This window comes from Luteolibacter pohnpeiensis, assembly GCF_016595435.1.
Classification (GTDB): Bacteria; Verrucomicrobiota; Verrucomicrobiia; order Verrucomicrobiales; family Akkermansiaceae; genus Luteolibacter; species Luteolibacter pohnpeiensis.
This window is the reverse complement of the sequence record NZ_JAENIJ010000018.1, coordinates 1-57,065: the sequence shown is the minus strand read 5'-3', so window position 1 is coordinate 57,065 and position 57,065 is coordinate 1. Positions and strand designations below refer to the sequence as shown.

The 57,065-nt window shown below is 56.0% G+C and carries 52 protein-coding genes and 1 tRNA gene (1 of these 53 running past the window's edge); 21 read left to right on the top strand and 32 right to left on the bottom strand.

Annotation, left to right across the window (positions count from 1 at the left end; translation table 11 throughout):
- Positions 1-270, bottom strand: the 5' portion of a protein-coding gene (locus JIN85_RS12150) for a peptidoglycan-binding domain-containing protein (RefSeq protein ID WP_200271050.1). It extends 57 nt beyond the left edge of the window; 270 of the gene's 327 nt are visible here — the first part of the coding sequence; it begins with the start codon at positions 268-270; the stop codon falls past the left edge of the window.
- Positions 271-305: 35 nt separating this feature from the next.
- The gene (gene rtcR, locus JIN85_RS12145; RefSeq protein ID WP_200271048.1) at positions 306-1,919 is read right to left on the bottom strand and encodes an RNA repair transcriptional activator RtcR; all 1,614 of its coding nucleotides are present in this window, start codon (positions 1,917-1,919) and stop codon (positions 306-308) included.
- Between the two features lie 189 nt (positions 1,920-2,108).
- Between rtcR and JIN85_RS12140 the strand changes: the two genes are divergently transcribed.
- From JIN85_RS12140 to JIN85_RS12120, 5 genes are all read left to right on the top strand, one after another.
- Positions 2,109-3,683, top strand: a complete 1,575-nt coding sequence (locus JIN85_RS12140) for an RNA-binding protein (RefSeq protein ID WP_200271046.1) — start codon at positions 2,109-2,111, stop codon at positions 3,681-3,683.
- A gap of 168 nt (positions 3,684-3,851) precedes the next feature.
- Positions 3,852-3,995 (top strand) — tRNA-OTHER (locus JIN85_RS12135).
- Positions 3,996-4,068: 73 nt separating this feature from the next.
- Positions 4,069-5,553 (top strand): RtcB family protein, encoded by a 1,485-nt coding sequence (locus JIN85_RS12130; protein ID WP_200271044.1) that lies wholly within the window; start codon positions 4,069-4,071, stop codon positions 5,551-5,553.
- A 46-nt stretch (positions 5,554-5,599) separates the two neighbouring features.
- A complete protein-coding gene (rtcA, locus tag JIN85_RS12125; protein WP_200271042.1) occupies positions 5,600-6,619 on the top strand; it encodes an RNA 3'-terminal phosphate cyclase in 1,020 nt (339 codons plus the stop codon).
- On the top strand, positions 6,609-8,474 hold the full coding sequence (locus JIN85_RS12120; RefSeq protein ID WP_200271040.1) for a DNA polymerase beta superfamily protein: 1,866 nt from the start codon (positions 6,609-6,611) through the stop codon (positions 8,472-8,474). The genes rtcA and JIN85_RS12120 overlap by 11 nt, the downstream gene beginning before the upstream one ends.
- Here the strand turns inward: JIN85_RS12120 and JIN85_RS12115 are convergent.
- From JIN85_RS12115 to ispG, 3 genes are read right to left on the bottom strand one after another with little or no spacing between them, the layout of a single operon-like run.
- Positions 8,445-8,903, bottom strand: a complete 459-nt coding sequence (locus JIN85_RS12115) for a DUF2017 family protein (protein ID WP_200271037.1) — start codon at positions 8,901-8,903, stop codon at positions 8,445-8,447. The two genes, JIN85_RS12120 and JIN85_RS12115, sit on opposite strands and share 30 nt — an antisense overlap.
- 5 nt (positions 8,904-8,908) lie before the next feature.
- Complete coding sequence (gene clpS, locus JIN85_RS12110) at positions 8,909-9,190, bottom strand: ATP-dependent Clp protease adapter ClpS (RefSeq protein WP_200271035.1); 282 nt, start codon at positions 9,188-9,190, stop codon at positions 8,909-8,911.
- 3 nt (positions 9,191-9,193) lie between these two features.
- A complete protein-coding gene (ispG, locus tag JIN85_RS21395) occupies positions 9,194-11,755 on the bottom strand; it encodes a (E)-4-hydroxy-3-methylbut-2-enyl-diphosphate synthase (RefSeq protein WP_234047391.1) in 2,562 nt (853 codons plus the stop codon).
- A gap of 110 nt (positions 11,756-11,865) precedes the next feature.
- Here ispG and JIN85_RS12090 point away from each other — a divergent pair, with 110 nt between their 5' ends.
- From JIN85_RS12090 to JIN85_RS12070, 5 genes are all read left to right on the top strand, one after another.
- Positions 11,866-12,858 carry a hypothetical protein gene (locus tag JIN85_RS12090; RefSeq protein WP_200271033.1) on the top strand — a complete coding sequence of 331 codons (993 nt, stop codon included), beginning with the start codon at positions 11,866-11,868 and terminating at the stop codon, positions 12,856-12,858.
- A gap of 64 nt (positions 12,859-12,922) precedes the next feature.
- Positions 12,923-13,621, top strand: a complete 699-nt coding sequence (locus JIN85_RS12085) for a response regulator transcription factor (protein WP_200271031.1) — start codon at positions 12,923-12,925, stop codon at positions 13,619-13,621.
- Entirely contained in the window at positions 13,618-15,171 is a 1,554-nt protein-coding gene (locus tag JIN85_RS12080; RefSeq protein ID WP_200271029.1) for a sensor histidine kinase, read from the top strand. Before JIN85_RS12085 ends, JIN85_RS12080 begins: the two co-directional genes overlap by 4 nt.
- A 31-nt stretch (positions 15,172-15,202) precedes the next feature.
- Complete coding sequence (locus JIN85_RS12075) at positions 15,203-16,294, top strand: tetratricopeptide repeat protein (RefSeq protein ID WP_200271027.1); 1,092 nt, start codon at positions 15,203-15,205, stop codon at positions 16,292-16,294.
- Between the two features lie 18 nt (positions 16,295-16,312).
- On the top strand, positions 16,313-17,644 hold the full coding sequence (locus tag JIN85_RS12070) for an SUMF1/EgtB/PvdO family nonheme iron enzyme (RefSeq protein WP_200271025.1): 1,332 nt from the start codon (positions 16,313-16,315) through the stop codon (positions 17,642-17,644).
- Between the two features lie 43 nt (positions 17,645-17,687).
- On the opposite strand, the gene JIN85_RS12065 is transcribed toward JIN85_RS12070, so the two are convergent.
- Positions 17,688-18,026: a hypothetical protein gene (locus JIN85_RS12065; protein ID WP_200271017.1), complete on the bottom strand. Its 339-nt coding sequence runs from the start codon at positions 18,024-18,026 to the stop codon at positions 17,688-17,690.
- A gap of 22 nt (positions 18,027-18,048) precedes the next feature.
- On the bottom strand, positions 18,049-19,179 hold the full coding sequence (locus JIN85_RS12060) for a citrate/2-methylcitrate synthase (protein WP_200271015.1): 1,131 nt from the start codon (positions 19,177-19,179) through the stop codon (positions 18,049-18,051).
- A 133-nt stretch (positions 19,180-19,312) separates the two neighbouring features.
- Between JIN85_RS12060 and tsaB the strand changes: the two genes are divergently transcribed.
- Complete coding sequence (tsaB, locus tag JIN85_RS12055; RefSeq protein WP_200271013.1) at positions 19,313-20,014, top strand: tRNA (adenosine(37)-N6)-threonylcarbamoyltransferase complex dimerization subunit type 1 TsaB; 702 nt, start codon at positions 19,313-19,315, stop codon at positions 20,012-20,014.
- Here the strand turns inward: tsaB and JIN85_RS12050 are convergent.
- The gene (locus JIN85_RS12050) at positions 19,956-20,723 is read right to left on the bottom strand and encodes a methyltransferase domain-containing protein (RefSeq protein WP_200271011.1); all 768 of its coding nucleotides are present in this window, start codon (positions 20,721-20,723) and stop codon (positions 19,956-19,958) included. The genes tsaB and JIN85_RS12050 overlap by 59 nt on opposite strands.
- Positions 20,720-21,028, bottom strand: a complete 309-nt coding sequence (locus JIN85_RS12045) for an EF-hand domain-containing protein (protein ID WP_200271009.1) — start codon at positions 21,026-21,028, stop codon at positions 20,720-20,722. The genes JIN85_RS12050 and JIN85_RS12045 overlap by 4 nt, the downstream gene beginning before the upstream one ends.
- Positions 21,029-21,081: 53 nt before the next feature.
- Between JIN85_RS12045 and JIN85_RS12040 the strand changes: the two genes are divergently transcribed.
- Positions 21,082-21,525, top strand: a complete 444-nt coding sequence (locus tag JIN85_RS12040) for a 23S rRNA (pseudouridine(1915)-N(3))-methyltransferase RlmH (protein ID WP_200271007.1) — start codon at positions 21,082-21,084, stop codon at positions 21,523-21,525.
- 24 nt (positions 21,526-21,549) lie between these two features.
- On the opposite strand, the gene JIN85_RS12035 is transcribed toward JIN85_RS12040, so the two are convergent.
- From JIN85_RS12035 to JIN85_RS12025, 3 genes are all read right to left on the bottom strand, one after another.
- Complete coding sequence (locus tag JIN85_RS12035) at positions 21,550-21,744, bottom strand: hypothetical protein (RefSeq protein WP_200271005.1); 195 nt, start codon at positions 21,742-21,744, stop codon at positions 21,550-21,552.
- Positions 21,745-21,819: 75 nt separating this feature from the next.
- Positions 21,820-22,629: a hypothetical protein gene (locus tag JIN85_RS12030; RefSeq protein ID WP_200271003.1), complete on the bottom strand. Its 810-nt coding sequence runs from the start codon at positions 22,627-22,629 to the stop codon at positions 21,820-21,822.
- A gap of 48 nt (positions 22,630-22,677) precedes the next feature.
- On the bottom strand, positions 22,678-23,469 hold the full coding sequence (locus JIN85_RS12025; protein ID WP_200271001.1) for a hypothetical protein: 792 nt from the start codon (positions 23,467-23,469) through the stop codon (positions 22,678-22,680).
- Between the two features lie 156 nt (positions 23,470-23,625).
- On the opposite strand from JIN85_RS12025, the gene JIN85_RS12020 reads away from it, so the two are divergent.
- On the top strand, positions 23,626-25,365 hold the full coding sequence (locus tag JIN85_RS12020; protein ID WP_200270999.1) for an ABC transporter ATP-binding protein: 1,740 nt from the start codon (positions 23,626-23,628) through the stop codon (positions 25,363-25,365).
- On the opposite strand, the gene JIN85_RS12015 is transcribed toward JIN85_RS12020, so the two are convergent.
- A complete protein-coding gene (locus JIN85_RS12015; protein WP_200270997.1) occupies positions 25,348-27,183 on the bottom strand; it encodes an ABC transporter ATP-binding protein in 1,836 nt (611 codons plus the stop codon). The two genes, JIN85_RS12020 and JIN85_RS12015, sit on opposite strands and share 18 nt — an antisense overlap.
- A 104-nt stretch (positions 27,184-27,287) precedes the next feature.
- Here JIN85_RS12015 and JIN85_RS12010 point away from each other — a divergent pair, with 104 nt between their 5' ends.
- A complete protein-coding gene (locus tag JIN85_RS12010) occupies positions 27,288-28,256 on the top strand; it encodes a CPBP family intramembrane glutamic endopeptidase (protein ID WP_200270995.1) in 969 nt (322 codons plus the stop codon).
- 8 nt (positions 28,257-28,264) lie between these two features.
- On the opposite strand, the gene JIN85_RS12005 is transcribed toward JIN85_RS12010, so the two are convergent.
- Both JIN85_RS12005 and JIN85_RS21960 read right to left on the bottom strand, forming a co-directional pair.
- Positions 28,265-29,023, bottom strand: coding sequence for a ComF family protein (locus tag JIN85_RS12005; protein ID WP_200270993.1), 759 nt, complete (start codon positions 29,021-29,023; stop codon positions 28,265-28,267).
- A complete protein-coding gene (locus JIN85_RS21960; RefSeq protein WP_200270991.1) occupies positions 28,995-30,140 on the bottom strand; it encodes a CPBP family intramembrane glutamic endopeptidase in 1,146 nt (381 codons plus the stop codon). The genes JIN85_RS12005 and JIN85_RS21960 overlap by 29 nt, the downstream gene beginning before the upstream one ends.
- Between JIN85_RS21960 and JIN85_RS11995 the strand changes: the two genes are divergently transcribed.
- Complete coding sequence (locus JIN85_RS11995; RefSeq protein ID WP_200270989.1) at positions 30,129-30,389, top strand: hypothetical protein; 261 nt, start codon at positions 30,129-30,131, stop codon at positions 30,387-30,389. The two genes, JIN85_RS21960 and JIN85_RS11995, sit on opposite strands and share 12 nt — an antisense overlap.
- A gap of 43 nt (positions 30,390-30,432) precedes the next feature.
- Positions 30,433-33,144, top strand: a complete 2,712-nt coding sequence (locus JIN85_RS11990; protein ID WP_200270987.1) for a carbohydrate-binding protein — start codon at positions 30,433-30,435, stop codon at positions 33,142-33,144.
- 6 nt (positions 33,145-33,150) lie between these two features.
- Here the strand turns inward: JIN85_RS11990 and rph are convergent, their stop codons facing one another.
- Positions 33,151-33,933 carry a ribonuclease PH gene (rph, locus tag JIN85_RS11985; protein WP_200270985.1) on the bottom strand — a complete coding sequence of 261 codons (783 nt, stop codon included), beginning with the start codon at positions 33,931-33,933 and terminating at the stop codon, positions 33,151-33,153.
- Between the two features lie 183 nt (positions 33,934-34,116).
- Between rph and JIN85_RS11980 the strand changes: the two genes are divergently transcribed.
- The 5 genes from JIN85_RS11980 (at position 34,117) to JIN85_RS11960 (ending at position 38,385) form a co-directional block, all read left to right on the top strand.
- Positions 34,117-34,842: a DUF4198 domain-containing protein gene (locus JIN85_RS11980; RefSeq protein ID WP_200270983.1), complete on the top strand. Its 726-nt coding sequence runs from the start codon at positions 34,117-34,119 to the stop codon at positions 34,840-34,842.
- 203 nt (positions 34,843-35,045) lie between these two features.
- A complete protein-coding gene (locus JIN85_RS11975) occupies positions 35,046-35,915 on the top strand; it encodes a metal ABC transporter substrate-binding protein (protein ID WP_234047395.1) in 870 nt (289 codons plus the stop codon).
- On the top strand, positions 35,912-36,694 hold the full coding sequence (locus JIN85_RS11970; protein WP_200270979.1) for a metal ABC transporter ATP-binding protein: 783 nt from the start codon (positions 35,912-35,914) through the stop codon (positions 36,692-36,694). Before JIN85_RS11975 ends, JIN85_RS11970 begins: the two co-directional genes overlap by 4 nt.
- The gene (locus JIN85_RS11965; RefSeq protein ID WP_200270977.1) at positions 36,695-37,561 is read left to right on the top strand and encodes a metal ABC transporter permease; all 867 of its coding nucleotides are present in this window, start codon (positions 36,695-36,697) and stop codon (positions 37,559-37,561) included.
- Positions 37,558-38,385, top strand: coding sequence for a metal ABC transporter permease (locus tag JIN85_RS11960; protein WP_200270975.1), 828 nt, complete (start codon positions 37,558-37,560; stop codon positions 38,383-38,385). Before JIN85_RS11965 ends, JIN85_RS11960 begins: the two co-directional genes overlap by 4 nt.
- Before the next feature lie 76 nt (positions 38,386-38,461).
- On the opposite strand, the gene JIN85_RS11955 is transcribed toward JIN85_RS11960, so the two are convergent.
- The 16 genes from JIN85_RS11955 to JIN85_RS11880 form a co-directional block, all read right to left on the bottom strand.
- The gene (locus tag JIN85_RS11955; protein WP_200270973.1) at positions 38,462-39,175 is read right to left on the bottom strand and encodes a hypothetical protein; all 714 of its coding nucleotides are present in this window, start codon (positions 39,173-39,175) and stop codon (positions 38,462-38,464) included.
- A 147-nt stretch (positions 39,176-39,322) separates the two neighbouring features.
- Positions 39,323-41,026, bottom strand: a complete 1,704-nt coding sequence (locus tag JIN85_RS11950) for a cell division protein FtsZ (protein WP_200270971.1) — start codon at positions 41,024-41,026, stop codon at positions 39,323-39,325.
- A 312-nt stretch (positions 41,027-41,338) separates the two neighbouring features.
- A complete protein-coding gene (ftsA, locus tag JIN85_RS11945) occupies positions 41,339-42,550 on the bottom strand; it encodes a cell division protein FtsA (RefSeq protein ID WP_200270969.1) in 1,212 nt (403 codons plus the stop codon).
- Between the two features lie 18 nt (positions 42,551-42,568).
- Positions 42,569-43,540 (bottom strand): cell division protein FtsQ/DivIB, encoded by a 972-nt coding sequence (locus JIN85_RS11940; protein ID WP_200270967.1) that lies wholly within the window; start codon positions 43,538-43,540, stop codon positions 42,569-42,571.
- Between the two features lie 30 nt (positions 43,541-43,570).
- Positions 43,571-44,497 (bottom strand): D-alanine--D-alanine ligase, encoded by a 927-nt coding sequence (locus tag JIN85_RS11935; RefSeq protein ID WP_200270965.1) that lies wholly within the window; start codon positions 44,495-44,497, stop codon positions 43,571-43,573.
- Between the two features lie 21 nt (positions 44,498-44,518).
- On the bottom strand, positions 44,519-46,819 hold the full coding sequence (murC, locus tag JIN85_RS11930; protein WP_200270963.1) for a UDP-N-acetylmuramate--L-alanine ligase: 2,301 nt from the start codon (positions 46,817-46,819) through the stop codon (positions 44,519-44,521).
- Positions 46,819-47,925, bottom strand: a complete 1,107-nt coding sequence (murG, locus tag JIN85_RS11925; RefSeq protein WP_200270961.1) for an undecaprenyldiphospho-muramoylpentapeptide beta-N-acetylglucosaminyltransferase — start codon at positions 47,923-47,925, stop codon at positions 46,819-46,821. Before murG ends, murC begins: the two co-directional genes overlap by 1 nt.
- Before the next feature lie 141 nt (positions 47,926-48,066).
- The gene (locus JIN85_RS11920; RefSeq protein ID WP_200270959.1) at positions 48,067-48,357 is read right to left on the bottom strand and encodes a ribonuclease III domain-containing protein; all 291 of its coding nucleotides are present in this window, start codon (positions 48,355-48,357) and stop codon (positions 48,067-48,069) included.
- A gap of 16 nt (positions 48,358-48,373) precedes the next feature.
- Positions 48,374-48,955 carry an RbsD/FucU domain-containing protein gene (locus JIN85_RS11915; protein ID WP_200270957.1) on the bottom strand — a complete coding sequence of 194 codons (582 nt, stop codon included), beginning with the start codon at positions 48,953-48,955 and terminating at the stop codon, positions 48,374-48,376.
- Positions 48,956-49,165: 210 nt separating this feature from the next.
- Positions 49,166-50,317 (bottom strand): Gfo/Idh/MocA family protein, encoded by a 1,152-nt coding sequence (locus JIN85_RS11910; protein WP_200270955.1) that lies wholly within the window; start codon positions 50,315-50,317, stop codon positions 49,166-49,168.
- A 61-nt stretch (positions 50,318-50,378) separates the two neighbouring features.
- A complete protein-coding gene (locus tag JIN85_RS11905; protein WP_234047389.1) occupies positions 50,379-51,377 on the bottom strand; it encodes a sugar phosphate isomerase/epimerase family protein in 999 nt (332 codons plus the stop codon).
- 32 nt (positions 51,378-51,409) lie between these two features.
- Entirely contained in the window at positions 51,410-52,675 is a 1,266-nt protein-coding gene (locus tag JIN85_RS11900; RefSeq protein ID WP_200270953.1) for a cupin domain-containing protein, read from the bottom strand.
- Between the two features lie 114 nt (positions 52,676-52,789).
- Positions 52,790-53,881 (bottom strand): hypothetical protein, encoded by a 1,092-nt coding sequence (locus JIN85_RS11895; protein ID WP_200270951.1) that lies wholly within the window; start codon positions 53,879-53,881, stop codon positions 52,790-52,792.
- Between the two features lie 7 nt (positions 53,882-53,888).
- The gene (locus JIN85_RS11890) at positions 53,889-54,896 is read right to left on the bottom strand and encodes a hypothetical protein (RefSeq protein ID WP_200270949.1); all 1,008 of its coding nucleotides are present in this window, start codon (positions 54,894-54,896) and stop codon (positions 53,889-53,891) included.
- A 46-nt stretch (positions 54,897-54,942) separates the two neighbouring features.
- Positions 54,943-56,214 carry a glycosyltransferase gene (locus tag JIN85_RS11885; protein ID WP_200270947.1) on the bottom strand — a complete coding sequence of 424 codons (1,272 nt, stop codon included), beginning with the start codon at positions 56,212-56,214 and terminating at the stop codon, positions 54,943-54,945.
- An 8-nt stretch (positions 56,215-56,222) separates the two neighbouring features.
- Positions 56,223-56,825, bottom strand: a complete 603-nt coding sequence (locus tag JIN85_RS11880; protein WP_200270945.1) for a hypothetical protein — start codon at positions 56,823-56,825, stop codon at positions 56,223-56,225.
- Between the last annotated feature and the right edge of the window lie 240 nt (positions 56,826-57,065).

Genomic DNA, 57,065 nt, shown 5'->3' with positions numbered 1-57,065 from the left:
GCGGTGGTCGCGTTGATAACGGACGAGGGCACGGGTCGATTGAGGACCGAAGTCACCGTCAATTGCACCTCTATAGTATCCAAGTTCGCGGAGGCGGATTTGGGCTTTGGTTTCGATCGAGATGTGCTTTCTAGGGGCTGGTTTTCTCTCCTTTTGATAAGGTTCCGCACGATAATTTTGATCGTAACGGTTATCGTGGGGAGCTGCATTGGCGATGACGGTTGTCAAGCTGAGGGTAGCTCCGAGAGCGAGGATATGGATCGTTTTCATAACATAGGGTGGAACGATCGTTGGGTTCGAATTATTCAACCCATTTTGCGAATTTCAGAAAATTCTAACCGGAACTTTGCGAGATACTTTTTCAAACGATCCGCATCGTTTCGAACGGCACGTTTTTCCCGTGAACGGTTGAAAATTTCACGTCCAGCCTCTGAAATGGTTGCGGATTTAAGGCATATGCTGATGACGTATCGGAGTTGCACAAGATCAAACTCATCACTTTCTGTTAGAATCTCTGGGGATAAGACTTCTGTTAGGTCTATCGAATCCTGACTGGTCGTTTTTTCTTTGGGTCGATGCCAGCTTTCCTCAAGGCGCTGGATTTCTTCATCCACTTCTTCAACCCGGATACGGCCACGCGGTGCGAGGGTTGCCATGCGCGTGACGGCGGCATTCAGGTCGCGGAAATTGCCGCGCCAGGGGGTGCTCGGTGCCTCGGCGAATTTCAAAAACTGCATGCGGGCTTCTTTATTAAAACTTGCGCGCTGGCCCTGTTCGCGGCCGAAACGATCGAGCTCGAAATCAAGGTTCGGCGCAATGTCCTCGCGCCGCTCTGCCAAACTCGGAAGTGCGAAAGTCCACAGATGAATGCGTGCCAACAAGTCCTCGCGAAAGGTTCCACGAGCCACGGCTTCCCGGAGGTCACGGTTCGTGCCGGCGATCAGTTGGAAGTCGCTTTTGACCGGCGTGTCCGCTCCCACTGGCAGGAAGGTTTTATCCTCCAGAGCACGCAAAAGCATCGCCTGTTCGTCGAGCCCGAGTTCGCCGATTTCATCAAGAAACAACATGCCAGTGTTGGCTTGTCGGAGCAAACCAGGTCGATCTTTCTGGGCGCCGGTGAATGATCCGCGGACGTGACCGAATAAAGCGGAAGCTGCAGTGTCACCTGTTAGAGTGGCGCAGTTGACCTCAACAAAATCGCCTTTCAGTCCGCCACGCTGTTGCCGCAAATCATAGATCCGCCGAGCAAGGTGGGATTTGCCGGAGCCGGTTGCACCCGTGAGTAGAATGGGCGATTTGGAACGCAGCGCGACTTGCTCAATGCGATCGATCAATCGGTTGAAGCCACTGCTGCGAGTCGCGATGCCACTTTTCAGAAATGCCGTTACTTCGGCCTGCTCCTTGGTGAAGCGAGTACTGAGTTGATCGTACTTCGAAAGATCGAGATCAATGACGGAATATCTGGCCGAAAGTGGTTTCCGGGATTTGATCGCAGGTGGTGGCGAACTCTGGATCAGTTTGCCAGGAAGCGTGCCAGCCTCATTTAGAAGGAAGAGGGAAATCTGGGCAATGTGGGTGCCGGTGGTGATGTGGATGAAATATTCCTCGTTGTCGGTGTCGAATGGGTAGCCACGCGCCCAGTCATGAAGAACGCCGTAAACTTTTTCCAAATCCCACGGGTCGCGGCCGAAATCGATCGGATGCACGGTTGCTTTAGTTTCCGGGGAAACCATTTCCACATCGTCAGTGACGACCTTCGAAATGATCCCAAAGTTCGGTTCGGCGATGAGTTCCAGCCGATCCCACAGCAATTCCTCGTGTTGAAACAAGGAAACCGTCGGCCGCCAGCGGTCCCAACGATGCGGCTCCGTGCCACTGTCGAGTTTCGTGCCGAGGATGCCGATGAGGACTCGCTTCATGGATAAAAGAGTAGCGAAAAAGATAATTGCTCGGCAATTGATTTCCGTGAAAGCTTGTCGTGAAAATATTTTCAAAGTTTCAAAGCTCAGAAAAAGAACGAGTTAGGATGGTTTGGGTCGTTGCTTCGCGAAATTGGTCCATGCCGTGCCAAATAGGGGAATGTCCGCTGAAACAACGGAAACACGATCATGGCAAACAAGAACCTCTTCCATTCTTTCCGCAGCTCGCTGCTGCCGCCCGCGAATGCCCGCAATGATGCCGGCGCGGAAGCATACTCGCTTTCTCCAGAAGCATCGCTTGCCCGCATGGCGGCTACCGGATGCCTGACTCCGACGTTCTATGCCGCTGCGGAGGCCCAGCTTGACCGGGTTCTGGAATTGGCCGCTCAGGTCGACGTCGATTTCCTCGCGAAAACAGCTCTGTATGCCCGGCGCAAAGGTTACATGAAGGACATGCCGGCCTTGCTCTGCGCGGTTTTGGCGACTCGCGATCTGGACCGTTTGACAGAGATTTTTCCATCGGTCATCGACAATGGCCGGATGCTTCGGACCTTCGTGCAAATTATCCGGTCCGGCATCACCGGTCGGAAATCGTTGGGTTCGGCACCGAAGCGTTTGGTCCGGCAATGGCTGGCCTACGCAAGCGATCGGCAATTGATCCAAGCAACAATCGGCAACGATCCGTCCCTGGTCGACATCGTCAAAATGGTGCATCCGCATCCGGCAAATCCATCGCGCCAGGCATTTTATGCATGGTTGATCGGCAAGCCTTACGAACTTGAAAAGTTGCCTGCTTCCCTGCGCGATTTCGAGTTGTGGAAAAGGCAGAAAGAGGGTGCCGTGCCCGACGTTCCTTTCCAAATGCTCACCGCACAAGATCTGGGCGAGAAGGAATGGGCAGTGATCGCAGCCAAAGCTTCCTGGCAAACCACACGGATGAATCTCAACACCTTTGCCCGGCATGGCGTGTATCGAGACGAAAAGTTGGTGGACCAATTGGCGGAGCGTTTGGTCGATCCTGATCAAATCCGCAAAGCCAGGGTGTTTCCCTATCAATTGATGGTCGCCTATCTGAATGCGTCTTCCCAAGTTCCCTTGAAGCTTTGCAATGCCCTGCAGGATGCGATGGAAATCGCTCTCCAAAACGTGCCGGAGATTTCAGGAAATGTCGTGATCTGTCCGGATGTCTCAGGCTCGATGCACATGCCCGTCACGGGTTACCGTCGCGGTGCAAGTTCGAAAGTCCGATGCATTGATGTGGCGGGACTGATCGCTGCAGCACTGCTTCGCAAAAATCGCAAAGCGAGAGTTTTACCGTTCGAAGTCGATGTCGTGAAGTTGCAACTGAATGCACGGGACACAGTGATGACGAACGCGGAAAAGCTCGCCAATATCGGCGGCGGTGGAACGTCCTGTTCGGCGCCATTGGCAAAGCTGAATTCGGAAAGATACCGGGCTGATTTGGTGATCTTCATCTCTGATAACGAATCGTGGGCCGATCCTCATCGCAAAAGTGGAACCAAAATGCTCGCGGAATGGGAGCAGATGAAGCACCGCAATCCGAAGGCAAAACTGGTCTGCATCGATCTTGTTCCGAATCTAACGACTCAAGCGCCGGATCGCAGAGACATCCTCAACATTGCCGGATTCAGTGATCAGGTCTTCAGTCTGATTGCCAGCTTCGCGGCTGGAGGTGACGGACTCCTGCACTGGATCCGCGAAATCGAAAATCAACCTCTTAACCCCCGAATGAAAATCGCCTGATTTGCCGATACGGCGGATGCTTGTGAAACTCCATCGTTGCCAACCGATACCAAACTGTTTCGCATCGCCTTGCCGCCGTATTGGTCCCTCGTCCGCCCACCGCGAATGCCACGAAAACTACATTGATTCTTTGGTCGCCGGTTCAACTCCGGCCCTTGCCTCGGCAAGGTAGCTCAGTGGTAGAGCAAAGAAATGTTTTCGGACTTCTTGTCGCGGTTCTAGCGAGACCTCATCTTCATCCTGGCGAATGCCGGTGGAACTACATCATTTCTCATGACCAGGTTACGGGTTCGAATCCCGTCCGGGCCACCATCGACGGTCCGGTAGCTTAATGGATAGAGCAGGAAGTTTCACCAACCCTTAGTCGCCATCACTTTTCTAACCAATGAATTCAATTACCAAAACCGACGAAGCCATCGGCTTCATCCCTCTTCCAGACAGCTCCGGCAAGCCGATCACCGTGATCGGAACCGATGCGATTCGTGATTCCTTCGACGAGACCTGCTTGCAGCAAGCGATCAACTCGCGCATGGCTCCCGGCGTGACCGATGTGGTCCTGAATCCGGATGCCCATGCCGGCTACGGCGCGCCGATCGGTTGCGTCATGGTTTCGCCAACCCATATCTATCCGGGTCCGGTTGGCGTGGATATCAAATGCTCGATGTCGCTCCTGCAGATGGACATTCCTGAAGATGTCATCGTCGACAAACGAACGCGACGGGCGCTAATCGACGCCATCGTTTCTCGAACCCCCACAGGTGCCGGTCGTGGCCAACGAACGGTGAAAAACGGTCGGCACATTGATCGCGAAACCGGCGTGCTCGCCGTCACCGAAGGCGCGTCCGAGCGGGTTTGCGAAGCACTCGGCATTCCTCCGCGCTGGGCCAGCCGATGCGAGGACTCGACGCATCGCGGCCACGACGGAACCCATGATGCACTCGGTGCGCGCTTGGAGTTGATCCTTGCTGAAAACCGGGTCCGGCATTTCATGGATAAAATTAACCAGCTAGGTTCTTACGGCGGTGGCAATCACTTCGGTGAATGTGAAATCACGCGTGTGGTGGATCGCCCATCGATGCGGAAGACGGCGGATGTGTTTGGCTTGAAGGACGGTCATGTTTCGTTCTTGAGCCATTGCGGATCGCGCGGTCTCGGCAACGTTTTGGCGCAAGCTCAATTCCGTGATCTGGAACGAAAGTTCCGCGCTTGGGCGACGCCATTCCCGGCTGGCGACAAGCAATTGGTTTACGCACCCCTCGGAACCCCGGAAGCGAATGCTTATATCGATGACATGTCGATCGGTGCGAACTTCGCGACGGTCAATCATATGTTGATCAACGCACTCGTGCTCGAAGCATTTCAGGAGATCCTGCCAGGTGCGACCGGTGAGTTGGTCTATTTCATTTCGCATAACATTGCGCGGGAAGAAATCGTGGATGGCAAGAAAGCATGGGTTCACCGCAAAGGTGCGACGCGTGCGATTCCAGGCGGCCACTTCGCGTTGGCTGGAACGCCATTTGCCGAAACCGGTCACCCGATTCTTCTGCCTGGCAACCCGCGTGATGGCTCGGTCGTCATGGTTGCGCAAGGCGGTGCCGAGCAAACTGCATGGTCGGTCAACCACGGCGCAGGCCGGGCGATGGGTCGGCGTCATGCAGGCCGGACACTCGATCAGAAAAAGATCGATGCCGAGTTTGATGCTTCCGATATTCTAACGAATTGCCGCAAGTATCCGATCGACGAAGCGCCGGATGCTTATAAAAACTTCCCAGAAGTTTTGCGGAGTGTGGAAGCTGCAGGTCTGGCGCAATCTGTCGCCAAACTCCAAGCTCGTTTCGTGATCAAGGATGAATCCGCAGCCGATGATTAAATTCTAACAAACCACAGCTGCGTCATCGTGCGCGGCTGTTCTAAAAATGACGAAACTCATCCAACTCGACGGCATCAACGGCGGCGGCCAAATGCTGCGCAGCGCACTGTCCCTTGCCATGATTACGGGTCAGCCATTTCGCATGGTGAACATCCGTGGCAAGCGGTCCAAGCCGGGCTTGATGCGGCAGCACCTCACCTGTGTGCTGGCATCCCAGGAAATTTCCGACGGCTCGGTGGATGGCGCGGAGATCGGCTCAACCGAGCTGGTTTTCCGTGGCGGTGAAATACGAGGTGGATCGTACCAATTCTCGATTGGCACGGCAGGTAGCACCAGCTTGCTTTTCCAGACCTTGCTGCCTGCATTGCTGCATGCTGCGGCCCCATCGAACATCCGGCTCGAAGGCGGAACGATCAACCCGTTGGCACCGCCCTTCGAATTTCTGGATAAGGCGTATATGCCAACGATCCGGAAAATGGGCGTGAATGCCGAGCTGACTTTGCACCAGACCGGATTCGCACCCGCAGGCGGCGGCCTCATGGAGGCAGCGATTCAACCGATCAACAAGTTTGGTGTCCTGGATCTCCACGATCGGGGCGCTTTGGAGTCGGTGTCGATACGGGTGGTCGTCCGGGCGCTGAATGAATCGATCGCCCGGCGCATCCTCGATTCCGCTTGTGTAACCTTGCCATGTGAGGATACGGAAATCGAAATTCGTGAAGATGGCCCGGGCCGTGGCATTGGCTGCTTGGTTGGAGCGAAATTTACCAACGCCCATGAAATGTCGTGTGCCCTGGCAGAAATGGGAGTGAGCGCGGAATCGGTGGGTCATCGCGCTGCAAACAGCATCAAGCGCTTCATTGATTCCGATGCAACCGTCGGTCGCAACCTGGCCGATCAGTTGCTTTTGCCGATGGCATTGGCCGGAGGTGGTTCATTCGTCATGATGAAACCGAGCGCACATGTTCTTTCCAATATTTCCGTGATTGAGAAATTCCTGCCAGTGAAGTTCAAGATTGAGGTAGCCGATCGCGGTCGGCATATCCTCACGTGTCATGACGGTTGATCAAATTCCATTTCTCTTGCAGCGGATCGAATCCGAACGCGAGGTGAAGATTCTTTATGCCTGTGAATCCGGCAGCCGGGCTTGGGGATTTGCGTCGCCCGATAGCGACTACGACATTCGCTTCATCTTTGTTCGGAACTCGGAAACGTATCTATCCGTTAGGGATTATTTTGATTCGATCGAATTGCCACTCGAAGGGCTTCTTGATGCTGGAGGCTGGGATGTTCGGAAATCCCTTCGGCTGTTAGGTAAGTCGAATGGAGCTTTGGTGGAGTGGTTGCATTCACCGATCGTTTATCACGAAGAACCGGGATTTTTGAGCCGCTGGCGAAGTGCCGCGCGCGAGGTCTTTTCTGCCAAGGCATCCTCGGATCATTATCGAGGCCTCGGGAAACAAATGATTCTCGGGAAGTTAGGGGCAGAGACGGTTCGGGCAAAGGACTACCTTTACGCGATGAGGGCACTGCTTTCTGCCTCATGGGTGAGCGAAGGGAATGGGGCTCCTCCAGTTCCGTTCGCCGATTTGCTTGCGCAGGCTCCGGCGGAATTGTTGCCGGAGATTGATCAATTGCTCCGATATAAATCGGTTAGCGATGAGGGCGAGCGCATGCCGCGAAATCCGAAGATTGATCGGTTTCTTGCAGCTCGACTGGAAAAACTTGAGGAGCTTGCGCCGACATTGTCGCGCGGTCCCGAAGATTTGCAGGTGCTGGATGCTTTGCTGGTGAACGAAGTTTCGCAGGGTGCCAATCATCGAGCGATTTCTAGTAATGATTTTTCGTTAGATGAAGTGAGAAAGCCAGAACTGCTCTTGTTCGAGGCGGTAGCTGGCAGCCGGTGCTACGGAACTCAGTTGGAGCATTCGGATGAAGATTTGCGTGGCATATTTGTCGCACCGATGCCGTTCGTGCTGGGCCTGGATCAAATCGAGCAAGTCTCCGATGAGCGGGGTGACGAAGTTTATTATGAAATCGGTCGCTTCATGGAGCTTCTGTTGAAGAATAATCCGAATGCTCTGGAGTTGATCGCGATGCCTGAGGATTGCGTGAGGTATCAGCATCCGTTATTCAAGCTCCTGGAGCCATCACTGTTTCTCTCGAAACTTTGCGTAAAGACGTTCGGGGAATATGCGATGGGGCAGATTCGTAAAGCCCGGGGATTGAACAAGAAAATCGTCAACCCGCAGCCGGAGCAGCGAAAGTCATTGTTGGAATTCTGTCATGTTCCGCAGGGGCAGGGGAGCGTCGGACTTGAGGATTGGCTCAAGGATCGCGGAATTAACCAAGAGGATTGCGGTCTAACAGCGGTTCAAAATTCCCCCGGGATTTATGCGATTTATCACAATGACGGACACATCTACCGTGGTGTGATCTCGCGCAAAGACCCAGATTCTCTGGTCTTCAGCAGTGTGCCGAAAGAGGCGACTCCGATCGGTTGGATGCATTGCAACCAGGATGCGTTTCAGGCTCATTGCAAGGCTCACCGTGAATATTGGGAGTGGGTGGCAAATCGAAATGAAGAGCGGTTTCAAAACAACGCCGGTCACGGGCGTGGCTACGATTCCAAGAATCTGATGCACACGATTCGCTTGTTAGAAATGGCTGAGGAGATCGCGAAAGAAGGCGTGCTCCGGATTCGGCGGCCGAATCGGGATTACCTGCTCCGCATTCGTGCAGGCGAGTTTGCCTACGAGGATTTGGTCGAACAAGCGGAACGCAAATTGGAAGAATTGAAGTCGGCATTCGCCTGCTCCCAACTCCAGGATGTTCCAGATCGGGCAAAAGTGAACGAGTTACTGGTCCGAATTCGGAGCGAGTTTGCCCGGTCAAATCAGCCCATGCCGCAGCATTTCTGACTGGAGGGCACAGTAAAATTGAGACCGGAAAAACGCAGTCCGGCGGTTCGGGTCCTGTCCTGTTAGATCAACCTGATCGCGATTTCCGAAATGGTGCATTTCTTCCAGGGAAAGACGCGCCTGGTTCAGCACGCCATACCAAATGGAAGATTCCGCAGGCTTGATCGAGATGGTTCCCCGTTCCCCTTCGGCGCTTGCATGAGCCTCTCGAATAGCGTCGGAGACGTGCTCAATCTGGTTATCGAATTGGGACTTTAAATCGGGAACGACGAAATCATTCCAATCTTCAGCGAGTGAGTCGTCGGTCACCAAATCGCCCAGACGACTGGCGAGATCAGTTCCTGCGGCATCGTGCGGGATGGCATAGAGAATCTGCCAATCCACTTCTGATTCGGCTTCGAGTCGGAGTCCGCCTTCGAGTGTCGGCATCAGGTTCATTCCGCTTTTTCCATCGAGGCTTTGAGTTGATGTGACTGGAGCTGCTGGGTGTAAAACTCGGCCTTCTCCCGATCTCCATTCCAGACGATCGATCTACCTTGCTCGTGAACTTCCATCATCAACTTTGTGGCGCGGGTTTGATGGTAGCCGAAAATGCTCATCAACACCCGGGTCACATATTCCATCAGGTTTACCGGATCATCGTAAACCACCACATTCCATGGGGTGTCGACCGATGTTTGTTCGATCGGTTTGGTCAGTAATTCGGTTTCTGACATGGCTCAAACTTCAACGGGCTCTCCAACCGGGGCGTCGATCCATTTTCCGTGTTCCTTGATCAAATCGATCAATCGCTCGACGGCTTCGGCTTCGGGGATGTTGAACTTCACTGCGGTTTTGCCGACGTAAAGATTGATCTTGTTAGGTGCGCCGCCGACATAACCGAAATCGGCATCAGCCATTTCGCCGGGACCGTTGACGATGCAACCCATGACAGCAATGCGGACGCCTTTCAGGTGGCCGGTCGCAGCACGGATTTTTTGGGTGGTCGATTGCAGGTTGAAAAGCGTGCGGCCGCAGCTCGGGCAGGCGACGTAGTCGGTTTTGAAGATCCGGGTGCCGGCGGCTTGAAGAATGTTGTAGGCGAGACGAAGCGATTGGCCGGGAGCTTTTTCACCGCGAATGAGGATGGCATCGCCGATTCCATCGCAGAGCAGCGAACCGATGTTCATGGCAGCTGGCAGCAAGGCATCGATGAAATCGGTATCGTCGGACGGTGGGTGAAGCGTGTCCTTCAGCAGGATCGGGTGGCGTGGATCGGCCTTGAAGGCGAGTTCGCGAAAGGCGTGAATCACTTCCAGATCGAGCCCGTCGGCAACGGTGATCAAACTCGGCTGAGTGTCGGCGTTCAACGCGGAGATCGCGGCTTCGTCCCGTGGATCGATGGCCATGACGCTTGCTTTTTCGAGGATAATTTCCGGTTTGAAATCGCCCATGGCGGAGATTTTATGAGCGAGGGCATTCCAACGTTCTTGCGTCGTGAATACCCGCACCGTGTGGTCGCCGCCGAGGTCATGACTCATCACGGTCAGCACCGAACTGGAGCGCCGTGCATAAGAAAACGGATCGTAAGATGGCGTGAGTTTCTCGTGGCTTGCTTCATCGGTGGCTGCGGCGTCCCGCCGCAGGTCGTGGTTGCAGCGTCCCGCTGCGACATCTTCATAAGCCGTTCCCACCCACTGCCAATTTTCAAGCCGAGCCTTGATTGGATTATTCAAAACATAAGCCACTTGATTCTTCAAATCTTCGCCATCGCGGATCAGATGATCATAGCTTTCCTTTTGCCATATCTTCCCTTCGGAACCACGGAGCTTGTTGATCTCGTGAGCCGTGAAGCTCTTCCACGAATGAAGAATTTTTTCCAACTCTTCTCCCGCAGCTGGTTTCAGAATCACGTGAACATGATTCGGCATGACGGCCCAGGCCAGAAGGTCATAGCGCGCCCCATCGAAATGCTTCAGTGCGTCCACCATCAGCTTGGCGTAATGCTCGTTTTTGAAAAGGCATTCGCCGTGCCCACGATCTAGCTCTGGATCGATTTCTGAAATTTGGAGGTCGGCGATTTTTTTCCGCACTTTCAACATCTCGTCGAGTGCGCTACGCGATCCACTGGCGCGCATCAGGATTTCGAGTTCTGCCAATAGTGCCTGATGTTTCGCTTGGTAACGTTCCAACACGGAAGCGGGAAGCGAATCGGCGAGCCGGAAACAGACGGCGTAGGTTCCTTGTTCGACGCTCCAGTGGGGCAAATAACTGGCTTCGGATTTTTCGACCGCATCCCAGTTGATTTGTAGTTTTGTGGTGTCATCGGACAGAAGACGGCTGCGGGACGCAGCCGACACGGCCTGCGGCGGGACGCCACAGCCACTTTTTGAAGCGCAGACGTCATTGAAAGGTGCTGCCAGTTTTTTGGCGACGGGGATTTCGTGGATGGCGTCTTCGGTGAGTGACACGCGGATGGTATCGCCGATGCCGTCTGCGAGCAGGGAGCCGATGCCGATAGCGCTTTTGATCCGACCGTCTTCGCCATCGCCTGCTTCGGTGACGCCGAGGTGGAGCGGGTAATTCCAATCCGCGCCTTCCGCATCGAGCCGGGCGACCAACAACCGGTAGGCTTCGATCATGACCTTCGGGTTCGACGCTTTCATCGAAAACACAAAGTTGTGGTAGTCGTTATCGCGGGCAATGCGGGCGAATTCCAGCGCGCTTTCAACCATGCCCAGCGGGGTGTCGCCGTAGCGGTTCATGATGCGATCGGAGAGCGACCCGTGGTTGGTTCCGATGCGCATGGCGCGGCCGAGGTCTTTGCAAAGATGGACCAGCGGAGTGAATTCCTCGCGAATGCGCTCCAGCTCTTCTTCGTATTGCGAATCGCTGTATTCACGGACTTCGAACTTTTTCTTATCCGCGTAGTTGCCCGGGTTGACGCGGACTTTTTCCACCCATTTGGCGGCTTCCATTGCGGCGTCTGGCTTGAAATGAATGTCGGCGACCAACGGAACCTGGCATCCGGCGGCGCGGACTTCGCGAGCGATGTTTTCCAGGTTTGCCGCGTAAACTTTGGTCTGCGCGGTGATGCGGACGACTTCGCATCCGGCATCCGCCAAATCGAGTACCTGCTTCACGGAAGCCGGCGTGTTGCGCGTGTCGGAGGTGATCATCGATTGCACGCGGATCGGGTGATGCGCGCCGATCCCGACATTTCCGACCATGACCTCGCGGGTGGTGCGACGGGTGTAGCGGAGCAAATCCGGGCAATATTCCAAAGGGACTGGCGACTTCATTTCAAAACCGCTATAGTCCAAAACATCGCCCTGAGCAACGGTCACAACGGGTTCTGCTGACAATTCCACCCGTTGGAGACGCTGTTCTTGGGAAATCCAGCTTCTGACATATGAAACGATCCTTGGTTCTTGCCGCTGCCTTATTTTCCTTTGCTCAGGCGTCGTTCGCCCAGCCGAATGCCCAAGAACAGTTTGTTCGAGTGGTGGAAAGTCCGAAATCCGCCCGATTGCAGACTGCGGTGACGCGGTTTGAGAAAGACGGCGTCACCCTGGATTTGATCGGAGCCATCCACATCGCGGATGAAAAATACTACGAAAAGCTCAACGAGGTTTTCAAAAGCTACGACGTGGTGCTGTTCGAGATGATCGGTGGCGAAAATCTTGGTCGTCAGGCAGCGGCGAAACCAGCAGCGGTACCGGAAGTCGCCGGTGAGGATGCGGATGAAAATGACGCGGAGGCCGCAGCCGATGATGCTACGGATGAAGAAGCCCCTGAAATCAAACCCGCACCTGCCAAAAAAGCGCCGCAGTTCAATGCACTGCGGACCATTTACAACAAGGCCGCGCAGATGCTGGATCTTTCGAGTCAGGTCGATGTGGTCGATTACACCGCGCAGAATTTCATCCACGCCGATATGACTGCTGCGGAATTTGAGGCCAAACAGGCGGAGCGAGGGGAGTCTTTGGTCAGTTTTGCGCTAAACTCCAAAAAGGACCAGGTGAGCGAGCCTAACCCGTTAAGGCTCATGTATGGACTGATTACCGGAAAGTCGAATATCATGAAGCTGGCGTTGATCCATACCCTGGGTGGAGCGGAAGATCAGGTCAGTGGATTGACTGGGGAAAACGTTGTCATTTCAGATCGGAACGCTCGCTGCATGGAGGTGCTGGATCGAGAACTGGGTGAGGGTGAGAAATCCATCGGGATTTTTTATGGAGCCGCTCATTTCCCGGATATGGAGCAACGGTTGGTCGACCGCGGATTTCATCAAACGGGGCAAAAATGGCTGACGGCCTGGAATGTCCCGAAAGGCCGGGTATCGAAGCCCAAGCCACAGGCAGAGATCGATTCGAAAGCATCTGAAAAGCCCGCTACTGACTGAATTTACCGACAATTTACGGACGGAGGCAGATTCACTTGAGAGAATCCTCAAAATTCGAACCGCCGTGCCGGAAGTCACCATTTTAGTCATTGAAGACGATTCTGCGATCCGTCAGGGGATCGTGGACGTGCTGGAATATGCAGGATACCATACTCTGGAGGCAGCCGATGGGCACTCGGGAATGGAGTTGGCTCTGAAGTCAAAATATCGCCTGCTGGTTCTGGATGTGGTGATGCCGGGTCCCTCCGGGTTCGAAATTTTGCGTGCGCTGAAACGCAAGCGCCCTGGCCAAGCGGTCATCATCCTTTCCGCCCGGGGTGAGGAAAATGATCGTGTGCGCGGGCTCAAGGATGGCGCCGATGATTATGTGGTGAAGCCATTTAGCATGAAGGAATTGCTGGCCCGTGTGGATGCGGTTTTACGGCGCACGTGCGAACGGGCGGCTCCAGCGGATGAACGCGGGATTCCCGGCGGTGTGGTGGATTTTCAGGCGCGGGCGCTGCGATTTGGCGGCGGGGAGGTCGAGGAGTTATCAGAGCGGGAAGCTGAGCTGCTACGGTATTTCATGGATTCCCACGGAAGAATCGTTTCCCGCGAGGAGGTGCTCCGGCATCTTTGGGGACTCGATCCCGACCGCACGGAAACCCGGACCATTGACATGCACGTCATGCATTTGCGCACCAAGTTGAGGGACAAAGATCAACAATTCCTCAGAACCGAGCGCGGCAAGGGCTATCGATTGATCACGGGTGCTGAGTCATGAAAGTCCGGAATGGAGCATTGGCCTGGGTGGCGTTTGCGATCTGTGCTGTGGTGATTTTGCTGGCCATGTCATGGCAGACCACGAGGGCGATCCGCGCGGAGCGGGATCGAATTGCTGCGGAAGGTCGCGCTGATTTGCAGGAACGAATGCGATTGGCACTCTGGCGGATGGATTCACTCGGGGCAGTGACCGTTGTCTCATTGAATCGGCCACAGCCTGAGGCAGCGGATTTGGTGTTGGTCCGGCGCAGCTTCGTTTGGTCGGCTCAACCTTCGGAGGAGTTGCCGAAGGTCCTGGAAAACGTACCTGGCGGGTGTCTGGCCGTTTTGGCAAAACTGCGGACCGATGGGAAAAGCCCCGCCGAGCTGGAAAATCTGATTCGCGAGAACAATCTGAACCGCGCCAGCATGACCCAACAAAAAGCGGCGAGCAATCTGGAGTGGCTAAGCCGCGGAAAGATTATCGACAATGCCCTATCCCGCGATCCATTTGCCCAGGAGGAGGAATCGGTCGCCCCGCGAGCCATTTGGATCGGCAGCGAGTTGTTTTTGTTCAAGGTCGATCCCTACAGTCCCGCATCCCTCCGGGGGACTTGGTTGGATGTCGGGCTATTGAAAAACCGCTTGTTGCGGGAAGTGAGGGATATTTTGCCGGGTGCGGACTTGGTTCCAGCCCAGGGGATTTCGGATGATGGGCTGGTGCTGGCTTCGTTCCCGCTGCGCTTGCAGCCGGGCTCACTTCCCGGGGAAAGGCCGACTTTTTCAGCGCCGATCGCGATTTCACTGGCGGTGGGCTGGCTGGCGGTCGTGCTGGCGATCCTTGCAGCCACCGTGCTGGCCGCCATGATCATTCGGTTGAGTGAACGCCGGGCGTCGTTTGTTTCTGCGGTGACTCATGAATTGCGCACCCCTCTGACGACTTTCCGGCTCTACTCGGAAATGTTGGCCAACCGCGCGGTGAAGCCGGAAAAGCAGGACACTTACTTGAAAGTGCTTTCTCGTGAGGCGGATCGACTGTCGCATCTGGTTGAGAATGTGTTGGCCTTTTCCCGGATCGAGCGGCGCTGCATTCGCAAAGTGAAGGACAGTCAGCCGATTGCGGAAGTTTTGGAGCCGATGCGGGAGCGGTTCGAAGCCCGACTTGCTTCGGCGAATCTGACGTTGCGCATGGAATTGCAGAGCCGTGCCGCGCTTCGCAAAATCCGCCTGGATACGGCTTCACTGGAGCACATCTTGTTCAATCTCATCGACAACGCTGCGAAATATGCTGCCGGGAGCGATCCGGCGGAGGTGGAACTTCGTGTTCAGGAGGGAAGGCGAAAGATCCGGATTTTGGCAATCGATCATGGCCCAGGCATCGCAGATTCGGAGAAACGCAGGATTTTCCGTGCTTTCCACAAATCTGCGCGTCAAGCGGCGGAATCATCGCCGGGCGTTGGACTGGGCCTGGCCTTATCGAGAAGGCTCGCGCGCGCGATGGGCGGGGATTTGACTTGTGGCACACGACGGGTGTCGGGATCTTGCTTTGTCCTGACCTTGCCGGTGCATTGACAGTGTATTGGCCATTAGCCATCTTCCAGCAATGACGAGTCCTTCAACCGACAGTTTGCCGAAGCAGACGCGACCACCGGTGTTTGCGATCGCGTGCGGTTGTCTTGCGCTGCTCGCGGTTGGCCAGCTTGCGATCGGAGGCATTGCGTTGGCGAAGCGCTTTCAGGATTCGCAAAAGGTCCGGATCGTGGAGAAAGAAGTTCCGAAAGTCGTGACGCTGAGAATCCCACAGTCCGGCGAAAAAACTGCCGACAAATCGATCGTCGCCCGCCCCCCGGTCCTGGAGATTGCCCCGCTTCCCAAGGTTGAGCCGACTCCGTTAACAACTCCTTCGATCGCCATTCCTCGATCCGAAAGGCTTGTGAAAGAAGCAAAGCAGGCCCGCATCGCTGGCGATATGATGCGGGCGATCACGAAGTTGGAGTCCGCTCTGGAGGAGTCTCCGCATGAAGCCTCAGTCCTTTTTGAACTCGGGCAAATTCATGAAAACATGGGCGTTCTGGACAAGGCGTCAGAATACTACGAGCAGGTTTTCCAATTGGGTGTCGCGGGTGCCGGGTCGCTCTATCAAGCAGCGGCCGCGAAGCTGAGGGATGGTTTTGAGCGACCGACGGATAAGCTGGGCAAGCTGTCCTTGGATCGGGTGGGGATAATCAAGGGCGAAGATCCAAAGGGTCAGAAAGTGACGCTGACCATACCGGTGGAAGTTGCCCCGGATGCTGAACTCGATGTCGGTGAAATCTCCATTGAGGTGAACTTTTTCAATCTCACGTCAAAGGGGGATATCGTGCCACTGGAGGACGATTCCTGGGTGGAGCAGCACTGGCTCACGGAGCCGATCAACTGGGCAGATGGCCCGGAAACGCTTTTGATGACCTATACCATCCCATCGCAGAGTGTTGCAAATGAGCACCTATTTGGGAGCCTGGAATATTACGGGCAAGTGGTGACCTTGAGTTATAAAGGGGAAGTCATGGATATGGAAGCCTGGCCACGGCATTTGGCCGCGCGGCTGCCAAACCGGAATTCGCAGAATATGAATGATCCCTACGCTTTGCCGGATTTTTCCAATGAATTCCCGCCGGACTTCGATCCGAGCGCCGGACTTTTGCCGCCACGGTAGATCATTTCGCTCACAGCCATGGAATCCAACACTGAGGCGCGCCAACTGGGTGATTATTTGCTAAAAGAAGCGGTGTGGGAGTCGTCCATGGCGACTACCTGGTTGGCCGAACAAGTGTCGATTCGGCGACCCGTTTATGTCGATGAGTTGAAAAGCGAGCATGCCGATCAAACCGAGGCCTTTCTAGCGGATGTGAGGGTGAAGGCGGCGATCCATCAATCCGCGTTTGCCTCAATTTACGAGGCGGTCTCGGTTCCGGATCAGTGCTTTTTTGCTTATGAAATTCTGGAAGGAAAATCATTGGCGGAGCTGGCCCGGAAAAAGACGACCATGGATCCTCAGGTGCTGGTGGGGATATTGGAGCGGATTAGTGAAATTTCGCAATTCCTGGAAAGTGAATCGATTGCGAATGTTCCTCTCGGCGCGGAAGATTGCTATCTGTTGCCAAATGGGGGTGTGAGACTGGCGAACCTGGCGATTGCCGGGGAGCGGGAGCCAGGGACATCTCAACGCGATATCGCTGCTCTTGGGCGGGAGCTGCCGCGGCTGGTTGCAAAAAATCGACCCGCAAGTGGCAGGCTGCTCGTGCTGCTTGCCTGGATGCGCGGGGAAGGGGATGGAGTCGTGCAGAGCTGGGCAGATTTGCAGGGATATTGCCGTGAGATCCACCGGCAGCTTCAGGAACATCCTCCCAAAAAACGGCAGCCGGCGATTTTGGCCAGTGTGGCCGCAGCTGTGATCTTGGCCGGTTTGCTGGTGTTCATTTTCAGTCGGCATCAAGCTCCCGATCCCAATCCTGGTGATTTGGATGTCCAGCCAGCCGCGCCTATTTCGGTATCAGCGGGGCAGCATGTCGGTGTGGACGGAGCGGTGGCTGAGTTGCCGGCGTTCGCTATCTCCGCACGTCCGATTTCGGTCGGTGAGTATGTCGCGTTTTTGCAGGCGCTGGACATTCTGAAAGAATCCCATTTGGAGAAGACCTACAATCACCGGCAACAGCCGGATACGAAATCCGGGCACGTGCCGGATGCGTGGGAACCTCAAAAAGCTGGGAATCCGGCAAATCCCGTGACCGGAGTGGATTGGTGGGATGCCTCCGCGTATGCGAATTGGAAAAAATCCCGCCTGCCGAATCAGGATGAATGGTTCGCAGCCTTGGATAAGTCCGATCCGATTGCCGTCTACGAATGGACTGAGAAGATGCAGATCAATCCAGCGAACCCTGCGGGTGGAACGTTTTGGACCATCATTCGGATGGGACCATCACGACCTCAGCGCGAGTGGCTGGAGGATCGCTCGGTGCGTAGACCGGATATTGGTTTCAGGATTTTGACCGAAAAGAAATCCTGAATCTCTGACGAGCCAGACTGGACCAGCGCGGGCCGGACTGCGGTCAATCCGAGGATTCCGGCTTCTCCGTGGATTCCGTGGGAGGTCGGGCCACCACTCCGGATCCAGATCCAGTGCTATTTTCAGTGTTGGACTGGGTGGATGCCCGATCGAACTGGTGATCGCCGGGCAGATCGTAAATCGTGTCTGGCATATGGAAAGGCGACTCGATCGGCGTCGTTCCGGTCGCCTCGGTTTGCGCTGGCGGTTTCACGGGCTCGACAACTCCCGGTGATTGCGTCGCAGCATTTGGGTCCTCGGTTGTCCCGCTTTGAGTTGCGCAGGAGACCATGAGGATTGCCATGCTGGCGGCAACCACTGGGAGTTGTAGTTTCAAGGCCATGAATTGAAATCAGGGGGACCCGTTAGCGGGATTCAATAGGCGGGACCGGAAGCATTTCCTTCGGTCCGGTGTAGAGAGTCAATGGACGGTAGAGGCGATTGTCGCGCAATTGCTCAAGCACCTGGGCGGTCCAGCCGGAGGTCCGGGCGATCGCGAAGATCGGAGTGAATAGATCGGTCGGAATGCCGAGGGAGTAGTAAACGGTGGCAGAGTAGAAATCGACGTTGGCTTCGAGGCCTTTGCGATCGCGCATAATCTGGGCAATCCGCTCCGACATTTTGATCCATTTTGGCTCGCCGAGTTCTTCGGTGAGTTGGATCGCGAGCTTGCGGAGGTGAGGTGCGCGTGGATCGAGCACTTTGTAAATCCGGTGGCCGATGCCCATGATCTTCTCTTTGCGGGTCAGTTTGCCTTCCACATACTCATCCACTCCATCGAGATCACCGATTTCCTGAAGCATCAGGATCACGCCTTCGTTGGCACCGCCGTGAAGCGGTCCTTTGAGGGTTCCGATGGCGGAAGTGATCGCTGAATACATATCGGACAGGGTCGCCACCGTGACTCGAGCGGAGAAGGTGGAGGCATTCATGCCGTGATCGGCGTGGAGGATCAGAGCGACATCAAGGGTTTTTACTGCGACTTCACCCGCTTCTTCGCCGTTGATGAGGTAGAGGAAATGGGCAGCTTCCGAAAGGTCCTCGCGCACGGCAGGGAGTTCCAGTCCTTGGCGGAAACGGTGATAGGCGGCGACCAGAACCGGGGTCTTGGCGATCAGGGAAAGGGCGATCTCGGCATTTTCCTGGATGTCTGGAGCGCCGGTCTTAACGCGTTTATCATAAAGGCCGAGCATGGAAACTCCGGTGCGGAGAATATCCATCGGGGAGGCGTTCTTCGGCGCTGATTTCAGGAAATCCAGCACGCCTTGCGGCAGTTCGCGATCGCCACGGATGCGTTTTTCGAAGTCAGTCAGCTCGGCACGGTTTGGCAGACGGCCGTTTTGCAGCAGATAAACCACCTCTTCGTAGCTGCATTTTTCAACGAGCTGGTCGATGTGGTAGCCCAGATAGCTCAGTTCTCCGATGGCTCCATCCACTTTACTTAGGGCGGATTCATTGGCGATGACCCCTTCCAGGCCGCGTGCATAATCGGTCATGATCAAAAAATTTAAGAATTACAGGAACGCCCGTAAACAAGCGGTTTGCGGGGTTGCGCGCAAGGGAGAATCTCCCAGAAATCTGGATAAAGCGGACTGGCGGAGCGGCGGCTCGCAGGCGTAAGCTGCCCGCGTGGAGGATACTACGGCTCTGATTCTTGAAACTTCGACACCTGCGGCATCACTGGCGCTGGTGCAATCTGGCAAAGTGACGCGGGAGCTGTCGTTCACCAGTGACCGGAATCACAATGCTCAGCTTTTTGCTCCGCTCGCGGAACTGCTCGGAGAAATCCCGATTTCTGCAGTGAATCTGGTGCTCGTGGGCAGTGGGCCGGGGAGTTACAGCGGGACCCGCGTTGGCATCGCAGCTGCGCAAGGCACCGCCATCGCAGCGTCCTGCCCGGCGATTGCCGTTCCATCGATTCTCGCCATCCCTTCGGCAGAACAAGGAAATGCGTGCTTGATGGTTGGCGACGCACGGCGGGGAGCCTTCTGGACCGCGCGTGTGGATGAGCTTGAGTTGATTTCTCCGCCTCAAATCACAGATGCAGAGGACTTTTTCAAACAAGTTGAAGCCGCCATTGCTGCCGGAGAATCCGTCATTTCCTTTGAAAAACCGGACCGCTTTCCTCTACCGGAAGCTATGGTCGCGCAAGTGAAGCTGGAATTTCCGACAGCCGGGCGCTTGTGGCAGGCTTGGCTGGCGACACCAGCAGCGACCCGCTCGCTCTGGGCAGCGGCATCCCCCCAGCCGATCTACCTGAAGCCACCTCACATCACGGCTGCGAAACGGTCCTGGCTGATTCCTCCTGGGGCTTCCGCTGCCAGACCGTGACCAGTGAACGGCTCCATTGAAATTTGCGGGCGGTTTCCCGGATTAAAAACGGTTCTTCTGTCTCACGAAGGAGCGTAAAATGGGGTGCAAGGTGGTGTTTGAGCCACGCAAGAGTGTCCGGAAGCGGCCAATTTGGCGGTGGTGTGAATTCTTCCAGCCAAGTGCACGGTGTTACCAGAACCAGTTCACCCTTAGGGCGGACCAACTGAGGCAGGCGAGCGAGCAGCCTCACTGGCTCCGGTAGACGGCAAAGCAGATTCGCGGCGTGAACACGATCGAACGAGCCGATTTCAGGCAAATTCATGGCGTCACCCTGGGTAAATTCGACCCGAGCGGGATCGATCCCGTTTGGTAAGGATGCCGTGAGCTGGGTGAAATGGGCGGCCTCTTCGAGCCGCAGGAAATCCAAGGATTGGCCGTTTTTCAACTGATTGGCTGCGGCAATGAACGCATGGGAGAAATCCACCCCGATGACTTCCTGGCAGGCGCGAGCCATCTCGAAGGTCGACCGGCCAACGGCGCAACCGAGATCGAGACCCCGGCCGGGCCGACTGTTGGAAAAGTGCGTGGTAGTCCGGATGGGAAATCCGAGTGCCCTGCGCATCCCATCCGGCCAATTCTGAGTTGCAGGGAGAATTTCTTCGTCACTGCCGTAGTGAAATAGCAAATACTCCGCGAGGATCTTGTCGGATTCGTAAATCTGGCTCATCCGTTCACGATCTTTTCGGCTTCATCGGCCCGCGCGTAGCCTTTTTGAGCCTCCTTGAGGGAAATTTTGCCATCGTGATCGGTGTCGTAAAACTGAATGATGGTGGCAGTGGATTCGCCGCTGATTTGGGACGCCTCCTTCAGCTCGGAAGCATCCAGTTCTGAATCGCCATTGAGGTCCCAGCGGTCAAATTTTTGCAGCAGACCGATCATTTGGCGCTCCACTGCAGTTTCAGGAACCACGGGCCCGGGAGGGCTGCTGCAAGCGGAAATCGCGAGGGGGAGGAGCAGAAGGATGGCTTTCATGGATGAAATGACGTTGGCGGCGGCTCTGCGGTGAGGCAAGCTTTGAACGTCCCATGCAGATTCGAATCCTCTATGCCGGAAAACCGGCCCTGGCTTACGCAAAAACGGGCGTTGCCGAGTATGTGAAGCGTTTATCCCGTTTTGGCGGGTGCGAGATGATTCAGGTCAAAGCAGGAGAATCTGCGGAGGTCTCGGCTCGCCTGCTGGAACGATCCCAAGGGTGCTACCGAATTGCTCTCGATGAGCGGGGCGAAGCGCTGACGACGCGGAAGTTTACCGATAAGCTGCAGCAGCTGGAACTACGAGGCGATGTAAAATCAGTTGCTTTCCTGATCGGCGCGGCGGACGGCCATACTCCGGAACTGCGCCAGGCTTGCGATGGGCTGTTGGCACTATCCCCGTTTACTCTGCAGCATGAATTGGCCCTGCTGGTGTTACTGGAGCAGCTTTACCGAGTCGCCTCACTCCGTGCAGGCATGCCCTATCACCGGGATTGAGCGGGCGGTCAACCGACGGCAAAATCAGCGGCGATATTGATTTTGCGGCATCAGGCCGAACATGCCGGCGCCACCTTGACCAGGAACTGCCGTGTTCCACGGAATGTTGGTGCTATCCGTGGTCGGGCCGACTGGCTTGGGCTCGGTGTCTTTGGCGCAGGATGTCAGTCCGGCGAGGATCGGAGCGCAAATGGCCAGGATGAGAAATGAGCAACGCATGGCCTGAACGTAAAACAGGCTCCGCGGCGTGCAAGCCTGCGGAGCCTGTGAAGAGCGAAAAATCGCTGGAGGGCGTTAGTTGCTCGCTGGTGTAGCGAGAATCACACGGTCACCTGGTTGGATGCGAACTCCTGGGGAGAGGCTGTCCATGTCGATGTTAGCCACCGTTTGAGTCGCTTCGATCGCGGAAGGAGCCACGCTGCCGATGAGGCGGCCGTCGCGCTTGACGAGGAGTTTGCCTTGTGGAGCGAAGCCGGAATTGCTGCCAGCACCGATGACGAGGAAGCCCCAGTCTTGGTTCACGGCGGTTACGACAGCTTCAGTTGCGTTTTGAGCGATGCGAGCCTTGCGGTCGTTCGATTTTTGAGTGAGACGATCGGACTCGGCCTTGGTGGAAGCGATGCGCTTTTCAGCAGCGTCGGAATTGGACTCCAATTCTTCGATCTTGGTCTTCTTTGCAGCGTTGGCGTCTTCGATCTCAGCGATCTTATCGCCAAGGTTCTCAAGGGTGATGTCGCCGCCGAATTCCTTAAGGCTGTCCTTCAGCTGTTGGATGGTTTCTTCAACGGAGGTCAGCTCAGCTTGTTGCTGTTTGATGGTTGCTTCCGCATCGGCCATGTCGCGCTTGAGGGACTTTTCGGTCGATTTCAGAGTCGTGATGCTTTGGCTAAGCAGCTCTCTTTGATCTTGAGCGTCTTTGAGTTGAGCCTCGGTTTCTGCAAGGGTCGCTTCCGTGCCTTCGGCCTTGGTGGTGACTCTTTCGTTTTCGTGTTTGGCGCTGAGGCGCTGGCTTTGCTCTTCCTTGAACTTGGAAGAGAGTGAGAAGGAGAAGAACACAGCAGCTCCGGCCGCCACGATCACCAAGGAGTTAAAAACGATTTTCATTGGGATTCCTAAGAGAGTTTTTGTTGGAGGATTTTTGGGAAAGGTGAATCAGTTGGAGGCTGATGTGAGGTCTTTTGCGCCTGGAACAACGACGTCACCCGTGCTGAGGACGGTTCCTTCTGCAAGGCTGTCAGGAACGATGCTGGCGGAAGCGCTGTTGCTTTCCACGGCGGTTACGAGGAGCTTGGCGATCACTTCGCCGTTGCGGACAACGTTGAGGACCGAGTTGGTGACGACGCCGCTGTTGTTACCAGCGCCAAGAGTGACAAATCCCCAGTTTGGATAAATCGAGCGGATGGTGGTCTTCATGTCCGGGAAGGACTCACCTTTGGAAATGTATTCGTTTTCAGCCTTTTGGCCGGCAACCACTGCGTCAGCGGCTTTGCTTTCAGCGATGAGGTTGTTGAGTTTTGCAGTGCTTTGGTCAACTGACTCCTTGAGATCTTCTTGCTCGGCAAGGATGCCGCGCATTTTAGCAGCCAGACCTTTGATCGGTCCAAGGCGGTCAACTTGCTCTTGAACAGCGTCGAGCTTTTCCTTGTTGGATGCGATCTCAGGCTTTTTCGCCTCGATGGCAGCGGAAAGGTTTTCGTTGGAAGTTTTCTGATTGGCTTCCTCGGTGGTGTAGGCTGCGACTTGGTCTTGGGTTTTGCTCAGTTCTTCGTTGGTTGCAGCGAGGTTGTCCTCGGCAGTTTGAAGTCGATCTTGGCTAGCAGCGAGCTTGGTTTGTGCTTCCTTACGATTTGAAATTTCAGATTCGTAAGCATTTTTATTTTTGACTGCGACAAATGCTGCAATTGCGAGTACAATAGCAGTGAGGATTCCGAAAACGTTGGCCATGGTTTTTTTTGTTTAAGAGCTGTGGTTCCGCGTGTGTGACCGGACTCTAGGAAGGCTCCTTTCAACTCGGCAATCTCAAATTTTACAGAGTTTTTAGGTTTCGACCTACCCGCCTTTACAAATCGCTGACAAAGGGGCAACGGTGCGGGGTTTCCTATGAAGTCGATTCTGCGAGTTTTTTCCTACCTGAAGCATTACCCAGGCCTTGCAACTGCTCAACTTGTGTGCGCTGTGGGGATGACGGCGGGGGTGTTTGTTTTCCCGAAAGTCACCGGTTACCTGATCGATACCGTCATTCCGAACCCAGAGCGGCACGGAGAATTTTATTTTTGGATTTTTGTCGTGGTCGCAGGCTTTTTCGCCAAGGACGGGCTCAATTCGCTAAGAATTTTTATCAACAACCACTTCGAGCAGAAGGTCATCTACGATATCCGCTCGGACCTTTACGCAAAAATTCAGCGACTCCCGTTAAATTGGTTCGATACGCGTCGAACTGGCGACATCATGACCCGAGTAGTTGAGGATGTGACGAACATGGAGCGGGTGCTGATCGACGGCATCGAGCAGGGTTTGGTCGCGGGACTTCAGGTGATCGGCATCGGAGTCTTTCTGTTTTATCTGAATCCCGCCGTTGCGGCATGGGCGGTGATTCCGATCCCGCTACTGGCCATTGGAGCTTGGATTTATTCCTCAAAGGGTCGCGATCGTTACCGGAATCAGCGTGAGGCGGCTTCCGATTTGAATGCATTGCTTCACGACAATATTGCCGGTGTCCGTCAAATCAAAGCCTACGCGGCTGAGCAGGTGGAACATCGCCGGTTCAATCAGTTTTCAGAATCACTGCGCCAAGCCACGCTGCGGATGATGAAATGGTGGGCGATCTATTCCCCGGGCATGTCATTCACCCGGATGCTCGGCTACGCGCTGGTCCTGGCGGTCGGCGGCGCGGCGCGGATGCTTCCAGAAACGGATCCCGGTCATTTGACGACCGGTGATTTTACGATGTTCCTGCTCTTTCTATCCCTGTTCTACGAACCCATCGACCGCCTTAACAGCCTCAATCAGATGGCGCTTACCGGTCGGGCTGCGGCGGACCGGGTGTTCGAAATTCTGGATTCCGAGGAAGAATCCCATTCAACGACAGGAAAACACCTGCCAGAAAAGCTCAATGGGCATGTCCGGTTTGAAGACGTTTCCTTTTCGTATCAGGATCATCCGACTCTGAAAAACGTCACCCTGGAAGCGGAACCCGGCAAAACGATCGCTCTGGTCGGCTCAACAGGCGCCGGCAAAACCACCGTGCTGTCCTTGCTCGCGAGATTTTACGAAGTGACTTCCGGTAAAATCACCATCGATGGAGAAGACATTTCACAAGTGGCGAAGCTGGATCTGCGCGACCGACTTTCCTACGTGACCCAGGAAGCATTTTTGTTCAACGGCACGGTCCGCGAAAATCTCCTGTTGGCCAAACGCGGGGCAACGGATGCGGAAATTTGGGCCGCGCTGGAAGCCGCTCACGCCGCGAAGTTTGTCCGCGCGCTGCCGCAGGAGCTTGAGACGAATGTCGGCGAACGCGGCGTGAAATTGTCCGGCGGGGAAAAACAACGGATTTCGATTGCCCGTGCCTTGCTGAAAAACGCGCCAATCCTGCTGCTGGATGAAGCCACCGCTTCGGTCGATTCGGAAACCGAGCGGCAAATCCAGGATGCTCTGGATCGGTTGATGGAAAACCGCACGGCTTTCGTGATCGCCCACCGTCTTTCCACCATCCGCGATGCAGACCGAATCTACGTTCTGGAAAAAGGCCAGGTCATCGAAAGCGGTGCGCACGAAGAATTGCTGGCGGAGGGCGGAAAATACGCCGCTCTTTGCCGTGAATCATTCCTGCACCACTGATTCTGCTGGAATCGCTTCGGTGGTGGATGTGTCGGAAAGCATTTGGCTGCGCAGCATCGCTCCATAGGTCGGGTCGGTGTCGCGTAGTTCAGCGTGACTGCCATCCGCGACGATTCTGCCCTTGTTGAAGACCAGAACCCGATCGGCGATGGTGATGGTGCTGAAACGGTGGGCAATGATGAAGGTCGTTCTGCCTTTTACCAACTCGGTCAGAGCCTGTTGCACCATGGCTTCGCTTTCCGAATCCAGCGCGCTGGTCGCTTCGTCGAGGATCAGGATCGGCGCGTTTTTCAGGAACGCGCGGGCGATGGCGATGCGTTGGCGTTGGCCACCGGAGAGTGATTCGCCGCGCTCGCCAACTTCCGTGTCGTAGCCTTTGTCCTGGGCGAGAATGAACTCGTGGGCATGCGCTTTGCGGGCTGCCGCTTGAACTTCCTCGTCGGTGGCATCCAATTTCCCGATGCGGATGTTTTCCGCGATGGTGCCGGTGAAAAGCGCTGGCATTTGCGGCACTACCGCGATTTGGGCGCGGACATCTTTCTTCAGCGCGCTGCGCAGATCGATGCCATCAATGGTGATGCGGCCGAGCCCGGGATCATAAAACCGTGGTACCAAATTGGCAAAAGTCGATTTGCCAGCGCCGCTCGGGCCAACGAGCGCAACCACCTGACCAAATGGGATTTCCAGATCCACTTCACGCAGTACCGGTTCATCCAGGTAGGCAAATGAGACGTTTTCGAAGCGGATTGCTTTCCGTAGAGGTGGCAGCGTGATCGGGGTTTCCGGTTCGTTCAGGGTGTCATCTTCGTTGAGAATGTATTCGATCCGCTCGATCGAGGCCCCGCCTTGCGAGAAGAGCGTATGGATCATGCCCAGCTTTTTCACAGGCTCGTAGGCCATGAAAAGGGCCCCGAAGAGACCGAGGAAATCTTCCAATACCATTCCCGCTTTGACTCCCATGTAAATGGCGGCGGCGAAACCAATGGAGGCGACCACTTCGATCGATGGAGAGATGGCCTGCTTGTAGCGGACGACCTTGAGGGCAAGGCGCAGGATTTCCGCAATTCTCAGGCGGAAGTTGGCGATCTGGCGCTGCTGGAGGTTATAGGCCCGAATTTCCAGTGGGGATTGCAGGCTTTCGGAGAGCGCCGCGGTCAATCCACCGCCTTTCTTTTGCAGTTGTTTTGCCCGTGCTGCGAGTTTCTTGCCAACAGAGCGAATCACCAGAACGCAGATCGGAATCGAGATCAGCGGGATGATGGCCGCGAACAAGCTGTGGTTCTGCCAAGCGAGGTAAACCAGAAAGCCCATCGAGGAAAGCAGGGTCGCTGGTTGCTTGATGAGATCACTGGAGGCGCCCGCAATGACTTGCCGCAGGATGTCCGTATCGCTCATCAACCTGGCCAACAAATCCCCGGACTTATTCTTTTTGAAGAACGAGATCGGAAGCGTTTGCAGCTTCACGAAAAGGTCAACGCGGATGGCCTCGACCACACGAAGGCCGGAATAATTGATCAAATACGCGTTCGCATACCCGGAAATGGCGCGGATCAGGAAAGTTAATGGGATCCATAAGCAGATGATCAAGAGCAGCTTGTCATGTCCTAGGTCGCTCAGCCGATCGTGGATGAAGGTCTGGAGCCCATCGAGCTCGGGTTTATCTTTTTTGGATGGAAATAAAATCGGGAAAACGATTTTGCTCATCAACGGAATCCCCGCGCCGCTGGCGACGGCGTAGATCAGTCCAGAAATCACACCGGCGGCGAACGGCCATTTGACCGCACGCAGGTGCTGGTAGTAAGGAAGGAATCTTTTCAAAGCCGAGAATTTCGACAGCCTTGCCATCCAATCCCGGATTCGGCAAGCGCGTTTCGGCAAGCGGTTCTGGACAAGGTCGCTGCAGAAACTCATATCTGCCCCGCATGCGTTTTTTGAAATCCGAGGCGGGAGCGGTGGTATTCTGGGTCATCAGCTCCATCCTGTTGGCGGCCGCAATCGTGCCCTGGATTTACAATGCAGGCATGGATTTGGCAGCGGAGGCGCAGGCGAAAGAGCTGTCGCCGATCCTGGAATCGATCGGAAAATCCGCCGCGCGGGCCGATCTGGACCGGTATTTCAGCCGTGCTCTGTTGCTATCAGTTCTCGTCCTGCTGCCGGTTTTCCTGCTGAGACTGAGACAGATCCGTCGATCGAGCCCGCGTGAAGCTTCCGTGAAAGCGGAGCCATTGCCCTGGAAGACCCGATTGCTGGACATCTGCACCGCGTTTGTCATCGCCGCAGGAAGTCTCTGGATATTAGGGACTACCTTGCAGCATTTCGGGGCGTTTTTCAGTCGGCCCGATGCCCCGGCCGTCTCGAAACTGTTCAGCAAGGCGGTGATTCCTGCGCTCGGCGCAGCCGTGGTGGAGGAGTGGTTGTTCCGTGGCTTGTTGCTCGGAATCTGGTTGCGGGTCGCGAAACCGGTCCCCGCGATCGTTGGAACTTCCCTGCTGTTTGCGTTCGTTCATTTCATGCAACCACCTGCTGATGCGGCGATCGCCAATCCGGGGCAAATCTTCGCGGGATTTCACCTGCTCGGGTTGATTTTCCTGAATTTCACCGATCCCGGATTCATCGCGGCGGAATTTGCGGTGTTGTTCACGCTCGGGCTGTTGCTGGCTTCTACCCGCGTCCGCACCGGTTCACTGTGGTTCCCGATCGGCTTGCATGCGGGGCTGGTTTTCGCCTTCAAGGCCTTCAATCTCTATCACAAGGCATCCCCCGACAGCGCACTGCGGCCGCTGTGGATCGGGGATAGTTTGCGATCCGGCGTTCTCCCCGTGCTGACCCTGCTGGTCATGGGGCTGATTTGCTGGCCGATTTTACGAAATCGTGGCCGGGTTCGCAAATGACGCGTTTGCTAGCCACGCATCACGGTGATGACGGCGACGTTTTGAAATCCGGCCTTGCGCAAAGTTTTAGCGCAGGCATCGACCGTCGATCCCGTTGTGAAAACATCGTCGATCAGGATTGCGCCACGAGTTTCCGCGAACTTTTGCCGTGTCCTGGCGAACGCGGAACTCAGGTTTTCCAAGCGTTCTTTTCGCGATAGCCGGGTTTGGGTCGCGGTTTTGCGGACCCGCTTGAGGGCGTGGAGCACCGGCAAGCCGATGAGTTGCGAAAGCTGCAACGCGATCTCTTCCGCTTGGTTGAAATGCCGCCATTGATAGCGGCTTCGGTGCAGGGGGACGGGCACCAACGGCCATTTTTCCTGCAACGCGATTTGGAATCGAGGATCGCTCAGCGATTCGCTCGCGAGCCTTCCCAGCTCGTGGGCCAAGTGGATGGCACGCTGATACTTCAGTCCATGAATCATCTGCAGGGTTCGCTCGTCACGCAGCATGGCAGGGCGGGCGAAGTCGAAGGCGAATTTCAGATTGCTGCAATTCGGGCAGTGGAAATCGCCGTCGATCCGCCCTTCAAAATGCTCACCGCAGACACTGCAAAACGGCTCCCTCAACCGCGGCAACGAGTCGTTGCACGGCGGACAGAGCGAGCGGTTTTCCGTGAGCGGCTGTTCACAAAGGGCGCAAACTGGCGGGTAGAGAAGGTCCAGTGCCGCGATTCCCCATCGGCGAAACAGCCCGCGATCAGGCGGCGGGGGGAGAGTTTTCGGCATGATGGGAGATCAGGAAATGCACCAGCATCGTGGTCAGCCCGATGCCGATGAGGGGGAGTAAGCCATGCTGCAAGCCATCGCCCGCCAGCAGCCGGGCAAACCAATCTTTGCGCTCAATCGGTGTGGCAACGCGCATGAACAGCTCGTTGGCGAAAATCCATCCAGTATGCAGCCCCACCGGCAGCCATAGCGATCCGGTGCGCCATCGGGCGTAAGCGAATAAAAATCCTGTGCAGAAAACCGGAATCAATTCCGCGACCAAAGCGATTGGGGAGACGAGTCTGCTGAATTGGCCCGTCAGAAAGTGAACCCCAGCAAGCAGCGCTTCAGGATCTGGAACTCCAACCGCCGCGGATGGATGAAAGGCAATTTGGTAGAGAGTCGAAAAAATGGCTGCTGCCAGCAGCGCGATGGCGGGCCGATGGGCGCGGAGAAAAATCCCCATTACAATCCCGCGGAAGAACACCTCCAGAAATGTCGCGAGCAGAACGGAGTGGATGAGCAAACGCCAGATCCATCGCCGCAGCTCCGGAGTGGGGGTGATCCAGGCGAATGAGCCGGTTTTGGTCAGGCAATAACCGATGATCAACATGATCCCGGCCATCAGGATCAGCCCGGTGATCCACTGCAGCTGGCCCAGCGGATTTTTTTTCAACGGCTGACCGGGATCAGGGAGCACGGTGTTTTCCGGCAAGCGCAGGGACCACGGTTGGATCCAGAGATTTCGATTTCGTGAGCTGATCCGCAGCCACGCGAAAAATGGCACGACGGCAATCATTGCGCAGATCGACAGACTGAGGACGAAAAATGATCCGTATGGCCAGTGATGGAAAACGCCGCCAAGGCGCTCCATGGGGCCGATGGTTTGGCGATTTGCGGTGACCTCGTAAAGGGCCATGCACCCGTTGTAGATCCATGGACAGCAGACCGCCCCGGCGCCTAAAGTCACCACAGCGAAAAGCCAAATTTTAAACATGTCTCGGTTCGCCTCGGTCTGCACGCGATCACCATATCCAGCTGCGGCGAAAAGGAAAGCGTGCTTCGATTTGCTTTCACGATCGGTTCGGCCTTGCCTGATGCCGCTTGAATCCAGAGTCTGCCCGGCATGGAAAGTCACGAATGGAACGAACGCACGGACGAGGGCAAACGCTATTTCCGCGCGAGTTATCACGCCCAGAAGTGGACGATCCTCACCACGCTGAAGACAGATCCGGACTGGGAGCGACTCGAAACCGATCAAGTTCCTGAGGAAGTCTGGCGTGCCTTGCGCGACATCATTTGGAGAAAATACCAGCGCAAGCGGCTCCCTTGGGAGCGCGTCGCGGAACTCGACAAGATTCTCGGCGACGAGCCGGAAGAGAAATAACGCGGCTCTAGAATCCTCATTCCACCGGCATCCTGCGGTGGCAATGAGATTGAAAAATCCGTCCCAACAGCTTGGTATCTTCCGAATGGTCAAATTCGGATGCTGGCTGCTACCGCTCCTCTTGGTATCCCATGCGGTTGCTGAGTCGATTTGGATCGAAGGCGAAAGTGCGGTCGATTCAACGGCAGTGAAGCACCCGTGGTATCACTCCCAGGTCGATCGAAAGCAGTTATCGGGCGGGGATTTCATTTCACATTTTTCCAAGGATCATCCGGGTGAGGTCGGTTATGATTTCGAAGTCAATTCAGCGGGTGAATTTGATTTCTGGGTGCGGGCCAATCCGGTTCAGAGTAAAATCGGTTATCAGTTAGATTCCGGCGAATCGGAATGGATCGATATGTCGCGTCGACAGACCGGCAGTGTGAACATTGCCTCAGATGGTAAACCGGACTTGCGATTTATCGCCTGGGCCTACGTCGGGCGGGTTACGTTAAAGGCGGGGAAGCATCATCTTTCGTTCACCTTCGATAGCACGAATGAGTATCATGGAAGCCTCGATTGCTTTGTTTTCGCTCCGCCGGATTTTCAGCCGATTGGGGTTCTCAAGCCCGATGAAATCGAGGCGCATCAGCGGGAGCTTGCCGAATCGAACGATGGCTGGGTGCCTTGGATTTCCAATCAGGATGCAGCGGGTGAAAGTCCGATTAATCTGCGGCGGCTGAACGAAAAATTCGCCGGCGAACATGGTGGAATCGCCACTCGTGGCGCGGATTTTATCTATCGGGATTCTGGAGAAGTGGTCCGTTTTTGGGGAGTCAATGGCCCGCCTGTTTCGCTGCACGGTGAGGAGCTCGCCGCCTGCGCGCGGATGCTCGCCAGCCATGGGGTCAATCTGGTTCGCATCCACGGTGCCGTGTTTGATCCGAAAACCGGTGTGCTGGATGCGGCAAAAGTGGCTCATGTCCGCGAGATCGTTGCGGCGATGAAGAAGGAAGGGATCTATTCGCATCTTTCGGTCTATTTCCCCTTGTGGTTGTCGCCGGAACCGGGGCCCGGATGGCGAGAGGGATACGATGGCAACATGCATCCGTTTGCGCTGCTTTACTTCGAGCCTGAATTTCAAAAACTCTATCGCAGTTGGGTGGAGGCTTTGCTGAAGCAACCAGGTTCGGACAGTCATGCCTTGATTGATGAGCCAGCGGTCATGGGCATCGAATTGATCAATGAGGATTCGTTCTTTTTCTGGACCTTCAGTGAGAAAAACATACCGCCAGCCCAGCTGGCAAAACTGGAGGCGATGTTCGCCAAGTGGGCGGCAGCGAAATACGGCTCTCTCCCTGCGGCCCACCAAGCATGGCATGGAATGAAACTTCCGCATGACGCCGACGATGCCTTGGGGATTCGTCCGCTTTACCAAATTTTCACCGACAAAACCCAACGCGATCAGGACACCGCCGCGTTTTTGTTAGAAACCCAGCGTGGCTTTTACGAGACGACTTCCAAGTGGTTGCGTAATCTCGGCTACGAGGGTCTGATCACGGCTTCGAACTGGACCACGGCGAATCAGGCGATCCTCGGCCCGTTGGAAAAATACAGCTACACGCCTGGCGATTTCATCGATCGCCATGGTTACTTCGGCTGTCATTTGGAAGGTGACAATGCTTCGTGGTCGATCCGGAATGGCCAAACCTACGGGGATCGTAGTGCTTTACGATTTGATCCGGAAAAGCCGGGGGATTCGAAGGATTTTTCCCATCCGGCGATCGATCCAACTTACTTTGGCAAGCCGTCGATGATTTCCGAAACGACCTGGAACCGGCCGAACCGATACCGTGGTGAGGCGCCGCTTTTTTACGCTGCCTACGGCGCGCTTCAAGGCAGCGATGCGTTGGTCCATTTCGCCCTGGATGGTGCGCAATGGTCGGTCAAGCCAGGCTATTTCATGCAGCCATGGACATTGATGAGTCCCACTCAAATGGGACAGTTTCCCGCAGCGGCATTGATTTTTCGACAGGGTCTTGTTCATCCGGGTGAGGTGGTTGCGGATCTCTCGTTGACTCTAACAGATGCTCTGGCCTTGAAAGGAAGCCCGCTTGTCCCGGTTGCAAATCTGGATGAACTCCGCAAACAGGATGTTCAGGATCAAGGGGACGCCGGGAACATTTCAACCGGGATCGACCCCTTGGCGTTTTTTGCGGGAAGAACCGCGCTTGGCATCGGCGCTGAGAAGAAAGCGGATCGAGTCGCGGATTTATCGGACCTGATCCATCGCGAGAAACAGGAAGTCAGGAGCCGCGATGGTGAGCTGAAATTGGACTATGGCAAAGGCTTGCTGAGATTGAATGCTCCGGCGGCTCAAGGAGCTGTAGGGAACCTGAAAGAGGGCGGGGTGATCGATCTAACGGATGTGGAGATCCGCTCGCCTTTGGAGATTGGCGAAATCGTTGCAGTTTCCCTGGATGGAAAACCGCTCGCGGATTCAGAAAGCATTTTGTTGCAGGTGATGAGCGAAGAGAAGGCCAATGGGTTTGCCACGGAGCCTGCTGGCGAAGGTCTCAAGCGCATCATCAACATCGGCAGCGATCCGTGGCTGATCCGTCAGTTGGCTGGCACCGTTCGGTTCAAACGCGCCGATGCTGCCAAGCTGGAAGTTCGCCAGCTCGACATTAATGGGAGACTCCAAAAGCCACTGGGCACAGCGGATCAAATCCAGCTGCAACCCGCAACGGCCTACTACTGGATCACCAAGTCGTGATTACGCTCAGCGTTTGCCAAAAGCAGCGGTAAGCGAAGCGAGATCTGCCGGAGCGGCCCGGTCTGCGGTCAGAATGGCAGCTTTTTGCAGTGAAATCAGATCCGCGATGCCTTTCTTCGATAGCTCCAGCATCGCCGTCATTTGCTCGCTGGTGAAAACCGCTTCTTCGCCGCTGCCCTGGACTTCGACAAATTCCGATGCCTCGGTCATGACGACGTTGAAATCGACCGACGCGGCTTTGTCTTCGAGGTAATTCAAATCCAGAACCGGAACGCCTTCGTAAACGCCAGCGGAGACTGCGGCCACCAGTTGCTTCATCGGGAAAGTTTTCAGTTTGCCCTCTGCCATCAATTTATTGAAGGCGATCGCCGCCGCAACACAGCCACCGGTGATGGATGCGGTGCGGGTGCCGCCATCAGCTTGCAGCACGTCGCAATCGATCCAGACCGTGCGCTGGCCGATTTTTTTCAAATCGATCGCGGCGCGAAGTGCGCGTCCGATCAGGCGTTGGATTTCCGAGGAGCGGCCGTCGATTTTACCACGGGAAATGTCACGCGGCTTCCGATCGAGCGTCGAATACGGCAGCATCGAATACTCAGCGGTGAGCCAGCCGCCTTCCACCCGCTGGGCACGCATCCAGCGCGGGACATCGTCCTCGACCGTGGCGGAGCAGATGACCCGAGTATCTCCGAATGAGACCAAAACGGACCCGGTGGCATGCGGTGCAACATTGGGAACGAAGGAAATAGGGCGAAGTTGGTCAATCTGGCGTCCGTCCGGGCGATTCATGCGACAGTGAAGTCCTGCTGCCCGTCGTGGGCAAGCGCGGAGAATTTTTCCTGCGAATCCGCAGTTGAAATTCCGCTGCCGGACGCTTTTTTTGTGGTGAGTTTTTTTGCTGGGGTTGGGTAGTCCCCATCTGATGTTATGAATAGTATAAAACGATATTTAGTGGTCCTGGCAGTTGGGATCATGCCATTGCAGGGTCACGATTCCTGGGTGGAAGTGCCTTCGTCAGAGGTAAAAACGGGTCAGCCGGTTTATGCCGATTTGATGTTGGGCAATCACGGGAACAATCACCGCGATTTCAAATTGGCGGGTAAAATCCCACTGGAGCGGTCGACTTTTTCACTGATCGGTCCTTCCGGCACCGTGACCAATCTCAAGCCAGATCTGATTGATCGTGGCCTGGACCCCAAAGGCGGGTATTGGACCGCGAAAATCAATCACTCGGCACCCGGGCTCTATCGGTTGATTCACACCTACGATGCGATCGTCAGCTACGCGCCAAAACGCGCCATCAAATCGGCGAAGACGTATTTTGCATCGGGCCGATCCGATTCAGCCCCTGGAACTGCCACGATCGTCAAACCCGACGGACTTCCGCTGGAGATCATTCCCTTGGATGACCCAACGAGACTTAAGGGCGAAGGCAAGGTTTTGGTGAAAGTGCTTTTCAAAGGTGAACCGCTGAACGACGCGCTCATTTCCTGCATTCCACGTGGTAATCCTTTTGGCGCAGATCTGGATCCAAAGCTCGAGACACGCACGGCTGCCAACGGCGGGGCTGTTTTCGAAATCAGCCAACCCGATGAATACATGATCGCCGTCCATGTCGATGCTCCTGAAGAAACAGGCGAAGGCTATTCTGAAGGGACCGAATATGGCGCTACGCTCACCTTTTGGGTCACCGAATAACTCCAACGATCCGCATTTCGATAAAATCAAAGGAGAGGGCTATGGCTCTCTCCTTTTTTGTATTCGATTTGAGTAAAAATATTAGATTTGACGATTAAATTTAGTTATGCCTAAATTTACGTCAATTCATGTCAAGGACACCTATAACGATCGGAATCAAACTCAGCCATGCGGTGCTTGTGGTGGCTGGCTTATGGGCTTTGATGGGCTGCAAGAGTCAGCCTGAAGTGGCGGATGGCAGGATTCGAGTGGTGACCAGCTTCACCATCATCGCAGATATGGCGCGTGAGGTAGCAGGAGATGCGGCGGTTGTGGAATCCATCACCCGCCCAGGAGCCGAGATTCATGGTTATGACCCGACACCGAAGGATCTGGTGAAAGCGCAACGAGCGGATCTGGTGTTGTGGAATGGCCTTAACCTCGAATTATGGTTCGAGAAATTTTTTCAAAAACTGGATGATGTTCCGAGTGCTGTTCTAACAGATGGCATCGAACCGATGGGGATCGCTGCGGGGCCTTATCGGGGGAAGCCGAATCCCCACGCCTGGATGTCCCCCGGGAATGCGTTGATCTATGTGGAGAACATTCGCAAGGCGTTGGTAAAAGTCGATCCAGTCAATGAGCCCATCTACAACCGGAATGCCGCAGACTATTCAGCCCGCATCGAGGCAATGGATGAGCCGGTGCGAAAAAAGTTGGCGGAAATTCCGGAATCACAGCGATGGCTGGTGACGAGTGAGGGTGCTTTTTCTTATCTCTGTGATCATTACGGACTGCGGCAATTGTATCTTTGGCCGATCAATGCGGATGCTCAAGGAACGCCGCAGCAGGTGCGGCAAGTCATCGATCGGGTGCGGGAAAATCACATCCCGGTGATCTTTTCCGAAAGCACCGTCAGTGACAAACCGGCCAAGCAAGTCGTTGCCGAAACCGGGGCAGCATACGGAGGAGTTCTCTATGTGGATTCTCTAACAGACGAAAGTGGGCCGGCTCCCAGCTATCTCAAGCTTCTTGAAAAGAACGCGGATACGATTGTTCAAGGTTTTTCAACCACCAGCGGAAAGAGTCAATGAGTTCCACCAAGCTTGAAGTCAGCGGTTTATCGGTGGCCTATCCGAATGGTCACCAGGCACTGGATCGAGTTTCGTTTCAGCTTTCCTCCGGGACGATTTGCGCACTGGTCGGCATGAATGGTTGTGGCAAATCGACCCTTTTCAAAAGCATCATGGGATTTGTTAGGCCCAGTGGAGGTAAAGTGGAAATCCATGGGAAGCCCGTCCGGGAATCGCTCAAGCAGCAGCTTGTCGCCTACGTCCCGCAATCGGAGGAAGTGGATTGGCAATTTCCAGTGAGTGTTTGGGATGTCACGATGATGGGACGCTATGGAGCCATGAATTTTTTGCGCATCCCCAGAGCTATCGATAAAAGGAAAGTTGAGGAAAGCCTGCGGCGGGTGAACATGTGGGATTTCAAAGATCGCCAAATTGGTGAGTTAAGCGGTGGCCAAAAGAAGCGGGTATTTCTTGCCCGAGCTTTGGCGCAAGGCGGCCAGGTGATTTTGTTAGATGAACCCTTCACTGGAGTGGACATCAAAACCGAAAAAGAGATCGTCACACTCTTGCGCGAGATCCGCCAGGCAGGGGGGATCGTATTGGTATCCACTCACGATTTGGGGAGCGTGCCGAATTATTGCGATGAAGTGGTGCTTCTGAATCGTTCGGTGATCAGCAGTGGTCCGACTTCCGAGGTGTTCACGGAAGAAAATTTGTCAAAAGCATTTGGTGGCATGCTTCGGCATACCAAGGTGGGGCAAAACTACACGGAATTTGGCAGTCTAACCGCAGCTGGGTGAATGAGTGAACTATATCAACAGCTGCTCATCCCTTTCCAGTATGATTACATGGTAAGGGCGATTCTATCAACCGCGCTGATCGGGAGTGTTTGCGGTTTTCTTTCCGCGTTTGTGACACTCAAGGGTTGGTCTCTGATGGGAGACGCTCTTTCCCATGCGGTGGTGCCTGGTGTTGCGGTTGCTTACATCCTCGGGCTGCCGTTTGCAGTCGGAGCGTTTGTCGCGGGTTTGATGGCCGCAGGTAAGATGGCCTTCGTAAAAGCGAAATCACGAATCCGCGAGGACGCGACCATTGGCATCGTTTTCACCACATTCTTCGCTGCCGGATTGTTGCTGATTTCACTTTACCCGGCACGAGTGGATCTGCGGACCATTTTGCTTGGAAATATCCTCGGTATTTCGAATCCGGATATGATCCAAGTTCTGGCGATCAGCGTGGTGACGCTGTGTGTGCTCGGCTTGAAGTGGCGTGATCTCATGTTGTTTTGCTTCGATGCCAACCAAGCCCGTGCACTTGGATTGCGAACCGGATGGCTTCATGTTTTGCTGCTGTCCTTGTTGGCAGCGACAGCCGTTGCCGCGCTACAGGCGGTTGGCTCCTGCTTGGTGGTGGCGATGCTGGTGACACCGGGGGCGACGGCTTATCTTCTAACAGATCGATTCAGTCGCATGTTAGGCCTGTCTTCACTGCTGGGACTATTGAGCTCGGTGCTTGGGACCTACGCCAGTTACTATCTGAATGGTTCAACAGGCGGGTGCATCGTGTCACTCCAGACATTGCTATTCATCGGCGCATTTTTCTGGAGTCCTAAACATGGCTTTGTCCACGCCCGGCGCATGGTAAAACAGCATCAAATCGAATCATGAGTGGCTGGCTGGATTTTTTGGAATTCGAATTCATGCGGGATGCGATGCTGGTCGGATCCATGGTTGCAGCGATGTGTGCGGCACTATCGTGCTTTCTGGTTTTGAAAGGTTGGTCATTGATGGGAGATGCGATTTCCCATGCGGTGTTGCCGGGGATTGTTTTGGCTTATCTAACAGGTCTGCCTCTCCTGATCGGAGCGTTTGCCGCGGGTTTGTTTTGCTCCAGCAGCATTGGATGGATCAAGCGGCATAGCCGGATCAAGGAAGACACGGTGATGGGTGTGGCCTTCACAGGCATGTTTGCATTCGGGCTGGTATTATTCAGTCGAACGCCCTCGGAGATGCATCTGGATCACATTTTGGTGGGAAATATTTTAGGTATCACCCGATCACAATTTCTCCAAACCCTCAGCCTGGGTGGTGCAATTTTGACAGTGACCCTCATGCTGCGCCGCGATTTATTGCTCGTTTGTTTTGATCCCGGGCAAGCACGAGCCATGGCTTTGGCGGACCGATTTTTGAATTATCTGCTCTTGTCCATGTTATCTCTGGCCATCGTCGTGTCGTTGCAAGCCGTGGGGATTATTTTGGTGGTCGCGATGTTGGTGGCGCCAGGATGCATCGGTCATTTATGGTGCGACCGATTGGATCGGATGTTGATCGTAGCGATCACCTCAGCGGTCCTTTCCACGTGGATCGGCCTTATGGTCAGTTTCCAGATCGATGCTGCCTCAGGGGCCTGCATTGTATTGGTTCAGGCGATGTTCTTCTTTCTCTCACTGCTATTCGCGCCCAAACACGGGATTTTCTTCAGAACCACTTGAATTTTGGTGAAGATAAAAAATCCGCCTCCCCGCCCAGGTGGACGAAGAGGCGGCCATTTGCATTTGAAGAAAGAGATCAGTTCCTACGGCGACGCAAGAGTGGGACAAGGCCCAGAAGTCCAAGAAGGGTAAGGCTTGGTTCCGGAACGGAGACGATCTGGATGCCGTTGAGGGCGGCACGCGGAAGGTCGTCCGAGGTGTTGCCGTGGAAGGTAAGATCGTAACTGCTCGAACCTGTCAGGGTGAAAACGGTGTAATTGCCGACTCCCGTGGCGCCCGCTGAGACTTCGACGAAGCTGCCATCGAAGTTCCCCGGATCATCGGTGATGCTGGTGGTGACGCCTCCCATGGTGAAGGTGCCGGTGCGGCTGTTGGTGCCGTTATCGCCATCCGAATAGAGGTAGATGTTATAGGTTTCTGTCGGCGACAATCCGCTGATGGTTACGGTCCGGGAATCACCGAAGTTATCGAGATAGCCATTATACATCACATTGTCCCCGGTGGCCGTGCCGGTGGAGATATAATATGGACCGATGCTGAGCCAGCTGATGGTGACGCTGGTTGCAGAGCCTGCAGAATCCATGAGGAAACCGCTGGAGTAGTTGATATCGGATTCTACATCCGGGCGCACGTTGTTCCAGTTAGCAGCCGACACAACGCCAGCAGCTTCATCGGAAAACAAGGTGCCGTCGGCACCGCCGTAGCCGACAAAGTTGATACTGATGGTGGATGCATGGGCGGAGGCGGCCAAGCCAACCAGCGCGCCAAGAAGCAAGGAGGAGCGAAGCATGGTAGTTTTGAGGTGATGGGGTTCATTTATGACAAATACCGGAACGGGCATTCGTCATGGTGAAGTGGCGGCATTTTCCAGGACCTGACGCAAAAATTGCAAAATCAGGAAATCCCCGGTGCCACCACCCCATCAGCTTCTCAAAACTTATCGTTTCTTCCGCAGAAACGGTGGGAGATCAAGGTCCTCACCATCGACTACGTTTGGCGATTGACCTTCAAATCGACCACGTGGCGCGGATTCGAACGATAGCTCGCTTTGGTTACCGGGTGGTTTGCCACCAAGTTTGAGCTTGGGTTGTTCGACGGATGGGATCGCCTCGCGTGGCCGCTCTGGTTGGCTGGACGCCGGTTTTTGCTCAGGCAGCTCGTCAGTCACCGGCTTGCCCCAGAGCTTTTTAGCGGGTGCTTTGGCGGGAGCCGGATTGTCAAAGAAGGTGAATGCGTCCATTTCGTCCTCACTTTTGCCCTTGGTATTCCGCGGAGCGTATGTGGTTTCGGCGAAAGGTGGCTCATCATCCTCTTCTGGATCTGCGATGAATGGAGCGGGTTGTTCAGGTTTCGGCTCGGGTTCAGGTTCCGGGGCCACTTGCACCGGTGGTTCCTCTTTTGGAGCTGCTTGTGGGATGAATTTTGGCTCCGGTTCCGGCTCTGGCTCGGGTTCCGGCTGGATTTCAGGCTCCGGCTCCGGTTCTGGCTCGTATCGGGTCAACGGAACGACTTTAGCCAATGGTTCAGGCTCCGGCTCTGGTTCGGGTTCTTCCTCAAATTCTTCAGGTTCCGGCTCCGGATCGGAGTAGGAAGTGAATCCGTCACTAGGATCCAGCAATGGATTTTCGCGAGATGCTTTGCTCAGTGAATCGCGCGGCGCAGCGGCCAAATGATCTTCCGGTAACGCACTGATCAGGGTGATGGAAAGGGAATCCGCCATTGCAGGATCAACCGCAGCGCCGAATAAAACGTGGGCTTTTTCCGGCACAAACTTCTGCAGTCCCTGCATCAGCAACTCGATTTCATACAGGGTGAGATCCTCGCCGCCGGAAAGGTGGACGAGCACCGTTTGCGCATCCTTGAGCAGCGCGCCCTGATCGAGCAGCGGGCTGGCGAGTGCGTTGCGCAGTGCTCGCGCGGCGCGATCCTTGCCTTTGGCCAAGCCTGAGCCGAATAGGCAACGGGACCGGTTGGTGCGCAGCGCGCTCATCAGATCGTCCAAGCCGACGTTGATCAATCCGGGGCGAATGACCAAGCGGATCACGGCTTTGATCGACTCGCAAATCATGTGGTCCGCTGCGGAAAACGCTTCGTGAATGCCTTGTTTGGCGAGCACGAGTTCACCCATGCGGTTGTTATCGAAAGTGACCAGCGCATTGGAAAGCACCGCCAGTTCATTCAGAGCGGTATCGGCTTGTTCACGGCGGCGACGGCCCTCGAAAGCAAACGGCATGGTGGCAAACACCACGACAAACGCTCCTTCTTCTCGAGCGATGCGGGTGATGATGGGAGCCGCGCCGGAACCGGTTCCACCGCCGAGGCCGACGCACAGGAAAACGATTCGGCGGCCTTTGAGGGAGGAGCGGATTTCGTCCTCCGCTTCGAGAATCGCCTGCTGGCCGAGTTCCGGGTCACCGCCCGCGCCAAGGCCTTTGGTCAAATTCCGGCCGAGCTGGATTTTCTGTCCGCCCACAAAAGCGGATAGGGCGCGGATGTCCGTGTTGGTGGCAAGCAATTCAGCGCCTTCCAGACCGTCGAGTGCGACGCGTTCCAGCATGTTCGCCCCCGCACCGCCAAGGCCGATGATTTTGACGGATGAAGTAGGGATCGTTTGTTGAGGGTCTCGGGTGTAAGAAATCATGGGTGGTGGGAAATGAAAATTGAACATCGACCGTCCAGGATCGAACGACGAAGTGGATGGTGGTTAATGAGGGCCCTTTTCCGCAAGCGATTCGACGGATTGAGCCTCCAAATGACGAGATGGTGGTGCAGTGCCCGAATGAAGGATTTGGTTGGCTGCATGACGTTGGGCATGGTCCTGATTCAACGAGCGGGCAAGTGTAATGACACGGGTAGCGAAGTCGAGCAACCGTTCTTCCAGATCATGTTGGCTCCGTAGCTTTGCTCCCAGATGGATGATGTTGTTGGGGGTTTGATGGTTTGTTGCTCCTACCTATTTCCCAAACCAAAACAGTCGGCTGATTTTTTTGATGATTCCGGGCGGTGTGGCGCGCTCGGTCTCGAGGATTTGCGCGTAACGGATGAGGCCGATCGCTGTCGCGTATTTCGGATCCTTGAAGCTATTGCGATTGCCGCTGATTTCCGGGGTCTCCGGGCGATAGATATCGCGTTTGAAAACATCGAATGCGAGCTCGCTGAAGCCGCGCATGAGCGAAGTGCCGCCGGTGAGAAACACACCGGAGCCGATCGCTTCGACGCCGCCTTCCGGTAGCCGGTGGTAAACGAGCTTCAGGGTTTCCTCCAAACGTTGGCGGATGACTTCGTTCAAGATGGACCTTCGAACTTCCACTTCGGCAAATCCTCGATCGTCGATCAGTTTGGCCGTGCCCAAAGATCTGGCGGGGTCGGCAGAGGCGTCGCCTTCCAGGATTTTCAGCTTCTCGGCTTTGGAAAATGGCAAACCGGTGACGAGGTGAATGTCATTGGTGACGTGATCCCCGCCGACGGGAATGCAGCCGGATGCGGCGATCGAACCATCGAGGTAGAGCGCGTAGTCAGTGGTGCCGCCGCCGATGTCGATGACCAATGCGCCACGGTCGCGGTGCTCGCGATCCAGCGCAAGCTGGGCGGTGGCGATGGGAGAGAAGACGACATCGTCGACTTCGAGCGGCATTTCCCGAACCAGTTTGATGCTGTTTTGAATGCGCGTGCCGATGCCGTGAACGATGTGGAAATCCGACTCCACGGTTTTGCCGAAAAGCCCGACCGGACTGGTGTGGTGTTCCAATCCGTCCAACCGGTAATTGCGGATGATGTTGTGAATGTAAACGTGGTCCGGCGGGATGTGGACATCGCGCGCGATTTCCGACGCTTCCTTGACATGCTCCGGGGCGACGGTGGGCTCGCCTTCCGGCAAGCGAAAGGTGCCGCGATTGTTGACGCCTTGAATGTGGGAGCCGGTGATGGCGAGAAAAACGGAACCGATTTCGACGTCGCTGGCGTCTTCCGCTTTGACCAGGGCATCCTTCAGGCAAGCCCGAGCCTGTGGGAAATCGTAGATTTCGCCCTTGCGAACGCCGGCGGTTTTGGTGACGCCGATGCCGAGAATTTTCACTGCGGTATCAGGCTTGACCTCGCCGACAACCAAGCAGGTTTTGCTGGTCCCGATTTCAAGACCGACGTGAATTTTGGTGCGACGTGGCATGGGTGGAAGGTGCGGGGATCAGCGGTTGAGGAGGGCTTCCAAGTCGCGGCTGCGGCGATCTTGGCGGATTTCTCCGGCAGTAGGTTCTGGGACGGGAATGGCGCGTGGCACCGTTTCGTCACGCACAGTGATTGGCACGTTTTCGCGCGGAATCAAATTGATCGTGGCAATGGAGTAACCCTGGCGATGCGCGTGGTCCAAAGCGGCACGCAGATTGGCGATCTGGCGTTGATGATCACCCAGGCTGAAAGTCGCAGCGGTGCCACCACGGGTGACGAGCAACAGCGACCATTCGTTGGACTGGCTGATCGATTCGATCCAGTGAATGGCTTGCGGGTCCTCAGCACAGGCCGCGTCCAGCAGACGGAAGCAATGCGTGAGTTGTGACTGGGTGATCTTGCCGCCGGCAATCAGCGGATGCTCTGGCGAAACGGGAATCAGGACCACCGGTAACTGTTCGGCTTCATCAAATTGGTGCTCCGCGCAGGGGAAGATCGATCCATGTTGATCGACCAGCAGTGCGCCGGGTTTGCGTTCAATGACCTCATGGCTGTTTTGATCAACCACCCATGCCCGTGGTTCGCGGGCCTTCACGCGCACGACGAGTGTGTTCGGTAAATGCCTTTCCGCGGTGGCGGAAGAAATGGACGGAAGTTTTTCCAGGCTCTCGGCGATCTGTTTGACATCCAACGAAAACAGATTGGCTTGGAGATCGATTCCCGCCGTGCGGACAAGCCCCATTTCATCGACCGCCGGATTCGGGTTGAGATCGATGACTTGCAGCGTGAAATCCGGATTCTGATAGAACGCCCGCTGGATACCGCGCCAGACGCCCCAGCCTGCGGCGGTGAGCACGGCAAACACACAAGCGATTTTGAACAGGCCGCCTAGAAATCCCACAAATTGCAGCCAGGCGATGCGCGGAGACATGACGCGCACTTCGAGCACGTTCGAACGCGGACGTTTGCGGAGTCGGGTGGTCTTTCTCATGGCATCGGTTGGCGGCCACAGCCGCGCGGTTCAGGATCGGAGTTGAAGGGAAATTTCAGCGATAGTCTGGCAAAGTGCGGGAAAGGGAATGCCGCCCGCCGCAGCGGACTTCGGCAGCAGGCTGGTCGCGGTCATGCCCGGGATGGTGTTGGCTTCCAGCACCCATGGTCGGTTTTCGGAGTCTAACAAGACGTCGACACGCGAATAGGCCTCAATGCTCAACGAGCGATGGGCCGCCAACGCCGCTTCTTGTACGGCGAGCGTCGTAGCTTCATCGAGATCCGCCGGGCAGTAATAATCGCTGCCCGCCGCGCCGCTGAGCCAGGGGTATTTGTTCGCCATGTCATAGCTGCCGCCACCTTTCGGCGCGATGTGGACGATGGGCATGGCCTGATCGTTGACGATGCCGACGGTCAGTTCCTTGCCTTCGATGAAATTCTCGATCAGCACTTCGTCGTAAACCTCCGCCGCTTTCAGCAAGGCACCGGGCACCTCCGCTTGATCGCGGACAATCTGCACGCCGACGCTCGATCCTTCACGCGGGGGCTTGATGACCAGCGGTGCCTTGATCGTCAGTTCAGGCAGCAAGCCCGGAGAAAGCTTGATCGTTTCAGACCTTGGAGTCGGAACACCGGCAGCGAGGAATTTTTCCTTGGCCAGATTTTTGTCGAAGGCAATCCGGCTGCTTTCCGCGCCCGCGCCCGTGTAGGCGATGCCGTGGCTGTCGAGCAATGCCTGCAACTGCCCGTCCTCGCCGAAGGTTCCGTGAATTAGATTGTAAACCAGTTCGGTTCCTTCCGGTAGTTGCTCAACCGTGAAATCCGTGACTTCGAGGCCCTCGGCTTGGCAACCGAGATCCTGCAGCGCCTTCAGGACCGCCTTGCCGGAGGCGATCGACACTTCGCGTTCGGCCCCGGGGCCGCCCATCAGCACAACGATTTTCTTTTGTTTGAACATGACCGTGGACTGTTAACGGATTTAAAAAGTGGGTTCTTCCTCGCCGAGGATCTTTACCTCGGTTTCCAGATCGACATAACGCTGCTCCTTGGCCTGCGCTTTGATCGAATCGATCAATTCCAGCACCTCGGTTGCGGTCGCGCCGCCTTGGTTGATGATGAAATTGCCGTGAGTTTCCGAAACCGCAGCGTTGCCGTGGGTGGTGCCTTTGAGACCCATTGAGTCGACCAAGCGACCGGCGGCGATGTATTCCGGGTTTTTGAAAATGCAGCCAGCGGAGGCAGCGATCGGTTGGGAGTTTTTGCGTTTTTCACGCGAATCCTCCCAGCGCTTCTTGATGTTTTCCGGCTTGTCCGCTTTGCCTTTGAAAACCGCCTGAAGGGCGAAATTCCGCCGCAGCTCGGCGACGTTGCGGTATTTGGCGACGATCTCTTCGCGTTCGCGAGTCCGGATCACACCATCTTCATCGAGGAAGGTGACACGCACGACTTGATCGAACGTTTCCACACCCATCGCCCCGGCATTCATGCGCAGTGCGCCGCCGACGTTTCCGGGAATGCCTTCCATCCATTCAAAACCGCCGATCCCATGGCCGCCGGCAACGCTGGCCAGTTTTTTTAACCGCACGCCAGCACCTGCAGTGACCATGCCTTTGCCATCGATCGTGACTTCGGAAAAAGCGCCGCCAGTCGGGTGGATGACCGCACCGCGGATGCCGCCATCGCGCACCAGCAGGTTCGATCCGCGACCGACCACCCGCACCGGAATGCCACGGCCACGGCAGTAATCGACGAGGAAGGCGAAGCCGTAAAAACTGTGCGGCTCGATCCAATATTGCGCCGGGCCACCGACGAGCATCGTCGTGTGCTTTTTCATCGGCTCGTAAAGTCGGCCTTCGATTTCGCCCTCGGGCATGAGGGCTTCCATTTCTTCGAGAATCTTCAGATCGCCCGCGATGCGGTGGCCGGCCTCATGCACGTTGCCAGCGCCCAGCGTGATCAGGAGATCGCCGGTTTCCAAAGCATTGCCTACGGTGTGGTGGGCGGTGGCCAGATCCGGCACGGAAACCACGCGGATGTCGCCATTTCGTTCAACCGCATCGACCAAAGTCTGGCCGCTGATCCCAGGAATTGGCGCTTCAGAAGCCGGGTAAACATCGGTGATGAAAACCAGATCGGCTTCCTGCAGCACCTTGCCGAAGTCCTCCGCCAGCGCCTGGGTCCGGGTGTATCGGTGCGGCTGAAACAACACCACCACGCGGCTTGGTTTCAATGAGCGAGCCGTTTGCAGGGTCGCTGCGATCTCGGTCGGGTGATGGCCGTAGTCGTCGACAATGCGATATTTCGGCGAAAGGTATTTCGTTTCGAAACGGCGCTTTGCCCCGGCGAAGGTGGCCAGCGCGCGTGCGATCAAGGTGAATTCCGCGCCGCAGCAATCGGCGATCGCGATCGCTGCCAGTGCATTTAGAATGTTGTGATTTCCGGGAATGCCGAGTTCGACATCACCCAGCGGCTCGCCGTTTTTCATCACGGTGAAAGCGGACGATCCTTTCAATTCACGGATGTCACTGGCGGTGTAATCCGCGTCGTCCCAGCCGTAGGAAATGGCGTTTTCGCGGCCTTCGCAAATCTCACCGGCGACGGGATCTTCGGCGCAATAAACGATTTTACCCGTCGTTTGATCGGCCAGTTTGGTGAAGACTTCCTTGATGTGATCGATGTCGCGATAGAAATCCAGGTGCTCGGCCTCGATGTTGAGGATCACCGCGTGTTCCGGGTGGTAGAGCGCAAGCGTGCCGTCGCTTTCGTCGCCTTCCGCGACCATGTGGACGCCTTCTTCCGACCATTTCGCGTTCGATCCCAAAATCGGGATTTCCGCGCCGACGTAGTGGCATGGCTTTTGGTCCGCCTCGCGCAGCAAGTGCGAGGTCATGGCCGAGGTGGTCGTCTTGCCGTGGGTGCCGGAAATGACGATGCCTTTTTTGGTGTGGAGGATCGCCGCCAGGCATTCCGCGCGGCAAATCAGCGGGATCTTCGCTTTTTTCGCTGCGGCAAACGCGGGGTTGTCCGGCTTGATGGCGGACGAATAAACGACCAGCTCCGCGCCTTTCACCCCGGCGGCGGATGGAGGGGAAGAAAATACCAGGCCAAGGCCCTGCATGCGATCGGTTTCCGCCGTGGTGACTTTGTCCGAGCCGCTGACGTGGTGCCCCATTCCCATCAATAACAGGGCGAGGCCGCTCATGCCTGAACCGGCAACGCCAATGAGGTGAATGTTGAGCGGTGTTTTGCGGTCGGTGAGTCGTTGGGAGAGATCGGTCATTAGGGGGCGAGGGTAGCTTCGATGGCGGCGCAGACCCGATCGGCGGCGTCCGGAACGGCGAGTGCGCGCGCGGCTTGTGCCATGCGCTCGCGCGTTTGCAAGTCGTTCAGGATGGAAGAGGTCAAACTGACGAGTTTTTCCGGCGTCAGATCGCGTTGCTGGATCAACTCGGCCGCGCCGGCGTTGGCGAAAACCTCGGCATTGCGCGTCTGATGATCATCCGCGGCAAACGGATAGGGCACGAGAATCGATGGAATTCCGGCGAGCGAAATCTCGGTCAAACTGGATGCGCCGGAACGGGCGACGACCAGATCGGCCAGCGCGTAGGCAGACGGCATCTGATCGCAAAACCCGAGCACCTTGCAATTCGGGCGGCTGGCGGAAATTTCCGCGACGCGTGGGTAGTCTTTGGCTCCGGCGATGTGCAGGACCTGAATCTCCTCGGGAAGTTTCGCCGCCGCTTCCGCGCAAAGTTCGTTGAGCCGTTGGGCGCCCTGGCTGCCGCCGGTGACGAGGATGGTGCGCTTCGCGGGATCGAGCCCGAACCGTTCCGCCGCTTCCTCGCGGCTCGGCAGGTTGTGAATTTCCGGCCGCACCGGCGTTCCGGTCAGCACGGTTTCGCGATCCGGGAAAAACGCCTTCGCCGGTTCCATGCCAATGAACACCTGGGTGCAAAATCGGCTGGTGAGCACATTCGAGCGACCCGGGCGGGCGTTGGAATCGTGGATGAAAGTTTTCAGCCCGAGCTTCGATCCGGCGTAAACCGGCGGCAGCGAGGTGAAGCCGCCCATGCCCAGCACGGCGTCGGCGCCGAAGCTGCGGATCAGTTTTTTCGAGTGATTCGCCGCGTGCCAGAGTTTCCAGAGGAAGGGCAGCATGCGCGGAGAAAGCGTCGGCGGTTTGGCGACTGCCTGGACGCGCTCGAATTTCAAGTGCGTGTATTTCGCCGAGGCTTCCGAATCGACCTTCTTCTCGGAAATGAGCAACAGGGCATCGTGGCCGCGTGCGCGAAGGCATTCGGCGACAGCGATTCCCGGGAACAAATGGCCGCCGGTGCCTCCACAGGCGATGAGAATTTTGAGTGGTTTGTTGGCGGATTTTGACACGGTAACGCTTGGATTCTGGTCGAGGCGGCGGTTCAAGACGGAGCTGCAACGCTACCGTCGCGCCTTGACCAAAAATCTAAAGCATTTCTTAAATATCAAGCAATGCCCAAAAACGGCAGATCTTAGGAAATTTGCCGAAACTCAAGGGCGTTTTGCAATCTGCTTACGGAACAACGGCACCAATTCCGCGTTCATCCAGGCAAATGCAGCCTCGATGCCGCCGGACTGGTAAAGCTTTCCAATCGACGCCTCGACCCGGGTCGGGTTGCCGAAGGCGCTGAGAAATTCATTGGAGGTGAGGCGGGTGAACCACTCACCATCCATGGTTTTGCGTTCACGCAGCACGAATTCCCGCGCGAATAGCGCGAGAACGGCGTCGCCTATCCAGGCGTTTTCGCGATCGATGCGGAGTTCTTCGTCTTTGCGGCTCACGCGGTGAGAATGCACCTCACGGAATCGGGAGCGAGATTTTTTGCATCCTTTCGCGCTGGATTTGATCGCGCAGCCGCTGTTCGGAGTCCGCATCCCAATATCCGGGCTGCAATTCGAGAAAGACCGTGGTGTAGGGAAGGGCGGTCGGCGTGCGAATCACGAGCACATTGTAGCTGCGGCTCGCATCCTCCAAAAGGGTCATGAGCGATTGCTGTTCGAGCTCGGTCACCTCGTGGCCGTGGAGTGATCCTTCGATTTTCTGGCGGTATTCATCGATGCCCGGAGCGAAGTCGTTTTCCACAGAGCGCAGCTCTCTTGTTAGATATACTTTCGGACTCACCGCCTGGGTTTGCTCCAGGGTGTTCATCACATAGTCGACGACTTCAGGAATTTCAGCGGAAGCCGTCATCTGGCGGACGCCTTGGCGACTTTGCGCGGGGAACGATGCTTCGGAAATGACGATCCAATTGCGATAGCCGAGCTTTGAGGTCTGGTTGACGATGGCGGATTTCCAAGCCTCGTTGGAATGGAAATAATTCCCACATCCAAGAGAGAGAAACGCGAGCAGAAACGTCAGAAGCCACTGGCAAACGATCATTCACGCGGAGTTAAACCCGTCCTTGGTGGACTGTCAATGTGAGGCCTTGTTTCAACCTCGACTCTTACGGTGAAATTCATGATTTGAAGGCCATTGGCTCCTGAATGAAGTGCCATGATTCGCCGCGATGATCGGATGATCCCCTAACTGCGGTGACCCCGAGTCGGTTATCCCTAACAGCGGTGCGGCTGATTTCAAAATAACCGAACATCAGCACGATTTCACATCGACCCATTGCCCGGTTTTGGCGGATTCGAGCACGGCATCGCAAACATATTGAGTGCCGAGCGCGTGGCGGAAATCCGGGAAACGTTTCTCGCTGGATGGATCGTCGAGCGATTTGAAAAACTCGGCGAGTCCGTGAACGAAGGAGTGTTCGTATCCCAGTGAAAGCCCGGGCACCCACCAGTTTCCGGAGTAGGGATGGTCGCCATCGGTTGCGTGAATTTTGGTCCAGCCTCGCCGATCGCCGGGCACGCCGTGATCGAAATACGAGAGGTAGTTCAAATCGTGCAGATCCCAGGAAAGCGACTTTTCTTCGCCGTTGATCTCAAACGTGTAGAGCGCCTTGTGGCCGCGAGCGTAGCGGGTCGATTCGAAAACCGCGAGCGATCCATTGGCGAATCGCGCCATGAAGGTGCAGGCATCGTCGATCGTTACCGGCATCTTTTCACCGGTCGCAGTGTGAATGCGTTCCTTGATGAAAGTCTCGGTCATGGCCGAAACGGAAACGATTTCGCCGTTGATCCAGCGTGCGGTGTCGATGCAATGCGCGAGCAGATCGCCCGTGACGCCCGACCCCGCGGCAGCGGCGTCCAAGCGCCAAAGCGCGGCTCCGCCTTGTGGCAAATCCGAGGAAATCGTCCAGTCCTGCAGGAAATTCGCGCGGTAGTGAAACACCCGGCCAAGCTCGCCAGCGGCGACGATGTTCTTCGCCAAAGTCACGGCGGGGAGAAATCGGTAGTTATACCAAACCAGATTCGGCAATCCGGATTCCTCGACCGCTTTGACCATCTCCTCGCCTTGGGCGCCGTTGAGCGCGAGTGGCTTTTCACAGAGAATCATCTTGCCGTGCTTGATGCATTCGAGCGCGATTTCTGCGTGCGAGTCGTTCGGGGTGCAAATGTCGATCGCATCGATGTCGTCGCGTTTCACCAATTCGCGCCAGTCGGTTTCATAGGACGCGTAGCCCCATTTTTCGGCGAAGGCTGCGACCTGTTCCCGATTCCGACCGCAAACGGCTTGCCGGACGGGCACGTGTTCGGTGTCGAAAAAATGGGAAAGCTGGGAATAGGCGTTCGAATGGGTGCGGCCCATGAAGCCATAGCCGATGAGGCCGATGCGAATAGTTTTTTTGGACATGAAAGTGAGATTGGGTTTTCGAGAATGAAAGGAAGCGTGGGAGTTCGCCAGGTTCCTTGGCTCAGGCTTCGTCGACCTTGATCATGGTGGCGAGAATCGTTTTCCAGGTTTCCGCCGACTCGAGGGTTTCGTTCGGAAACATGCAACCGTCCCAGCAGATGTGCTTGATGCCGCGCTTGTCGGCGTCCTTGAGCCAATAGCTCGATGCTTTGGCGATTTCGAGTTTTCCATTCGGATCGTCCGCCGGGCAATGACGGCCGGTCTTATCGTGGGAGCCGGTTCCGTGAACGCTGCCGTCGTTTTGGGCGACGTGAAAATCGAGGGTCCACGGGCGCAAGGCGTCGGTAAGAATTTTGTAAGCTGGCCAGAATTCCTCGCTGCCATAGCCGGGTTGAAGCAAGGCCGCTTCGGGCGCGTTGTAGCCCATCAGGTAGAGGTAAGTGTGGGCAAGATCGGCCTGAAAACCAACGACCTTTGGCATCGCGGTGGCTTCCAGCGTATCGAGCATGGCCTTCCAGGAATGCATGCCGCCCCAGCAGATTTCGCCTTCGGCGGCGAGCCGTTCGCCAGCTTGCTCCGCGATTTTTCCGGCTTCGCGCCAGGTTTCGGCGATCTTCTTGGTGTTGCCGACCGGGTCTTGGGCCCAATCGCTGACCCCGCCTGCGGAATCGATTCGAATGACCCCGTATTCGCGGACACCGTGTTCATTGAGAATCTTGGCAATGCGGCAGGCCTTCTCAATCGCGAGGACAAATTTCTTGCGATCGTCGGCCGATCCAAAAGCGCTGGCTCCGACGGTGCCTGGCCAGACCGGGGCAACGAGCGAGCCAACCTTCAATCCCGCAGCCGCGATTTTGTCGGCCAATGCGCGGATTTCCGAATCCGAGGCATCGGGATCAAGGTGTGGGTGAAACAGGAAAAGATCGATGCCGTCAAATTCCCGTCCGTCGACATCGGCGGAGGTGGTGAGCTCGATCATACGATCGAGGGAAATCGGTGGATGGTCGGTGCCGGGTTCTTTGCCGACCAAGCCAGGCCACATGGCGTTGTGAAGTTTCATCGGAGACGTGGTTGGGTTTGTGTTTCCAGTTTTCAGGACTGGTGCTTGTAAGCACCCATGGCAGGGGCGTTGGGATTCACTTCGGGGCCGAAGTAGCGCAGTGCGACCAGGGGCTCGGTGGCGGAGGTGTTTTTGAAAGTGACACCTTCTCTGGCAGCGGACTCGGTGGCGAAAAATTCGTCCTGCGACAGCTCGTTGAAACGGAGCAGCTTGGGGCAATTGAGCGGCAGTTTGTTGGCAAATCCTTCGCCCTGGACGACGATCAAGGAATAAGCGCCATTGTCCTTGATGGTGACGGTTGCGCCCGGCTCGACGGTGAGCTCTTTGGCGGTGAAATACTGGAAGCCATCGACTTTGCCGTAAACGATCCACTTGTCGTGGTAACCTTCGCCTTTCTCGGAAGTGACCGGCTCCAGGTAGTGGTTGTCTTTGAAATTCGGATCGGTGTTTTTCTCCCAATCCAGCTGGTCGACGATGAAATCGATGTCGTGGTGCTTGTCCTTGGGCATGTCTTTCACCAGCAGCGACCACGGAACCTCGCGGCCTTCGACCAGGTTTTGATACATTCCGAAAACATCGGATCCCCATTGCGGCTCGTAGGTGCAGAGCGAGCCGGGCGCGTGGAGGATGCAGGGATCGATCAACCAACCGGTGCCGATTTTCAGGCGGTAGGCTTTGGAAAGATCGAGGATGCCGTTTTCACCTTTTTGCCAGTTTTCGATGCAGCGGCGGACTTGGTCGCGCGTCGTTCCGGGCTCGAAGCCCATGAAGGTGTAGGGGAAATTGTTGCCGACGTTGTTGTGTTGCGGCGGGAAATAGTAGGACTCCGGTTTGCCTTCCTGGCCGACCAGCGCGGCCTGCTCCGCGCTTTGATGCATGTGGTGCGGAATCGGCCCCATGTTATCGAAAAATTTCGAGTAAACCGGCCACTTGGAGTATTTGTCCCACAAGGCTTTGCCGATAATCCCGGCACCGGATTCGGCGATCGCGTCGCGCAGGGTGAAGCGCTCTTTCCCGACCACGACGTAGGAAAGTCCCTCATCCGCCGCACGACCTTCGTTGGCGGTTTCCGTGGTGGAGCCGAACCAACGTTCGTCGATGCCGCCGCGGCTCAGACCGTAGGCGTAGGTGTCGTCCGGGTGCAGCTTGATGCGAAGTCCGGGCTGCAGAAATGAGCGCGGCACCCAGGTTGGAGAAAGTCGCAACAAACCGCCGGTGTCTTCAAGGTGACCGTCGATCAAAGCCTTCAAATTCGAGGTGGTTGTTGACAGGTCCTCAGTGGTGCGGGGATGGGTCATGGGTTTGATAATGTGGGAAAAAGTGGGTTTTTTCGTTGGAATGCCTATTTGAGCGCAAGAATTTCCCGACGCAAGCCGGTAGTTCAACTTTCTCGATTTGAACGGGCGGATCGCTCAAATCACGTAACGCCAATCGATTGACTCGATGACTTCGCAACCGGTCTCGCCGACGATGCGAATTTGCCGATCACCGGCGGGGACAATACGGGTGACGCGCCCGAAGTTTTCAGGAATCGCCGCGACCGCCTGGATCAGCCGCAGGTTCACCCTGTCGCCCGTGAAGTGGCGACTGGTCGGAATGCGATCTTTGGCTAACAAATCCTGCCGCGAAATGGCCGGGCCATCGCAGAAATGCGAGCACACTTCCTCGACGCCGAGCTTGCCGACGTGGCGACCGTTCCAAGGCGCGGCGGATCGACCGCCATTCGAAAGCCAGAGCAAAGTCGATGGAAAATCGGCCGGGTTTTTGAGGCAAAGCCAGACGTAACCTTCGAGCGAAACCGCCGACCAAGCGAACGGTTGCTCCGGAGTGGAAGGCTCGTTCACCATCATGACGAGATCGTCATTTCCTGCGCGAGCCGGGAAGCGGGTAAGATCGGTTTCGCCACCGGATTCGAGCGGAACGCATGACAAATCGGCGAAGTGCGTTCCCGGTTTGAGCGCCTGGCTCGCGCCATCGGCTGGATCCGAGAAAAATCCGGGATACACCGAGGCCCAGCGAAACGGACTGACGGAAATGCGCCCGTTTTTCTCCGATGAAAGATCGAGAATCGGATGACTGCCGTAGTTGAAATCACCGACCAACCCATCGATTTGGTGTTCCAGATAAATCGCGGTTTGGCCGGGTTTCAGCTCGATCGTTTTGGTCACCCGGGCGCCGACATCGGTGGCTTGGATTTCCAGGGTCAGTGAATGATCGGATCGGCCAATTTCCTGCCAATCTCCATTCGCGGTTTCACCATGAGGTGGGCCGTTTTCCTGCGGACCAAAAGGTAAACAGAGGAAGTCGCCGCGCAGGCTTTTCAGTAAAACCGGTAGCTCGGGATCAACTTCACCGGGTTGCCACGGCGCGAGCGCATAGGGCGAAACCTGATGGCCTCCCAATCGGAATTCGACCGGAGCGAGGTGGCCGCCTGCGCGCGCGATGGCGAGCCGAACCCGATCTGATTCCAGCTGATACGATGCTGCGCCGTGGATGCTTTTCATCGGTCAATCACTTGAAAATTCCCCGCATGACGAGGTTGTTAAGCCGATGAGTGGTGTCGGTGAGAGCGTCGATGGTGGTCTGCGTGTAACTGCGCCCGTCCGTGGTATCGATCGCGTGGTTGGGATCGCGCTGTCGCAAGGGTTCGAGCATGGGGTCCTGATGGTGAAGGATTTCCACGAACACGTATTCCAGTTTTCCGGTTTTGGCGGCGGCGGTGAGAAGTGCGCCGATCCAGCCGTCATCGGTCGAGAAACATCCACGGGTGGATTTGGCTGAACAGTGGAAAACCCCCAGCTCGTCGGCTGCGGCAATTTCTGCAATTAGCTGTTCATTTTCCGGAATGCTCAGGTCGGAGTCGCCACAGTGGGCGGCATCCACAAGCACCTTGAAGAAGGTTTTTCCCAGTGCCTGATTCGCAGCGGCGACCACGTCCCAACAGCGTCTGGCATCGGTGAAAGTCGTAAACTCACCCGGGCACAGAAACTCAAGATGCCAATGGCGGATGCTTGAGTTGGCGAGGCCCGCTTCTTCGTAAGCGCGGGTGTGGACGCGGACGCATTGGGCGACGGCAGCCTCGTAGGCTTCACCCTCCAAGCGCGGCCGACCATTCAGCCATTCCTCGATCGATGTCGACGAAACGTGCTTGATGCCGCGAGCGAGTGGACTTTTCAAAAGCGTCACCAGTTGCCCCACCACGGCGTCTTCGTCTGCAGGGTCCATCGGATTCGCACCGCCGACCATGAGGATCAGCTGCACCTCCAACCCGAGCGCGCGGAGCCCGGCCATCAATTCTTCCGAATCTCCGGGATCGGTGGCGGCAAAAACCGGGATCTGCACACAACTGGGGCGGACCGGGGATTGCTCGCAAAATCGCTCCATTTCCGCGACCGTGAGTATGACTCCCTCATCGTTGCGCGGCAGCTTTCCGTCCGATCCAGGAGCAAGTCCTTCGAAGAATTTGATGTGGGTCGGGATGATCCCGACTTTGACGGGCGCTTTGAGTGCCAATGACATTCGAGAGTCCTAGCCTCGCAAATGCCGGACGGAAATCGATTTTTGATCAAATCGTCAGATTCGTCGATTCGATCGCTTCGCAAGTGATTTTCAGCCAGTTGTCGCTATCGAACCTGGATGAAATCGCGCGGGCCTGGTTGCGATAAGACGGGTCGTCGAGGAGCTGATGAAGTTTTTCCGCGATGGCGTGGCGTTTGAATTTCGACGGCACCAAGCCGAGCCCGACGCCAAGTTCGCGGACTCTCGACAGGGTATCGAATTGATCGTGAGCAAGCGGTTGCACCAATTGAGGAATTCCCGCGCGAAGGGCCTGGGCGCAGGTGCCGATGCCGCCGTGATAGACGAGAGCCGCCGCTCGGGGGAGGACTTCACTGAACGGAACGTAAGGAATATGGATGACTCCAGGTGGCAGGTTCTCAGGAATCGAATCGGAGTAAGGGCTGATGAAAACCCCGCGTCGTCCGGTCAATCGGAGCGCTTCGGCTGCTTCTGCAAAGAACTCGGCGGCCTGCGAATTGGCGCTGCCGGGGGTGAAAATCACCGGCGGTTCACCGGCATCGAGAAACTCTGTCAGCGCGGGCGGGATAGGTTTGCTGCCTTTTCCATCGAACATCGGGAAACCGGTTTGCACCAATTGCTTCGGCCAATCCGGTTGGGCGGGCGCGAACCAATCGGGGAAAAGTGCGATCACCCGATCGGGCGAATGCCACCAGTCGGCGAGAACATTTTTAGCCGGAGCGAGCCCGTGGTTTTTTCGAAATCGATTGAGTTCCGGAGTGATCTGGCGGTCGACAACTTTGCCAGCGAGCCACCATTGGAGGCGCTTCAGAAATACCGGCGCGGCATTTCCGAAGGGCATGCCGTGAATTTCCGGCTGACGAAATACCGATGGCAGCGGAGCAGGCGCGAGGTGGATGCTGACCAAAGGAATTTCTAACAAATCGCGCGCGGTGCGGGCACCGAATGCCAACGAGCTGGCGACGAGAATGGTTTTTCCCGCGAGGTGCAGCTCGCGGCTGATTTCCAGAATCGGCGCATAGCTTGGATGGACCGCGCGTTTCACCACCGCCGGAAATGCCTTGAGCGGATGCCAAAGGTCGGGGTCGTTCGTGGTGAGTTCGAACTCCTCTTCCGTGCCGAGTGCGCGAAACGAAAGTTCAGCATGCTCGACCTGGCTGCGAAAAACCGGATTGGTGATGACGAAAACTTCATGCCCCCGTCGTTTGAGCTCCATGCCAAGCCCGATAAGCGGATGGACATCGCCCGCGCTGCCGAGCGCGAATAGGAGGATGCGGAGCGGTTGGAAATCGGAGATCAAAGCAAATGCTATGGAGTTGATACCTGATTCGCGATCTTCCGCAACGGTTTGTCCAGGAGACCCGATTGTGCCAAGTAGCGGAGTTCTTTTTGCTGCGATTGGATTCGTCGTTCCTGTTCGGATCGTCTTTGGATTGCATGGGGTGGTTCCAATCCGTCAGGCGATTGATGATGCTGGATCAGCGAGCGGAGTTCGGCGAGGTCGTCATCGTTGCCGCTCGTCCAATAAGCGAAGCCGTCGGTTTTGACGTGATCAAGCATGGCGCCAATGCCGCTGATGAGACCGTGATAGACCTCTTCAGCAGATGTTTCGCTGTGAGTCGCGTTGGTGATTTGCTCCAAAATCGCAGGCCGGTTTTCGATCAGGCAGATGAGAACCTGTTGGGCGAAAATTTGGAAAATGAGAGGGTCTTCACTCTCAACAGTTTTCTCATGATCCAGTCGGCATTGGAGCTGCCAAATGTGTTGGAAGCCAACGAACTCGTCCCACTCGTCGCGGAAATGGTTGAGATATTCACCGAGGGAACAAAGGTGCCATTGGGCGGTCCATTTCGGCATTTCATAACCGTTGAAGTAAAACGGCAGCGGCCAATCGGGCGTCGGATCGGTCATGGGTTAGTCGGTATGCGTTGGATTGATGTGGCCGATTCCCACCGATGGCGGCGTATTGGTATCGCCCTTTCAGGGCTCGGGATTTTTTCTGGTGATATCCCCAAGGTTTCACCTTGGGCTATTTCATGAAGCCCTGTCAGGGCAAGGTCAATCGGGTCAATCGGGTCAATCGGGTCAATCGGGTCAATCGGGTCAATCGGGTCAATCGGGTCAATCGGGTCAATCGGGTCAATCGGGTCA

Excerpts from the sequence above, each read along its gene's own strand:
- rtcR (WP_200271048.1), bottom strand. The coding sequence starts at position 1,919 with ATGAAGCGAGTCCTCATCGGCATCCTCGGCACGAAACTCGACAGTGGC.
- JIN85_RS12140 (WP_200271046.1), top strand. The coding sequence starts at position 2,109 with ATGGCAAACAAGAACCTCTTCCATTCTTTCCGCAGCTCGCTGCTGCCG.
- JIN85_RS12130 (WP_200271044.1), top strand. The coding sequence starts at position 4,069 with ATGAATTCAATTACCAAAACCGACGAAGCCATCGGCTTCATCCCTCTT.
- rtcA (WP_200271042.1), top strand. The coding sequence starts at position 5,600 with ATGACGAAACTCATCCAACTCGACGGCATCAACGGCGGCGGCCAAATG.
- JIN85_RS12120 (WP_200271040.1), top strand. The coding sequence starts at position 6,609 with ATGACGGTTGATCAAATTCCATTTCTCTTGCAGCGGATCGAATCCGAA.
- JIN85_RS12115 (WP_200271037.1), bottom strand. The coding sequence starts at position 8,903 with ATGCCGACACTCGAAGGCGGACTCCGACTCGAAGCCGAATCAGAAGTG.
- clpS (WP_200271035.1), bottom strand. The coding sequence starts at position 9,190 with ATGTCAGAAACCGAATTACTGACCAAACCGATCGAACAAACATCGGTC.
- ispG (WP_234047391.1), bottom strand. The coding sequence starts at position 11,755 with ATGAAGTCGCCAGTCCCTTTGGAATATTGCCCGGATTTGCTCCGCTAC.
- JIN85_RS12090 (WP_200271033.1), top strand. The coding sequence starts at position 11,866 with ATGAAACGATCCTTGGTTCTTGCCGCTGCCTTATTTTCCTTTGCTCAG.
- JIN85_RS12080 (WP_200271029.1), top strand. The coding sequence starts at position 13,618 with ATGAAAGTCCGGAATGGAGCATTGGCCTGGGTGGCGTTTGCGATCTGT.
- JIN85_RS12075 (WP_200271027.1), top strand. The coding sequence starts at position 15,203 with ATGACGAGTCCTTCAACCGACAGTTTGCCGAAGCAGACGCGACCACCG.
- JIN85_RS12070 (WP_200271025.1), top strand. The coding sequence starts at position 16,313 with ATGGAATCCAACACTGAGGCGCGCCAACTGGGTGATTATTTGCTAAAA.
- JIN85_RS12065 (WP_200271017.1), bottom strand. The coding sequence starts at position 18,026 with ATGGCCTTGAAACTACAACTCCCAGTGGTTGCCGCCAGCATGGCAATC.
- JIN85_RS12060 (WP_200271015.1), bottom strand. The coding sequence starts at position 19,179 with ATGACCGATTATGCACGCGGCCTGGAAGGGGTCATCGCCAATGAATCC.
- JIN85_RS12050 (WP_200271011.1), bottom strand. The coding sequence starts at position 20,723 with ATGAGCCAGATTTACGAATCCGACAAGATCCTCGCGGAGTATTTGCTA.
- JIN85_RS12045 (WP_200271009.1), bottom strand. The coding sequence starts at position 21,028 with ATGAAAGCCATCCTTCTGCTCCTCCCCCTCGCGATTTCCGCTTGCAGC.
- JIN85_RS12040 (WP_200271007.1), top strand. The coding sequence starts at position 21,082 with ATGCAGATTCGAATCCTCTATGCCGGAAAACCGGCCCTGGCTTACGCA.
- JIN85_RS12035 (WP_200271005.1), bottom strand. The coding sequence starts at position 21,744 with ATGCGTTGCTCATTTCTCATCCTGGCCATTTGCGCTCCGATCCTCGCC.
- JIN85_RS12030 (WP_200271003.1), bottom strand. The coding sequence starts at position 22,629 with ATGAAAATCGTTTTTAACTCCTTGGTGATCGTGGCGGCCGGAGCTGCT.
- JIN85_RS12025 (WP_200271001.1), bottom strand. The coding sequence starts at position 23,469 with ATGGCCAACGTTTTCGGAATCCTCACTGCTATTGTACTCGCAATTGCA.
- JIN85_RS12020 (WP_200270999.1), top strand. The coding sequence starts at position 23,626 with ATGAAGTCGATTCTGCGAGTTTTTTCCTACCTGAAGCATTACCCAGGC.
- JIN85_RS12010 (WP_200270995.1), top strand. The coding sequence starts at position 27,288 with ATGCGTTTTTTGAAATCCGAGGCGGGAGCGGTGGTATTCTGGGTCATC.
- JIN85_RS12005 (WP_200270993.1), bottom strand. The coding sequence starts at position 29,023 with ATGCCGAAAACTCTCCCCCCGCCGCCTGATCGCGGGCTGTTTCGCCGA.
- JIN85_RS11995 (WP_200270989.1), top strand. The coding sequence starts at position 30,129 with ATGGAAAGTCACGAATGGAACGAACGCACGGACGAGGGCAAACGCTAT.
- JIN85_RS11990 (WP_200270987.1), top strand. The coding sequence starts at position 30,433 with ATGAGATTGAAAAATCCGTCCCAACAGCTTGGTATCTTCCGAATGGTC.
- rph (WP_200270985.1), bottom strand. The coding sequence starts at position 33,933 with ATGAATCGCCCGGACGGACGCCAGATTGACCAACTTCGCCCTATTTCC.
- JIN85_RS11980 (WP_200270983.1), top strand. The coding sequence starts at position 34,117 with ATGCCATTGCAGGGTCACGATTCCTGGGTGGAAGTGCCTTCGTCAGAG.
- JIN85_RS11975 (WP_234047395.1), top strand. The coding sequence starts at position 35,046 with ATGGGCTGCAAGAGTCAGCCTGAAGTGGCGGATGGCAGGATTCGAGTG.
- JIN85_RS11970 (WP_200270979.1), top strand. The coding sequence starts at position 35,912 with ATGAGTTCCACCAAGCTTGAAGTCAGCGGTTTATCGGTGGCCTATCCG.
- JIN85_RS11965 (WP_200270977.1), top strand. The coding sequence starts at position 36,695 with ATGAGTGAACTATATCAACAGCTGCTCATCCCTTTCCAGTATGATTAC.
- JIN85_RS11960 (WP_200270975.1), top strand. The coding sequence starts at position 37,558 with ATGAGTGGCTGGCTGGATTTTTTGGAATTCGAATTCATGCGGGATGCG.
- JIN85_RS11955 (WP_200270973.1), bottom strand. The coding sequence starts at position 39,175 with ATGCTTCGCTCCTCCTTGCTTCTTGGCGCGCTGGTTGGCTTGGCCGCC.
- JIN85_RS11950 (WP_200270971.1), bottom strand. The coding sequence starts at position 41,026 with ATGATTTCTTACACCCGAGACCCTCAACAAACGATCCCTACTTCATCC.
- ftsA (WP_200270969.1), bottom strand. The coding sequence starts at position 42,550 with ATGCCACGTCGCACCAAAATTCACGTCGGTCTTGAAATCGGGACCAGC.
- JIN85_RS11940 (WP_200270967.1), bottom strand. The coding sequence starts at position 43,540 with ATGAGAAAGACCACCCGACTCCGCAAACGTCCGCGTTCGAACGTGCTC.
- JIN85_RS11935 (WP_200270965.1), bottom strand. The coding sequence starts at position 44,497 with ATGTTCAAACAAAAGAAAATCGTTGTGCTGATGGGCGGCCCCGGGGCC.
- murC (WP_200270963.1), bottom strand. The coding sequence starts at position 46,819 with ATGACCGATCTCTCCCAACGACTCACCGACCGCAAAACACCGCTCAAC.
- JIN85_RS11915 (WP_200270957.1), bottom strand. The coding sequence starts at position 48,955 with ATGATCGTTTGCCAGTGGCTTCTGACGTTTCTGCTCGCGTTTCTCTCT.
- JIN85_RS11910 (WP_200270955.1), bottom strand. The coding sequence starts at position 50,317 with ATGTCCAAAAAAACTATTCGCATCGGCCTCATCGGCTATGGCTTCATG.
- JIN85_RS11905 (WP_234047389.1), bottom strand. The coding sequence starts at position 51,377 with ATGAAACTTCACAACGCCATGTGGCCTGGCTTGGTCGGCAAAGAACCC.
- JIN85_RS11900 (WP_200270953.1), bottom strand. The coding sequence starts at position 52,675 with ATGACCCATCCCCGCACCACTGAGGACCTGTCAACAACCACCTCGAAT.
- JIN85_RS11895 (WP_200270951.1), bottom strand. The coding sequence starts at position 53,881 with ATGAAAAGCATCCACGGCGCAGCATCGTATCAGCTGGAATCAGATCGG.
- JIN85_RS11890 (WP_200270949.1), bottom strand. The coding sequence starts at position 54,896 with ATGTCATTGGCACTCAAAGCGCCCGTCAAAGTCGGGATCATCCCGACC.
- JIN85_RS11880 (WP_200270945.1), bottom strand. The coding sequence starts at position 56,825 with ATGACCGATCCGACGCCCGATTGGCCGCTGCCGTTTTACTTCAACGGT.